The following is a 55,989-nucleotide window of genomic DNA, read 5'->3' as shown; positions in this document are numbered from 1 at the left end:
GCATCGAAACCAGTTTGCCGGTGCACGCGCTGAACGAAGGTGAAGACTATTTGCTGGGTGTGTTCCTGGTCGGTGCCTACCAGGAAATTCTTGGCGACATGCACAACCTGTTCGGTGACACCGACTCGGTGAACATCTACCAGAACGCCGACGGCAGCGTGTACCACGCCGGTATCGAAACCCACGACACCATCGAAGACATGCTGCGCTACGTGCACTTGTCGCCGGAGGAGTTGATGACTCACTACCGCGACAAGTGCGCCAGTGCCCGCATCAGCGCAACCGAGCGCACGCAGTTCCTCGATGCCTTGCGTCTGGGGCTGACCCGTTCGTCTTACCTGTCTTCCTGAGGTAAGTTCCACGCTCATCAGGTTGTCTGAAAATTTTCCTTTTGCCTCGGAAATTTCAGATGACCTGGTGCGGCAATTCTCCAATTTCACGGGAAATTACCTGCGTTTCGACTACCCAGCGCATTTGGTCTTCTTTTCGCGTAGGTTATTTCCTAATTTGTATTTCGGCACTCTACTCGGCCATGTCTCTCAGCGAGAATCCCCGGCCGCCCCTCCCGTAGAGAAACGCCGATGTTCAACCCAGTCAGCGAACCGCCATTTCGTCTGGATGTTGCAGGTTTGCCCGACTCCCTTGAGGTCCTGGTCTTTACCGGTAGAGAAGCCATCAGCGAGCCGTTCGTGTTCGACCTGGAGCTGCTGATCGATGACCCGGTGCTTGACCTTGCCAGTTTGCTGTACCGCCCGGCTTCGTTGCATTTCGGGCCAGCCGGAAATCATGTGCATGGGCAATTGCATGAACTCGTCCAGCGTGATCATGCCCCGGGGCCCCGACTCTGCCAGGCGCGCCTGGGGCCAGGATTGGCTTGTCTGGCCCAGCGTTTCAGTCAACGAATTTTCAGCGCCCGTTCGGTGCCGCAAATCCTCGATCAGGTGCTCAAGGAGCACGGCATTACCGGTAAAGATCGACGCCTGGCGCTGAGCGGTGACCACCCGCCCCGGGATTTCTGCACGCAATATCGAGAGTCGGACCTGCAATTTATCCAGCGACTGTGCGCCCAGGAAGGACTGCATTACCACTTCGAAAACCGGGTCGGAGGTGGCTGCGTGGTGTTCAGCGACCATCAGCAACATTTTCGAACCGGTGAGGCTGCGGTATTGCGCAGCGAGGGTGATCGGCCGGCAGTGCGGCAGCTCGAACGCCAACGTAGCGCTGCCACTGCGGTGCAGAGTGTCGAATGCCGGACAGACCTGGCGACCTTGCGCAGCGGTCGGGTGATGCCGCTGTCCGGTCATCCGGTTGCCGATTGCAATCGGCTCTGGCTGGTGACCCACGTTGAACATTGGGGCAGCCAGGATACGGTGACGCCGTACCACAACCAGGCCCGCGCCCTGCAATGGCCGGCCCGCTTCGAGCCGCCCTGCGCGACGAGCAAACCAAAGATGCACAGCCTGCAGCGGGCATGGGTCGTCGAGGTCGATGAACAAAGCCCCGACCCGGCAAGGCCGGTACCGGTGCAATTCGACTGGCTTTACCAGGGCGAAGGGGCCGCGCCCAGTCACTGTTGGCTGGCATTGGCCGGGCCGTTGCAGGCCGAGATGTACTCGCCATTGCGCGAAGGAACCGAACTGGTCGTGAGTTTTGTCGAAGGTGATCCCGACCAGCCGCAGATAACCGGGGTGCTGCATGCGCCGGCAACGATCGAGGAGACGAACGCGGACACTTCCCAGGCCATCTGTACGCCCGATGAGGGCCTGGAGCAATGGTTGCACTCGGCAGAACCGCTGCTGATGCTGTGCCTGCTGCCCGGCGGTGGCAGTTTCAGTCATTGCGCACAGGCGTTGTGCACCTGTCGTCTGGCGACGCAGCTTGGCCAGAGCTCTGGAGCATGATCGTCACCAGCACGCCCGAGGCGCCCCCGCAGTGGTTGTTGCTGGATGTGCCGGGCACGCCGCAGGCGGGTGCCACGCTTCGGCAGATGTTTGCACAAGCCCGGTGGTCCGGGCTGTTCGACGGTACGGAGTGGCATGCGCTGCGTGAGCAGGGGCCGGTCCTGGTCGATCTGCGCACCTGCCCGGCACTGGCCGATCTGTGCATCGTCGACGGCCAACGCTGGCCCGGATTGCTGATGGTCAGCGAGGCCGACGCTGCATCGTTGCTCGCGCATTTACGGCGCATGCTCACGGTTACGCTTGGCTTGCACCGGGCCCTTTTGAACTACTACAACCCGATCACGGCCAGTTATTTTTTCGATGCTTGCGATGCCGCTGAACTGAGTCGCTGGCTAGGGCCCATCCAGCAGTTGCGTTGGTTCGGCGGCAGTTGGGCAGATCGCGCAACGGGATGCGAGGGGTGGCAGCGCTTGTCCAATCCCGGGCTGGCGGTCAGCCCGTTGGCCGTCGAGGAGAGCCTCAGTGCCGGGCAACAGGGGAAACTGCAAACCTGCCTGCTCGAACAACATGCCTGGCGCTGGAACCGATCCACCGGGGTCGATTTCTCCCGCCTGTGGGCCCATGTGCAGGAAGGACTGGCGCTGGGTTTCAGCGAGCGCCCGGTATTGGATGGCTGGATATGGCTACGTTTGCAGTATCCCGACGCCGTGCCCGTGCAGCCATTGCCGGGCAGGACTCAGCAGGAGCGTCTCGATAGCCTGCGTCGCCTGTGGCAAAACGACCGCCCCTGGCCATGAATTCGACCCGCTCAGTGAGTGCTGCCGGCAAACCAGCCATCGTGACGGCGCAGGCGCCAGGCGATCACGCCGAGGGTCAGGCTGCGCAGCAGCATGAACAACAAAAAGGTTATCCACAGGCCGTGGTTGCCCCAGCCTTGCAGTGCCCAGCCGAAAGGCAGCACCAGCACCAGGGTCAGCAGCATGCCGTTGCGCATTTCCCTGGCGCGGGTGGCGCCGATGAAAAGGCCATCGAGCAGGTAACTCCAGACGGCAATCAGCGGCAGTACGGCGAGGTAGGGCAGGTAGATGAACGCGGTGTCGCGCACACTCTGAATGTCGGTCTGCATTTCGATGAACAAATGCCCGGCGAACAGAAACAGCGCGGCAAAGCCCAGGCTTGCCAGCAACGACCAGCCGCCCGCCACCACCAATGAACGTCGCAGGGCATCACGGTCGCGGGCGCCGAGGGCATGCCCGCACAGCGCTTCCACGGCGTGGGCCAGGCCATCGAGGGCGTGGGCGGTCAGCAGCAAACCGTTGAGCAGCAGGGCATTGGCCGCGACCGTGGCGTCGCCCAGCCGCGTGCCCTGCACCGTGATCAGGAAAAACACCGATTGCAGCGCCAGGCTGCGGATGAAGATGTCGCGGTTGACCGCCAGCAGTGGCCGCCAACTGTGCCACAGCGCCAATGCCGCCCAGACGATATGCCCGGGATAGGCGCGCAGGGCCTTGCGGGTCATCAGCAAGCCGATCAGCGCCCCCGTCCATTCGGCAATCACCGAGGCCCGGGCCGCACCGACCACGCCCCATTCGAGGCCGAGGACGAACCACAGGTTCAGGGCGATATTGATCAGGTTGGTACTCAGCAAAATCGCCAGCGGCGCCCGGGCATTCTGGGTGCCGAGAAACCAGCCGACCAGTGCATAACTGGCCAGCGCCGCAGGCAGCCCGAACAGACGGGTGTGGAAAAACTCGCGGGTCAGATGATCGAGCTCCGCCGACGGTTGCATGAAGTGCAGCGCCGCTCCGCTCAACGGCACGCCCACAGCACCCAGGACCAGGGCCAGGCCGAAGGCGAGCAACAGACCTTGCAACAGAATCTGCCGCAAGGCCGCACCATCCCCGCGCCCGGCCGCCTGGGCGGCGAACCCGGTGGAGCCCATGCGCAGAAAACCCATGGCCCAGGCAAGGAAGGTATACAGACTGGCCCCGACCGCGACGGCGCCGAGTTGATGGGCGTGGGGCAGGTGACCGATGACGGTGCTGTCGACCAGTGCCACCAGCGGTACGGAAATGTTCGAAAGAATCATCGGCGCGGCGAGTGCCCAGACCCGGCGATGGGTAGGGCGGTCGCGCCAGTCGGCGGTCAGGTTGGACATGCAGGCTCCTTGGGGAGTCGGCATTGTAGCGGCACATTTGAAATCTTCCGCGATCCATTGTGGGAGCGAGCCTGCTCGCGAATGCGGTCGTCCAGTCAATAATGATTCGACTGATACTCCGTCTTCGCGAGCAGGCTCGCTCCCACAGTGTCCGGTGGGGTCAGTGGATGATCCAGCTGAGCAGCCAAAGCCCCAGCATCAACCAGATGATCCCCATGATGAACGACGCATTGAGAAAGGCGCGGATCGCCGTCCACAGCAGGATCAGCCCGAGGATCAAGGTCACGATGCTGACGACCGAGGTGTCCATGCCCAGCGCCTGGGACAAGCCTTCGATAAAATTGCTGCTGGCGTTGCTCAACAGATTGAACAGCCCACTGAGGCCATCAACGATGAAGCGGATGATCGAGCCGAGTACCTGGCCGAGCCATTCGGAAAAACCTTCTACCTGCATGGAATGAACGTCCTGATTAAAGAGAATTGAGCCTTGGGCTGTCGATCATGCTGCCGAGTTCCCACAAGCATAGAGCGTGCACTGTAACTGTGGGAGCGAGCCTGCTCGCGAAAGCATTGGATCAGACACATCAATGTTGGATGTGCCGCCGCCTTCGCGAGCAGGCTCGCTCCCACAAAAAACAAACGGGACACTGAGCCGTTGTCACTTGCCATCCTCGGTCATCCCCCCGAAGCTATACGCCTTCAGGAGAGCCCGATGAACCTTGTTGAACTGACCGAACGCCTGCACGCCATCCGTGACCGCAATGACTGGCGGCAATTTCACAGCCCGAAAAACCTGGCCATGGCCGCGAGCGTGGAAATGTCCGAGCTGGTGGAGATCTTCCAGTGGCTGAGCGAAGACCAGTCACGCCAGTTGCCGGCGGACAAACTCGCCCATGCCGGGCAGGAAGTCGGTGACATCGTGCTTTACCTGTTGCTGTTGTGCAGCGAGCTGGGCCTGGACATGGAGGCCGTGGTACGCAGCAAACTGGCGGACAGCGAGCGGAGGTTCAGCTGATGAGCGACCGTCATTTCGATCAACTGGCGACTCGTTTCGCCGAAAAAATCTACGGCGGTGCCAAAGGTGCGATCCGTCTGGCGGTATTGCAGGCCGATCTGGCCGAAACCTTGCCCGACCGCCCGCTGCGCGTGCTGGACATCGGCGCCGGCCTTGGCCACATGTCGTTGTGGCTGGCCCAGCGTGGCCATCAGGTGACCCTCGCCGAACCTGCCGAACCGATGCTCGAAGGCGCCCGCCAACGTTTTGCCGAAGCCGGGCAGAGCGCCACCTTCATTCAGGCACCCTGGCAGGAACTGCTCGGGCAGCTCACCGAACCCTACGACCTGGTGCTGTGCCACGCCGTGCTGGAATGGCTGGCCGAACCCCACGCCATCCTGCCGGTGCTGCATCAACTGACCAAGGCGGACGGCTGGTTGTCCCTGGCGTTCTACAACCGCGATGCGCTGATCTACCGCAACTTGCTCAAGGGCCATTTCCGCAAGATGCGCAAGAACGACATGGCCGGTGAAAAGCAGAGCCTGACCCCGCAGCAGCCCCTTGATCCGCGCGAACTGGCGGCGCAACTTGAAGGTCTGTGGCGGGTCGAAACCCAGAGTGGCGTGCGGGTTTTTCACGATTACATGCCGGTGGAGTTCCAGGCCCGCGCCGAACTGGTGGACCTGCTGGAAATGGAGCTGGCCCACCGCCGTCATCCAAGCTTTGCCGGGCTTGGGCGTTACTTGCACTGGATCTGTCGGCCTGTCTGATCGGAGCACGCAATGAAAAGTCATTCAGGTGTACTGCTGTTCTGCCTGGGGCTGGCGGCCTGTCAGGGCAGCAACCCTTATGTCGCCACGTCCAACCCTTTGCCTGCGGCGCCACCGCAGGCCGCCAAGACCTTCGACCGCAGCGCTTATCCGGCAGCACCCCGTGACTATGGGCGCTACCGCAGTTGGGCCTGGCTCGACGGGCACCTGCCACCGGGCACGGCCTGGGCGGACTCGGCGCAGGTTGCCGAAGCGGTCAGCAATGCGCTGGACCAGCGCGGCTTGCGCCCGTTGCACGACAATCGCCCGGCCGACCTGTTTGTCAGCGCCGACCTGCGCCTGGAAACCCGCTTGCGTCAGGTTCAGGACGATTACGGTTACTACGGGGGTTACGGTAGCTACGGACCGGGGTACGGCATGTACGGCAGCGTGCCGATCGTGCGCACCTATTCGGAACAGGTCGTAGTGGTTCAGGTGGACATGTTTGACGCCAAAAGCGGCCAGCCGATATGGAGCTCCAGCGCTGAAACCGGCAACCGAGGCAGCGAAAGCGAGCGCGCCGATGCCATACGGGAGGCTGTGGAAAAGGCGATGTCGGCGTATCCTCCCAGTTAGCTTCTGTAGATAAGAAGCATTTCGCAGGAGAACCATCATGTTCCGCCGTTTCATTCTACTGGCCATGGTCGCGCTGCTCAGTGCCTGCGCCGCCAACCAGGTCAATCATGATTTTGACGCCAGCCGCGATTTTGCTGCCTATCGCAGCTGGGCGTGGAAAGAACCCGCCGTGCAATATCGTCCCGATGATCCACGGATCAAGAGCGACCTGACCGACCAGCGCATCCGTCAGGCGGTTGCCGATCAACTGGACCAGCGCGGTCTGCGCCCGGCCGCCGCGGGTGCCAAGGGTGACTTGAATGTGCAGACCTACCTGATTGTCGAAGAGCGGCAACAGCAGGTGACCACCAACTACGGCGGCGGGTGGGGGTACCCGTGGTATGGCTACTATGGCGCGCCCATGTATAACGAAACCCGCAATGTCAGCTACAAGGTAGCGACCATCCAGATCGACCTGCTCGACGGCAAGGACGGCAAACTGGTGTGGCGTGGCAGTGACGAACAGATACTCAGTCGCACACCGAACCCGTCGGATCGTCGTGATGCCATCCTGGAAACAGTCACGCGGATATTGGCCAACTATCCACCGCACGCCTCCTAGAATCAGCCAGCTCATAAAGACCCCTGTGCCTCACAGGGGTTTTTTATTGCCTGCGCTGGCGAGTTGCCAGCAGTCTCGGCCACCCTTGTCTACACTGCTTTTCACCAACGGAGGTCGCGCCCGGCAGTGCGCCGGCAAAGGAGTGCGCCATGTCTCCCCGCATGCAGTTTCGCGGCCCGGTCCGGCAACGGGGGGCGATCGGTTTGATGGCCGCTTTGACCCTGACCTTGGCTTTGGCATTCATGCTGTTGGTGGTCGATACCGGCAGGTTGTACCTGGAAAAACGCAGTTTGCAGCGCGTGGCCGACATGGCCGCCCTTGAGGCGGCCACAAGAGGGGGAGACTGTTCCGCCGGCTCAACCGCGAACACCTATGCCACGGCCAGCGCGCAACGAAATGGTTTCGCCATTCCCTCCACTGGACGCGCACTGGCGGTGGCGTGTGGCGCGCTGACCCTGGATGCCAACAACCTTCGGGTATTCGGTGCAGACCCAAGCAAAAGCGAGGCTATCCGGGTTATCGCCAGCCATGTCGTGCAACAGAGCATTGCCGGTGGCATCGGCGCGCTGGCCGGCGGTGCACCGGCGGGCTCGACGATGACGCTGAGCGCCACGGCGGTCGCTGCGCTGCCACCCCCCGTGGCTTCATTGACGATCCGCAGTGCGACCCTGACCTTCAATGACAGCAAGGCGGCCATTACCAGCCTGCTTTTCGGGAAACTGCTGGGAGGCACCGTCAGTATCAGTGCGGCAAGCTGGAACGGTTTGGTCAATACCGACATCAGCCTGCTCGACTACCTCAATCGCTTGAAAATTGACCTCGGCCTGACTGCTGGCGGCTACGATCAGGTACTGGGTAGTACGGTCAATGTCAGCCAGTTGATCCAGACCGCCATCAACGTACTGGGCCCCAACGGCACACTTGGAGCATCCGAAGCCATTGTCGGCCTGCAAGCGTTGAAGGTGGCTGCGGGTACGACGTCCGTTGTGCTGGGGAATATGTTGCATGTTGAAAGTGCTACCGACATCTCGACCCTTGCCGTGAATCTCAAAGCCTTCGATCTGATTGAAGGCTTTGTGCAACTGGCCAACAAGACGAATGCCTTGGTCGCGGACTTTCCGATCAACATCGCGGGCCTGGCGCAGATCACTGTACGGGTGCAGGTGATGGAGCCGCCGCAACTGTCGGCCATCGGCAATCCGAAAGACGCGGCATTGGCCCCTCTGGGACCCAACCGCATCTATGTACGCACGGCCCAGGTCAAGACATTGTTGTCGATCAACCTGCCCGTACTGGACGCCATCACGCCTCTGGTCAACGCCGTCATCGACCTCGCTGCGCCACTGACCAACACCCTGAATTCATTGCTGCATCTGGACCTGGTAGGCGTCGTCAACTCATTGACCTGCGCCTTGCTCGTGCCGTGTGACACGCCGGACATCAAGCTCTTGCCATCTCCGATACGCATCGACGTGGCGCTGGAGGCGGCCGGTGCCTGGAGTTATGTCACGGCTTACAGTTGTGTGAGTGCGACGAACAAAAGCCTGACGACCAACACCACCACCACGTTGATCGGATTGAAGATCGGGCAGATCAACCCTGCCGATGTGTTTGGCTCGCCGACTGTTCCACCCAGCAACAACGTCAATCCCTTGAAGGTCATCGATATCGGCGTGAAGACCTGCCAGCGGCTGCTGATCTTGCCGCCAACCTGTTACAACCATCAGCCTGGCGTTGGCGGTAGCGTCGATATCATGGTCAACACTGCGGTTGTCCAGAATGCCAACATGCCTCACGTCTATTCCGCACCGGCGGCCACGAACCTGCCGGAGATCAATCAGCCGCCGTTTTACTACGCCTACACCACGACCAACATCGTCAACAGCCTGAGCACCACCGTGAGCAACCTTGGCGTGAACATGTATGGGCCGTCGGGCAGTATCGTCGGTGGCTTGGGCAGCATTTTGAGTGAGGTCACGACTGCGTTGGTCAATGCGATCAATACGGTACTCAGCCCGTTACTGGATACGTTGATCAATACGTTGCTGGCGAGCCTGGGGATCGACCTGAACAAAGTCGAGGTGGGTGCCAACCTCAGTTGTCACTCGGGTCGAGCGACGCTGGTGAACTAGTCCGGCTTCACTATCGGCAGCTCTATGCAGAAACGCGCACCTTCGGTGGCGTTTTGCACGCTCAGTTTTCCGCCCATGTTCTCGACAATGCCGTAGCTCACCGAGAGTCCCAGGCCGGTGCCGACACCCACCGGTTTGGTGGTGAAGAACGGCTCGAAAATCCGCTCCAGCAAACGCGGGTCGATACCGCCGCCGTTGTCCTCGACCCACAGGCGTACCACCTGTGTATCCCGTTCGGCGTACAGCGAAATCCACGGTTTGAAATCGGGGTTGGCCTCGCGCTTGCCGAGCAATGCATCCCGGGCGTTGACCATCAGGTTGATCAGCACCTGCTCGAGCTGATCGACGTAGCCGTGCACCTGCACTTCAAAACCGGTCTCGCTGATGCGCAGGTCGACGCCTTTGCTGCGCATCCCTTCTGACAACAGCGCCAGCGTGCCTTCGATGGCCTGGGCCGGATTGAACGGTCGCTGCTCGATTTCCGAGCGGCGGCCGAACACCCGCATGTGGTCCACCACCCGCGCGGCGCGTTGCACCTGGCTGTCGATGCGGGTGAGCTTGTCGATCAGGTAATCGACCTGTACGTCGCCGTTGTTCAGGCGCTTGAGGACATTGACGATGGCCATGCGCATCACGTTCAACGGCTGGTTGATCTCATGGGCCAGGCCGGTGGCCATTTCGCCGAGGGTGGCCATTTTCGCGCTTTGTGTGAGCTGCTGCTGCGAGCGTCGTACCTCGGTGTTGTCGCGCCCCACGGCCTGGACCTCGAGCAAGCGGCCCTGTTCGTCGAACACCCCGCGATCGGACCAGACCCACCAGGCGTGTTCGCGCCCGGGCAGTTGCAGGTTGATCTCGGCGGTGCTGACCGGAAACTCCGGGCTCAACTGGTTCAGCCGCCGGGTGAATGCCTCGCGCTGTTCCCCGGACATCCAGTTGCCCAGATTCACTCCCGGCAATTGCTCGGGCGCCAGTTCCAGATAGGTGGCCAGCGGGCGGTTGCCGAAGGTCAGGGTCAGGTCCGGCTGGTAGCGGCAGATCATCGCCGGCGAGTCCTCCACCAGAATCCGGTAGCGTTCCTCACTCTGCCTGACCTGCTCGGCAGCCAGGGTCGCTTCGGTGACGTCCAGCCACAGGCCCACGGCTTCCACCGGCAAGCCGAGGTCGTCGCGCAACAACTTCGCCTCATCGAGCAGCCAGTGATAGTCGCCGTGACTGTCGCGCAGCCGATAGCGGGCGCGCACCGAGCCTTCACGCAGCAACAGCCGCGTGCGCTCGAAATACTGCAGACGGTCGTCGGGGTGCACCCGCTCCACCAGCGTTCCGGGTGCGCAGTCGGCCAGGGTCCAGCCGAGCAACGGGAACAGGCTGTCGCTGAAGAACACCGGTTGCAGAGCGCCTTCGTCATAGCGCTGTACATAAATCACCGCCGGTGAACTGGCGATCAGATTGTCCAGGCGTGCATGGGCGGCGGCGGCGCTCTGCTGCTGATTCTTGATGTCGCTGATGTCGTGCATGAAGCCCACCAGCCGACGGTTTTTACCAACGCCCAGCGCTTGGCCTTGCAGGCGGTACCAGACGGGTTCGAGTGCGTCGTCGGGGCGATACAGGCGCACGCACAACAGCAGCGGCATGCCCGACGCCTGCAAGTCCTGCAGGCGGATGCGCAGCTCTTCGCGGTCGGCGGGATACACCTGGTCGAGCCAGTCCTGCACGGATAAGCGCGACGTTCCAAGGTTCAGGGTCGTCGCCAGCGAAGGTGCCAACTGCACCTCTTCGCTGTCGCTGAAAACCTCCCACCAGCCTGTGCCCAGCAACGCTTGCAGCGATTCCAGGCGTTCCAGTTGCAGGTGATGCCGGTGCTCGCGCAGGCGTTCGAGCAAGGGGCTGGCGAGCGCGGCGGTGATTTGCAGCCAGTCGCGTTCGGTGACATCGGGGGCGCGTTGTTGTGGCGTGTAGAAACCGCACAGCAACCAGGCGACCACCCCTTGCGCATCGTGGTAGGGCACGGCGAAGCCATCGGTATTGCCGAACGTGTCTTGCAGACGCGGGTGTTCGCGCGAGGTCAGGTACTGGGGTGCCGAGCCGCTCAAACTGTCCAGCCCCGTGCCCAGGCGCTGGTCGTCTTGCCATAGCTGCGGTGCATCGAAAGCCGTGTAGTGCTGGTGAATTTGCCAACCCTGTTCCTGCTCATCGAGCAAGGCCAGGGCAATGCAGGGGATCTGAAAGCGCTGGGCCAGGCTTTGCAGTTGTTCGCCCAGCACCTCAGGCAGGCGTGTCAGGCTGCACAGGCGCAACTGTTCGGCGATTTGCAGCACCAGTACCTGGCATTGCTCGCGGTTGCGCGATTGCCGGCGCTCGAGCAACAAGTCGCCGATGTCGAGCATCTGCAACAACCAGGCATCGGCCAAGGGTTGCACCCAGCCGCGCAAATGCAGGGGTGGACCGTTGAGGCTGTAGAAGTCCAGGTCCAGGGTTTGTCCCTGCCAGTGTGCCGGTGCGCCTTCGATGACGAGGCCGCTGTGGGGTAACAGGAGGTCGAGCAGGTGCGGTGCCTGTGCACCGGGGGGATGCTGGGCCAGCAAGTGCCGCAGCGGACCACTCAATTGAACGACACGCCCCTCGGCATTGAGTTGCATCTGCAATCCGAAGCTGTGCACCCGCAGTGCCTCCGGCGGCTCCGGTGGGGGCGGCGGGTGGCGGTGGAGCAGGCGCCCGAACAATTTGTCCCCGGCACTCAAAATTGCAGGCTCGCACTGGCCGTGAGGGTGGCCGGCAGATTGGGTACCCGACCGATCCCGGGCAGGTTCAGGAACGGGATGACGGCGCTGATTTTATTGGTGGGGTAACTGATGCGGACTGTCAGCAACCCGCCCACATAAGTGATGTTGGCGTCGGTGGCGACATTGAAATTCAGGGCCGGCGCAATCCAGGCTGTTTGCGTGGTCAGCTCCGTCGTGGCGCGGGCGATCAGCGCGACGCTGTAACCAGGGGTGGCCGGGTCCAGCGCCACGCTGCGGCGCACGGCTTCGGCGGTCGACTGGTTGAATGACTGCATCAACAGCAGCGGCAGGCTATAGCTGACGATGCCGTAGAACACGCCAAAAAAAATGATGAACACCAGGGCGAACTCAATCGCGGCGGCGCCTTTTTGTTTGTGGGGGAGGCTGGCTTTCATGAGTGCGTCTACCCTGACCAACACTGAGTAATGTCAGCATAGAATCATTCAGCCAAAACGGACGTTTTTTACCGAATGCAGAGCTTTGTCCTATTGATCTGGCTGGCGCTTTGCGCCGCACAGGATGCCCGGCAACGGCATATCGCCAATGGCCTGACCCTGGGCGCCGGCGCCCTGGCCCTGGCGTGGCTGCTGTGGAGCGGCACGACCTGGCTGGGGGCCGAGGCGCAACAGGGCGGCTGGGCTTTCTTGTTGGCCGTGGGCTTCACGCTACCGGGCTACGCCATGAAGCGAATGGGCGGCGGGGACGTGAAACTCATGGCCGCCCTGGGGCTTGCGACGGACGGTATGCACGTGCTCGGCACGTTGATTGGCGCCGGATTGGCCAGCGTTTTCTGGCTGCTGCTGGCGCCAAGAGTCTGGCTTCATATGAGTCAAGGGCTTAGAACCCATCTTTTTTACATGGCGCCTGAAATGTCAAGGAAGCAGCCATTTGCGCCCTTTGTGCTAGCGGGGTTGATGCTGACATTGGCCTGGTTCCACTAGTCGACCCTTTTGTGTACAGAGCCGGAAACTACGTCTACTTTTCAGACAGAAGTTGTACAGCCGCTGGCTGTCGGTGGGGGACAGGTCAACCTTTGACCTGACAGGGAGTTGCTCGTGAGCAAGTTTACTTCGGCAGTAAAAGTCCTTGTGGTCGACGATGCGCCATTGATCGTTGAAGAGCTTTGCGAATTTCTGGAGGGCAAAGGTTACCGCTGTGTTCCCTGCGAATCGGGCTATCAGGCGATCAAGCGTTTCAGCGAAGACCTCGATATCGGCCTGGTGCTGCTGGATTTTCACATGCCCGGCATGGACGGCATCGAGCTGATGCAGGAGCTGCAACGGCTGTCGGGCAAGCACCGGGCGTTCGAGGCGATCATGCTCACCGGGTGTGCCGACAAGCAGGACGTGATCAAGGCCCTGCGCGCTGGCGTGTCCGACTATTACCAGAAACCGATCGATCTGAATGAGTTGTTCGAAGGTTTGCAGCGGCAGGAAGTGGCCTTGCAGGAGAGGCACAAGAACCTGCAGTTGGGGCATTTGAATCAGAAGCTGCAGTATTTGTCCGAGTCGATCGATGATCTGTACCAGGACCTGGACAAGGTTCGGCGCGGGCCGCAGGCGGCAGACGCGGGGGGGCAGGATGTCGCTGATACTGATGCGGTGGAGGTTCCGGCGATTTTCAACCAGCTGTCTCCGCGGCAACTGGAAGTGGCGCGGTTGGTGGGCAAGGGGCAGACCAATTATCAGATTGCCTGTGAGTTGGGGATTACCGAGAACACGGTGAAGTTGTATGTGTCGCAGGTGTTGCGGTTGACGCATATGCATAATCGGACGCAGTTGGCGTTGGCTTTGTCGCCCAATGGTTCCGGGGGGCGGCAGCGGGTTTCGGCGCATTGAGCTTTTTTGGTTTGTGTACATATCCATTGCTTCGGTAACGGCGGCTTATGGTTTCGCCCTTACGGCGAGTCACTTTTGGCAAACGCCCCAAAAGTAACCAAAAGGTCTCGCCCTTACGTACGGCCCCTCGCTGAGGCTCGGGGTTCCTTCGCTCCGGTATTCATCAGGGCGCATCGCCTCCGGTCTGCTTCGCGACGACCTCCTCTCGATGTGTTCGACTTCGTCGAACGGCGCTGCGCGCCTGCCCCCTGATGAACACCTCCACTCAGCCTGCCGAGGGGGCGGGTGGATCAAGATCAAGAGCTGCAGGCGAGCTAACGCTCGGCCTGATGAGTGGTGAGAAGCGTGGGTGTACGCCGATCTGCCTTTGCTCTTCTGTGGGAGCGAGCCTGCTCGCGAAGGCGGCCTACCGGCCGACCTGAATCTGGCGGATGTACCTCGACCCTGTGGGAGCGAGCCTGCTCGCGAAGGCGGCCTACTGGCCGACCTGAATCTGGCGGATGTACCTCGACCCTGTGGGAGCGGGCTTGCTCGCGAAGGCGGCCTACCGGCCGACCTGAATCTGGCGGATGTACCTCGACCCTGTGGGAGCGGGCTTGCCCGCGATGACGTCCTTCCAGCCGACACATTCCTGTGTAGTTTTCCTCAAATCCCCAGGAAATCTCCGACACGCTTTTCAGCGTTGTCCGTCGGAAGCGCGATCTCTAGTCTTTGTCGGTCACTGCAAATTCAGTGATCGGGTTTGGTCGCCCGGGTTTAGAATGGCGCACAGTGCCGCGCGAGCGGCATTTTTGTGCTTGCTTAATGGCGAGCCGTGCGTGGGAGGGCTCAGGCCCTGCCGGGTTTCCATTCCCTGGTCGACCAACCTGCGTACAGTTCGCCACCCTTCTGCTTGGTCGCAGTGATGGCGAACTCCAATCCAAGAATGGAGTTTCACCATGATCAAACCCACCCCAAATCCCCCCAAACAATCTGTCCCCCGCAAACCCAGCACGATGTTCGTCATCGCCCCGGACATCAACACCGAAACCCTGCTGGCTCACGCCTGTGAATCACTGGCGTCGGCGAGTGTGATGGCGAGTGATTTCGCTGGGTTTCTGCAGGGCTCGCAGCGCAATACGATGCTGGGGATTGCGCAGGTGATCATGCTGGGTGAACTGGCGGTGAACCGAGCGCTGGATAATCTCGATCCGCAAGACTGAACACCGGAGCTTTTGTGGCGAGGGAGCTTGCTCCCGTTCGGGTGCGCAGCACCCGCAAAACCAGCCAATACGGTGAGTCAGAAAAAATGCATTTGCCGGAGTCGGGGCCGCTTCGCAGCCCAGCGGGAGCAAGCTCCCTCGCCACAAGGGGTTATCAGGTCAAGTCAGCCCCCCGACCAGCCCTGTGGGAGCGGAGGTGAATCGGGCGCTGGATAATCTCGATCCGCAGGATTAGTGGACAAAGGCCCGACCCAGGGCGGTGAAGCCCGGGCCGGCCAGGACGATCAACAACGCCGGGAAGAGAAACAGCATCATCACGACGGACATTTTGGCGGACATCTTGGAGATGTATTCCTGCAGGCGCGTCAGGCGTCGGTCGTCGAGTAGCTGTTTGAGCGCGAGCAAGGACTTCATCGCGCCACCACCTTGATGGATCAATTGTTGAAGGATCACGCAGGTGTCGGTGAATTCGTCTACCGCAAGCAAGCGGGTGGTCTTGTTCAACTCTTCGCCCAGTTCCAGGCCTGAATCGACGCGAGTCAGAATCAGGCGCAGTTCATGGGTCAGGGCGGGCAGCAACTGCCTGCCCTCCTGGCTCAGCACACGCAGGGATTGCTCCACCGCCATGCCCGATTCGAACAGGGTGCGCAGCAGCGAAATGAAGGTCGAGGTTTCAGTGGCGAGTTGTTTTTGCCGACGCTGTGCGGCGGCGGCCAGCCAACGTTTGGGCAATAGATAGCCCATGCAGGTGGCTAGCATCGGGGCGATCCAGTGGTTCTCTACATTCGGGTAGAACAGCCCCTGGATCAGCAGGCACAAGGACAGCGCCAACACCGGCGCGCCCACCTGCAAGGCGGCGAACAGTGAGCGTTGGCGTACGCTGCGCCAACCCAGGCGGTTGAGCAGGGTCTGGGTTTCGTTGTCCATCTTGACCGACCGCTGCCCCAGGCGGCTGGCGCCCAGGGCTTGCAGCAGTTGGGTGAGGTGGCTATCACCCGGCGCCTTGCCATCCAGTCGCTGGGCCACCTGGCGTGCCCGTCGGCTTTGCTCCAGCAAAGCGCTGAGCAACAACAGCGCAGCCCCGAAAAGCAGCAGCGCGCTCACCAGCAAGAGCATCTTCGTATTCATAGGCTACGCAACATGCGCCAAAGCGCCAGGCAACCGAACACCTGAAATCCGAAGGCACTCGCCAGCATGGTTTGCCCTGAGCTGTCGTGCCACATGGAAAGCAGGTAGGTCGGATTGGTGAGTAGGAAATAGCCTGCGACCGAGACCGGCAGCAGCGCCAGGACCACGGCAGTGATACGGGTTTCGCCGGTCATGGCCTTCAACTGGCGTGCCGCTTGCTCGCGTTCGCGGATCATCTTGATCAGGTTTTCCAGCAGCTCACTGGCATTGCCGCCGTAACGGTGGTTGACCTTCAAGCCGAGTGCGAACAGGCGCAGTTCGTCTTTCTCGTACAGCTCGGCGAAGTCCGAAGCGGCGTCTGCCAGGTTGACCCCCAGTTGCACATTGCGTTGAATCCGGCCCATGGCATTTTTCAGCGGGTCTTCGGCCGCATCGATGGCGCCGAGCACGGCATCGGCCAGGGTCCGCCCGGACTTCAGGCTGCGTACGGCATGGTCGAGCAACATCGGCAGCTGTTCGATCATGCGACTGAGGCGACGCTGGTAACGCCAGCTGACGAACAGTCGTACCGCCACCGGAGGCACCAGCAGCACCAGCAGCGCGCCGATCCAGCCACCCAGGGCAATTCCCAGCAGCACCCCGAGTATCCAGAACACCAGCCATTGACCCAGGCGTTCGGTGGGGCGTCCGAGTCCGGCGCGCAGGAACGCCCGCTCAAGGCCCGTCCATGACGACTTGTGCTCGACCCGCAGCGGTTGCCCCTGGCTCAGGCGTCCCAGAATCCGTTCGTTGCCGGTCTGACGCAAGCCGTTATAGAGCAGGCGCAGCGCCAGGCCGAGCAAGATCAGGCAAAGGAGGATGAGCAGCGCCGGTTTGAGCATGCCGTGGCCTCAGTACGCCGAGGGAGACAGCGCCGAGTCCCGGCGCAATTTGTCGCCAGCCGGGTTCACGGCCTCGCGCAGGAAACCGAACCCGGTGTGGCGGTCGAAACGGAACAGCGTGTTGGTGACATACACGTCGTCACGCACACCGACGACTTCCACCACTTCGCTGACACAGCGCCGGCCGTCGGGCAGGCGGGTGAGCTGGATGACCACGTCGAGCGCCGCGCAGATCATCTGCCGCAGGGTGCGCTCGGCGATGCTGCGGCCGGTCAGGCCCACCAGGGTCTCCAGGCGCAGCAACGCATCCTGGGCGTTGTTGGCGTGTACGGTACTCATCGAGCCGTCGTGGCCGGTGTTCATCGCGGTCAACACATCGACCACTTCGACGCCGCGAATCTCGCCGAGGATGATCCGGTCCGGACGCATCCGCAGGGCGTTGCGAATCAGGTCGCTGGCTTTTACTTCGCCATGGCCTTCGGCATTCGGTGGACGGGTTTCCAGGCGCACGACGTGAGGGTGGCCCAGTTGCAGTTCGGCGACGTCTTCGATGGTGACCAGGCGTTCCTGAGGGTTGATCAACTGGCTGAGAATGTTCAGCAGCGTGGTCTTGCCGGTGCCGGTGCCGCCGCTGATCAGGATGTTGCAGCGTTTGCCCACGGCTTCCTGAATGAATTCGAAGATCGCGTGATCGATGGTTTGCATCGCCACCAGGTCGGAGCTTTTGAGCATGTCCTGGCGGAATTTGCGGATCGACAGGCACGGGCCATCGAGGGCTATCGGCGGAATGATGGCGTTGACCCGGCTGCCGTCCGGCAGGCGCGCGTCGACCATGGGCGAAGACTCGTCGAGCCGCCGGCCCAGGGGCGCGAGAATCCGTTGCATGACACGTTCGACGTGGTGCGAATCGATAAAGCGCAAGTCACTCAGATGCAGCAAGCCTTCGCGTTCGACAAATACCCGGTGTGGACCGTTGACCAGAATCTCGGTCACCGCCGGGTCGCGCAGCAGTACTTCCAACGGGCCGAAACCGGTGAGCTCGTCGACGATCTCCTCGGCCAGACGCTCCATTTCATAGCGGGAAATCGCCAGGTGCAAGCGCGCGATGTACTCGGCCACCTTGTCGATCACGAATTGCGACAGCGCCTGACGCGTGCCCTCCAGCAGGTTTTTCCCCGACTCTTCGATGGCGTCGATGATGTAGCGGTGCAGCACCAGTTTCAGGCCTTCGTGGTCGGTATTGCCGACCGCGCCGCGATGGGGGGAGCCGAAGAGTTTTTCACTGCTCATTGTGCGCCCCTCAAACGGTTGAACCAGCCGGTCTTGGGTTTGACCAGGCCTTCGGAGTGCCTGGCCAGGCGCTCGCCGAGTGCGCGCAGGCTCTGGGTGAGGCCCTCGCGCGGGGCCAGTTCGAACAAGGTCAGGCCCTGGTTCTTGGCGTTGAGCCGCACTTCCGGGCTGTAGGCGAGGGTGGCGATGATCTCCAGGCCGAACGTCTTGCCCAGGGTATCGGAGTCCGGTGCGACGTTGCGCAGGTAGCGGTCCACGAGCAGTTTGGCGTGATCGAGCTTCATGCCTTTTTCGCGCCACAAGTTGAGCACCGTGAGGTTGCGGCGGCAGTCGAGTACGTTCTGATCGGTGTACCACAGCAGTTTGTCGCAATGGCTGACGAAGGTGCGCAGCGCTTCGCTGTCGGGTTGGCCGGTGAGGTTTACCACGATGTGCTGGAAGTGTTGGCGCAGGGCGCTGAGCAACATGTACAGCTCGGCGGCGCTGGTGTGCTCCAGCGGTTCATCGCCACTGGCATAGGCGAGAATGCGCAGCCCGGCTTCGCAACTGGTGAAGGCGCTGTCGATCAGCGTCGCGTCCAGGCGTCGCAAGTGGCGCAATGCGTCGCCGAAATGAAACGAGCTTTCAAGGCCCAGCAGCGCCAGGCTATCGCCCCGGGGTAATCCCAGGTCCAGCAGCAGCGTATGCTGTCCGCTTTTTTGCACCACTTGCGCCATGTGCGTGGCCAGCAACGCGCCGTCGGCGCTGCTCTGCACGCCATACAGCACGGTCAGGCGGCCCAGATGCGTGTTCGGCGCGACAGCGGGCAGGCGTTTGCTCAGGCGTCGCACCAGCCCCGCGACTTCACTTGAGCGTGAACCATAGGCCACGAAATCCCTGGCCCCGGCGCGCATCGCATTGAGTACAAGCTGGTTGTCCATGCCGTCGCCCAGCGCGACGATCGCCAGCATCGGCTTGGCTTCCAGCGCGCCTTCGATCAGCGCGCTTTGGGTGACCACGTGGTCGCGGTCCAGGCCGATGAACACCAGGCTGGCGCAGGTCACGTCCACCAGTGCCAACAGTTCGTCAAGGCTGCCGCCACCGGCGCCGACCACCTGGCCCAAGGGCGCAAGGGCACCTTGCAGCCATTCCAGGTCGGTGCTGTTGCGCGTGATCGCGAGGAAGGTTTGACTCAGGTTCTGGCTCATTGCGATAACTCGCTACGTGATATCGCACTTGCCGGCAGGCCGCCGAGCAAAGTGGCCCGGATCAAGCCGTTGAACAATGGCGTAAGAGGTCTGCGCATGGAAAGGCATCCTTGCTCGACTCAGGGTGTTTGTTGGGTGATCTCGATACCGCGAATGACTTCCACGCTCTGCTTGCGCGGGGCGGCGACAGAGTTGGTGACAGGTTTGGGTGGCCCGGTCATGGCCAGCTGGCTGAATTGCAACAACTCGCGGTTGGCATTGGCCAGGTTGGCGGCAGAGTTGCTTTCGCCGGCCCAGTAGCGCGCCAGGCGTTTCTCATCGGCGCTGCGCACGGCCAGGCGCAACACGCCGGCCTGGGTTGCGAGCATCAGGCGGCTCACCAGTTGTTCAGGAACGGCGAGCAACACGGTGCGGGCCGCGGCGCGCGATTGATCCTGTTTGAGTTTTTCCTCGGCGTTGCGCGCCGGGCTGGAAGGCTGGCCGTCGTTGGTCAACCCCAACTGCTCGCCGACCCCGAGCACCCGCAAGGCCGGCACCACGAGTTGGGCCGTTGGCTGCGGATTGAGGGTGTCCATGCGCAGGAACAGCAGCACATCGACATAGTCGCCCGGGGTCAGTTGCCCGCCGACAATGACCACTTCGTCCGTGGCGACCGCCAGGGCGCGTTCATTGGGGCGGATCATCCGCGACAGCTTGCTGCCGGCTTCGAAGCTTTCGTCGTTGAGCCAGCTGCCGGCGGTGAGGGCGCGCCAAGGGGTGCGGCCAATCGCCTGGTCGAGGCTGGTCAGGCTGCCGGCCGGGGCAGTGTGCAATTGTTCCAGCACGACATCGGCGGCGGTGATCGGCGTATAGGGCGCGACATCGTTGACCAGCACGACCACTGGATGGCGGGTCGGGTCATTTGCCGACACGGGCGCCTGTGCGATGGCCGGCGGTGCATTGACGGTGGATTGGGCTACGGCCTCGGGAGCCGGTTGGCGACTCAATGTGAGTCCCCAGTAACCGGTAATGATGGCGCCGACCAGAAACAATCCGGCGAGGCCCAGGGTGACACGGCTGTTCATGAAGGCTCTCCCTTTCCTGCTGCGCAAACCCCGTCAAGTCCAACGAGACAACTTCGCAATCAGGCAGCTATGAACATGGAACGATTTCGCTATTTGACCGTAGCGCAGGTAGAGCAAAATGCCATTAGCGTTGGGGAAATATCTAACGGAAGTGCAAAGTTGCGATAAAACGACCTGTTTTTGACGTCAACGAAACGGTTAATACTTTCGTGTTAATGCGTATTTACAGTTGTTGGGCTGGGGAATGCCGACAATGCTGGTGCTGGCACTGGGGAATCATGTTGCGTCCGTGCAACACCCGTCGTCGTCCAGGAGAAATACCATGTCTTTTTCCAAGCTTGTTGAGAAGGTCAAATCCGAGATCGCGTTTTACAAAGGGCTGGTCAAAGATACCGAGGGTGCATCCGGTATCGAGTACGCCATCGCTGCCGGGATGGCGGCGGTTGTCCTGGTGACTTTCATGACGCCTATTGCCGGAGCGGTAAAGGGGATTTTTGACATCATCAAGGCCAGCCTGGTTCCGACGCCTTGAGGGTGTTGGCTGGCTTGTCCATGTGATCTCAACGTTTGTGCTCAGTCCATTGCAGGTGTTACCTAATGAACGTTCTCGTACAGCCACGCCAACAGCTGCTTCTGGTGGATGACGAAGAGGACGCATTGCTTGAGTTGGCGGAGTTGCTGGAGGGTGAGGGGTTCAATTGTTTTACGGCCACTTCGGTCAAGCTTGCGCTGCAGCATCTGACCCGGCATCCCGATATCGCTTTGGTGATCACTGATTTGCGCATGCCGGAGGAGAGCGGCATGTCGTTGATCAGGCGGTTGCGCGAGCATACGTCTCGCGAGCATTTGCCGGTGATTGTGATGTCGGGGCATGCGGGCATGGATGATGTCAGTGATATGTTGCGCTTGCAGGTGCTGGATCTTTTTCGCAAGCCGATTTATCACGTGCGGTTGTTGGAGACGTTGAATAATCTGTTTCCGTTGCCGCAGGTTTATTTGGTCAAGGGGTGATTGGGTGACCTCTGGGTTGAGTACAAATCCGGTTCTTCGGTAACGGCGACTTATGGTTTCGCCCTTACGGCGAGTCCCTTTTGTCAAACGACACAAAAGGAACCAAAAAGTCACGCCCCTTACGTACGGCCCCTCGCTGAGGCTCGGGGTTCCTTCGCTCCGGTATTCATCAGGGCGCATCGCCTCCGGTCTGCTTCGCGACGACCTCCTCTCGATGTGTTCGACTTCGTCGAACGGCGCTGCGCGCCTGCCCCCTGATGAACACCTCCGCTCAGCCTGCCGAGGGGGCGGGTGGATCAAGATCAACAGCTGCAGGCGAGCTAACGCTCGGCCTGATGAGTGGTGAGAAGCGGCGCGGTGTGGGCTGCTCTGCTTTTGCTCTTCTGTGGGAGCGAGCCTGCTCGCGAAGGCGGCCTGCCGGCCGGCCTGATTATCTGGATGTACGCAGCCCGGCGGGAGCAAGCTCCCTCGCCACGTCGAGGCATCAGCCTTGTCAGGCCACCGGCCGCCAATGCCCGACCATGTGCTCCAACTCTCCGACACCCACCAACTGAAAGTCTCCACTCGCTCCCGGCTCGCTGGCCAGCAACGTCACCTCACTGGGCAGCCGTACCGGCTTCTTGAACTGCACCGCGATCTCGACGTTCGCCACTGGCAGGTGCCCGGTCAGTGCCGCCAGTGTGCGCGCCTTGTTCCACAAGCCATGGGCGATGGCGGTCGGGAAGCCGAAGAGTCGGGCGCTGGCCGCGCTCAGGTGGATCGGGTTGTAGTCGCCGGACACCTTGGCGTATTGCCGACCGATGTCCGAGGGCGCTTTCCAGTGTTCGACTTGGTTCATGTCCAGACTCGTTGCCAGGTTCTCTTCAAGCGGTTCGCCCTCGAGTTTGACACCGCGGCAGAGCATCCGGCTTTGTGCCTCCCACAACGGCCCCAGTTGATCGTCGAGGGTGGTCAGCAAATCGAACGTCGCGCCTTTGGCGTGGGGTTGCAGGTTCTGCACCTGCACGCTGACACGCGCCCGATTCACCCCGCCCATGGGGCGTAACAGACGAATTCGATTGCTCAGGTGAATCAGGCCCAGCAGCGGGAACGGGAAGTCCCTGGCCGTGAGCAATTGCATCTGCAAGGCAAAGCCGAGGATATGCGGATAGGTCGGCGGCAGCAGGCCGTTGTCGGCGAAGCCACAGACCTTGCGATAGGCCGCCAGGCGTTTGGGATCGACGTCGACCCAGCAGCGCAAACCCGAATCGGGCAAGGTGGTGCCGGTGATTTTTCGCCGTGTCGCCGCTCGAGCGTACAACCCCGGGAGGCTGGGTTCGCGGTTGAGAGTGTGCCAGTCGGTGATCATCCTCAAGCCCCCAGAACGCTTTGCCCGCATACGCGCAACGCTTGCCCGGTGAATGCGCCGGTGCCCGGTTGCGCGAGCCAGGCCACGGCTTCGGCGACGTCCTGTGGCAGGCCGCCCTGGCCGAGGGAGCTCATGCGCCGTCCGGCTTCACGCAGGCCGAAGGGTATGTGCGCGGTCATTTGCGTTTCGATGAATCCCGGTGCCACGGCGTTGATGCTGATGCCGCGTTCGGTGAGCAGCGGCGCCCAGGCTTGCGCCAGGCCGATGAGCCCGGCCTTGCTCGCGGCGTAGTTGGTTTGCCCGCGATTGCCGGCGATACCGCTGATGGAGGCCAGCAGAATCACCCGGGCGTTGTCGTGCAGGGCGCCGCTTTCGAGCAGGGCTTTGGTCAGCACTTGCGGTGCGTTGAGGTTGACGGCCAGTACGGCGTCCCAGAAGTCCGGGGTCATGTTGGCCAGGGTTTTATCGCGGGTGATGCCGGCGTTGTGCACCACGATGTCGAGGCCGTCGGGCAATTGTTCGATCAACTGCGCGGCGGCGTCTTCGGCGCAGATGTCGAGGCTGATGCTACGCCCGCCGAGGCGTGCGGCGAGGGCTTCGAGATCGGTTTTGGCCGCTGGCACGTCGAGCAGGATAACGTCGGCACCGTCACGGGCCAGGGTTTCGGCGATGGCGGCGCCAATGCCGCGTGCTGCGCCGGTAACCAGTGCCTTGCGCCCGGCGAGCGGGCGCGTCCAGTCGCTGACGGGCGTCGAGCACGGATTCAGGCGAATGACCTGCCCGGACACGAAGGCGCTTTTCGGCGAGAGGAAAAATCGCAGCGGGCCTTCCAGTTGCGCCTCGGCCCCTTCGCCGACGTAGATCAATTGCAGGGTGCCACCGCTGCGCAATTCCTTGGCCAGGGAGCGGCTGAAGCCTTCCAGGGCACGCTGCGCACTGGCGGCGAACGGGTCACGCAGGGTTTGCGGATCGCGTCCGAGAATCACCAGGTGCGCACAGTGATCGAGGTTCTTCATCAACGGCTGGAAGAACTCGCGCAGTTGCTTGAGCTGATCGGTGTGCAGCAGGTCACTGGCGTCGAACACCACGGCCTTGAGTTTCGGTCCGTGGCCGGGAATCCAGGCCGTGGCCATCGAAGGCTCGGTGCCGTAGCTGTAGATCGCGTCGGTCAGGCGGTTGGCGAAGGCACCGACGTGTTCCGCCAATGGCCCGCCGCCGATCAGCAGCGCACCTTCCACGGGCCGCAGCCGGCCTGCCTGCCAGCGCTCCAGTCGAGTCGGTGTCGGCAACCCCAGGGCACCGACCAGGCGATGGCCGATGGACGAATTGGCGAAGTCGATATAGCGGTCAGACATGGAACGCGCTCCGAAAGCTGGGGTTCAAAGTGTGGACCATGAATGGCGATCAGTCGTTCGATCCACGAGATAAGGCCTACGCTTGGTCATTGTAGGAGCTGCCGAAGGCTGCGATCTTTTGACTTTGATTTTTCAAGATCAAAAGATCGCAGCCTTCGGCAGCTCCTACAGGGGGTAGTTTCAATGTCCTATTTCATCAGGAGTTCTTATGACCCAGCTGCGCCGCGTCGCGATCATCGGCGGTAACCGGATTCCTTTCGCCCGCTCCAACGGCCCCTATGCCACGGCCAGTAACCAGGTGATGCTCACTGCTGCCCTCGAAGGCCTGATCGAGCGCTACAACCTGCATGGCCAGCGCATCGGCGAAGTGGTCGCTGGCGCCGTGCTCAAGTTGGCGCGGGACATGAACCTCACACGCGAGTGCGTGCTCGGCTCGCGGTTGTCGCCCGCCACCCCGGCCTACGACATCCAGCAGGCGTGCGGCACCGGGCTGGAAGCGGCGTTGCTGGTGGCGAACAAGATTGCCCTGGGCCAGATCGACTGCGGCATCGCCGGTGGCGTGGACACCACCTCGGATGCACCGATCAGCGTCAGCGAAGGGCTGCGCAAAATCCTCCTGCAAGCCAATCGCGCGAAAACCACCGGCGACAAACTGAAGACCTTCCTGCAATTGCGTCCCAAACACCTGATCCCCGAGTTCCCGCGCAACGGTGAGCCGCGCACGGGTTTGTCCATGGGGCAGCACTGCGAACTGATGGCCCAGACCTGGAACATCCCTCGCGAAGCCCAGGATCAATTGGCGCTTGAGAGCCATCAGAAGCTGGCGGCGTCCTACGCCGAAGGCTGGCACAACGATCTGATGACGCCGTTCCTGGGACTCACCCGCGACAACAACCTGCGCCCGGATTCGACCCTGGAAAAGCTCGCCGCACTCAAGCCGGCCTACGAGAAAAGCGCCAAGGGCACCCTGACGGCGGGCAACTCCACGCCGCTGACCGACGGGGCGTCACTGGTGCTGCTGGGCAGTGAGGAATGGGCGAAGGCGCGAGGGTTGCCGATTCTTGCCTACTGGCGTGACGGCGAGGCGGCGGCGGTGGATTTCGTCAACGGTGCCGAAGGGCTGTTGATGGCGCCGGTCTACGCCGTGCCGCGCTTGCTCGCGCGCAATGGCCTGACCTTGCAGGACTTCGACTACTACGAAATCCACGAAGCCTTTGCCGCGCAGGTGCTGTGCACATTGAAGGCCTGGGAGGATCCGCAGTACTGCAAAACCCGTCTCGGGCTCGATGCACCCTTGGGCTCGATTGACCGCAGTCGGCTCAACGTCAAGGGCAGTTCATTGGCGGCGGGGCATCCGTTTGCCGCCACCGGTGGGCGCATCGTCGCCAACCTGGCGAAGTTGCTGGATGCGGCGGGCAAGGGGCGGGGGCTGATTTCGATTTGCGCGGCGGGCGGGCAGGGGGTGACCGCGATCATCGAACGCTGAGTTAAAACAACTGTGGGAGCGAGCTTGCTCGCGATGAGGCCATCAGCTTCAACATCTATGTTGCCTGATGTACCGCCATCGCGAGCAAGCTCGCTCCCACAGGGTTTGGGGGGGGCCGGCTGATCAGGTGCGGAACCTGCGCACCAGTCCATCCAGTTCGTTCGACAGCCCGGCCAGGCTCTGGGAGTCCAGGCGTGCCGAGTTGGCCAGTTCCGCCACCAGTTGCGCATCGCCATGGATCTGGCTGATGTGCCGGTTGATGTCTTCGGCCACTTGATGCTGTTGTTCCGCCGCCGTGGCGATCTGGGTGTTCATGTCGCGGATCACGTCCACCGACTCGCGAATCTGCCCGAAGCTGTTGCGCGCCTCACCGATGCGCGTCACCGATTGCTGGGACACTTCCAGGCTGGCGTGCATCTGTTGGGTCACCTGGCTGGTGCGCTTGGCCAGGTTGCCCAGCAGCCCGTCGATTTCCGCCGTGGAGTCGGCCGTGCGCTTGGCCAGGGCCCGCACTTCGTCGGCCACCACGGCAAAGCCGCGTCCCTGTTCACCGGCCCGTGCCGCTTCGATCGCGGCGTTCAGCGCCAGCAGGTTGGTCTGTTCGGCGATCGAACGGATGGTCCCGAGGATCGACTGAATGTCATTGCTGTCACGCTCCAGTTGTTGCATCGACTGGGCCGACTGTTCGATTTCCTGGCTCAGGCGATCCACGCTGTTCACCGCCGCATCGATCTGTTGCTGACCTTCGCGGGCCTGGCGCTGGCCACTGTCGGCGGATTCCGCCGCCTGGCTGCAGGAGCGCGCAACTTCGTTGGCGGTGGCGACCATTTCGTGGAACGCCGTGGACACCATGTCCACTGCTTCACGCTGGCGTCCGGCGGCTTCGGCCATGTCGCTGGAGACCTGGGTCGAACTCTTGGAGGTGGCGAGGATCTTGCCCGCTGCGCCGCCGATGTTCTGGATCAGGTTGCGAATCGCGGTCAGGAACTGGTTGAACCAGTTGGCCAGTTGCGCGGTTTCGTCGTTGCCACGGATTTGCAGGTTCTGGGTCAGGTCGCCTTCGCCCTGGGCGATGCCTTCCAGGCCGCTGGCCACGCTGCGGATCGGACGCACGATGAGGCTGGCAAAACTGGCGCCGACGATGGCGAAGATGACGGCCAGGACGGCGGCGATGATGGCGATCAACCAGGTCAGCTGGGTCGCGGAGCTCATCACGTCGTTCTGTTTGATCAGGCCGATAAAGGTCCAGCCCAGTTGCTCCGACGGCCAGACGTTGGCCATGTAGCGCTCGCCGTTCAACTCCACTTCCACCAGGCCCTTGCCGGCCTTGGCCAGTTGCGCGTAGCCCTCGCCCAGGCTGTTCAGCGGTTTGAAGTTGTGTTCCGGTTGTTTCGGGTCCACCAGGACCGTGCCGGTGTTTTCCAGCAGCATCAGGTAGCCGGTTTCACCGAGCTTGATCTGTTTGACGATTTCGGTGAGCTGCTTGAGCGTTACGTCGATGCTGACCACGCCACCGTTGGTGCCCAGCTTGTTGTCGATGGTGCGCACGGTACTGACGTAGGTCGCGTCGTCCTGGGCCCAGTAGTAGGCCTCGGTGCGGAACGGCTTGCCCGGTTTGGCCTGGGCGGCCTTGTACCAGGGGCGCTGGCGCGGGTCGTAGTTGTTCAGCTTCGGATCATCCGGCCACGACACGTAGCCGCCCGCCGCCGTGCCGAGGATGGCATAGGCGTAGGACGGGTGGCTGTTGCCCAGGTCCTGGAGCAGGGTGAAGACTTTCTTGTCCATCTCGCCCTGGGGAACGCTCTCGGCGTTGGCAGCCAAGTAAGTCTTGAGGCTGTCGTCGGAGTTTCGGATCAGCGGCTGCTTGGCCAGGTAATCGACGTTCTGGCTGATGCCGTCAAAGAACAATTGCATGGCGTTGCTGACCTGACGAATCTCGCGGGCACTGCCGTCGATAAATTCGTCCCTGGCATCACTGCGCAGGTTCAGCACAACGAGGGTGGCGACCAGCACCACGGGCAGGCAGGCGATGATTGCAAACGCCCAGGTCAACTTCTGTTTGATGTTCATCCGCGCTCCAGATTTTCTTGTAGGCCCACGCAGTGCAGATGACTCGCGGTTTATTGGCAGCCGTAATCGTTCTTGGTCAACCCGGGTCCTTGAGTGCGGCATCGCTTTTGTTGTGGCAGCGATTGTCGGACAAATCACTTTGTCACTAAGGACTTCGGCTGTTGTCGGAGGAAATTGAGGCCTGTTGGGAAAAATCCTACGGAAGGATTCAGAAGTGGTGTCAGCTTCTGTCGCAATTGCCCTCAATGTCCTTGCACAACAAGTGACGCAGGCTCGGCTATGATCCGGAATGACCCGTGGCGGTCGTCGGTTTTACCCGTTGAAATCGGCACATTGTGTGCTTGTTCAATGTTCATAAGTCGGCAACCCCTCCCCCCCGTGAGTGGATTGCCGTATAACGAATGACTTTCGCGTGTTTGGTAATAAAGGACCCACAATAAAAGCTGATGAAGACTCCAAAACGCATTGAACCCCTGATCGAGGACGGTCTGGTCGACGAGGTGCTGCGCCCACTCATGAGTGGTAAAGAAGCAGCTGTTTATGTGGTGCGCTGCGGTAACCAGTTACGTTGCGCGAAAGTCTACAAGGAGGCGAATAAACGCAGTTTCCGTCAGGCGGCCGAGTATCAGGAAGGCCGCAAGGTGCGCAACAGCCGTCAGGCCCGGGCGATGGCCAAGGGCTCGAAGTTTGGCCGCAAGGAAACCGAAGACGCCTGGCAGAACGCTGAAGTGGCGGCGCTGTTCCGTCTGGCCAATGCCGGTGTGCGGGTGCCCAAGCCGTTCGACTTCCTTGAAGGCGTGCTGCTCATGGAGTTGGTGGCCGACGAGTACGGTGATGCCGCGCCGCGCCTGAACGATGTGGTGCTGGAGCCGGACCAGGCGCGCGAATATCACGCGTTCCTGATTTCGCAGATCGTGCTGATGCTGTGTACCGGTCTGGTGCACGGCGACCTGTCCGAGTTCAACGTGCTGCTGACGCCGACCGGCCCGGTGATCATCGACCTGCCACAAGCGGTGGATGCCGCGGGCAACAACCACGCGTTCAGCATGCTGGAGCGCGACGTGGGCAACATGGCGTCCTACTTCGGGCGGTTTGCGCCGGAATTGAAGAAGACCCGGTACGCCAAGGAAATGTGGGCCTTGTACGAGGCCGGCACCTTGCACCCGGCCAGCGTCCTGACCGGTGAGTTCGCCGAATCGGAAGATCTGGCGGACGTGGGCGGCATCATGCGCGAAATCGAGGCCGCACGCCTGGATGAAGAGCGCAAGCAAGCGGCACGCGCGGCGGACGATGCGCCGCCGGGCAAGACCGAAGAACCGCCTCCACCTTGGATGCAGTGATCGGATAAAAAAAACCGGCTTCGGCCGGTTTTTTTGTGGGTTACAGATTCAATGTGACAGACACCAAACCTGTGGGAGCGAGCTTGCTCGCGATGACGTCGGCACATCCAGCATTGATGTATCAGATACACCGCTATCGCGAGCAAGCTCGCTCCCACAGGGTTTTGCGGTGCCTTGCAATCACGCGCGGGTCGGGGTGGCACAACACCCCGACTCCAGATTCTTCAGAATCGGACAATCCGGCCGATGATCGCCATGGCAGTGCTCAACCAGATCCTGCAACGTATCGCGCAACTGCCCCAGTTCACGGATCTTCCGGTTCAGCTCATCGATGTGCTGACGGGCCAAAGCCTTCACATCGGCGCTGGCGCGCTGGCGGTCTTGCCAGAGGGTCAGCAATTTGCCGACTTCCTCCAGGGAAAACCCCAGGTCCCGCGAGCGCTTGATGAACGCCAGCGTGTGCAGATCGTCATCGCCATACACCCGATAACCGCTGTCGGTGCGATGGGCCGCCTTGAGCAGGCCGATGGATTCGTAATAACGGATCATCTTTGCGCTCAGGCCGCTGTGGCGGGCCGCTTGGCCGATGTTCATCGGTTGTCCTCCAGGTCCTTGGGTTTCCAGGTTTTCAACAGTAGCGCATTGCTCACCACGCTGACGCTCGACAACGCCATGGCTGCACCGGCCAGCACTGGATTGAGGAAGCCAAACGCCGCCAGCGGAATGCCGATCAGGTTATAGACAAAGGCCCAGAACAGGTTCTGCCGAATCTTGGCGTAGGTCTTGCGGCTGATCTCCAATGCAGCCGGCACCAGTCGCGGATCGCCGCGCATCAGGGTGATGCCGGCCGCGTGCATGGCGACGTCGGTGCCGCCACCCATGGCGATGCCGATGTCGGCGGCGGCCAGTGCCGGGGCGTCATTGATGCCGTCGCCGACCATCGCCACCACGCCGGTTTCTTTCAGTGCAGCGACGGTGGCGGCTTTGTCCGCCGGCAGTACTTCGGCATGCACGTCCTGGATGCCCAACGCCTCGGCCACCACCTTGGCGCTACCGCGATTGTCGCCGGTCAGCAGGTGGCTGCTGATGTTCCGTGCGCTCAGTTGCTGCACCGCTTGCAGTGCGCCGGGCTTGAGGGTGTCACCGAAGGCGAACAGGCCCAGCACCTGGGGTTCGGGGGATTGTTCGATCAGCCAGGACAAGGTCCGGCCTTCTTGTTCCCACGCGATCGCCGAGTCGGCCAACGCTCCGGCGTTCAAGCCGCTGTCCTCCAGCAGGCGACGATTGCCCAGGGCCAGGCGACGACCCTCTAGTGTGCCGGCAATGCCGCGGCCGGTCAGGGACTGGCTGTCGCTGACGTCGGCCACCTTCAAGTGGCGTTCGGCGCAGGCATCCAGAACAGCCTTGGCCAGCGGATGCTCACTGCCGCGTTGCAGGGCACCGGCCAGTTGCAGCAGGCTCGCTTCATGGCCGTCGATGGCACTCAGATGAGCAATGCGCGGGGCGCCGGAGGTCAGGGTGCCGGTCTTGTCGAACACCACCGCGCTGACTTCATGGGCACGCTCCAGGGCTTCGGCGTCCTTGATCAGAATCCCGTAGCGTGCCGCCACACCGGTGCCGGCCATGATCGCCGTCGGCGTGGCCAGGCCCAGTGCGCAAGGGCAGGCGATCACCAGCACCGCCACGGCGTTGATCAACGCGGTTTCCATCGGCGCGCCATACAGCAGCCACCCGATCAAAGTCGCCAAGGCAATCACCAGCACGGTGGGTACGAATACCTGGCTGACTTTATCCACCAGTTTCTGGATCGGCGCCTTTGCGGCCTGGGCGTCTTCCACCAGGCGGATGATCCGGGCCAGTACGGTTTCCGCACCGAGGGCCTGGGTACGCACCAGCAACCGGCCTTCACCGTTGATCGCGCCGCCAGTGACTGTGTCGCCGGGCTGTTTGGGCACCGGCAGGCTCTCGCCACTGATCAGGGCTTCGTCGGCGTGGCTCTGGCCTTCTATCACTTCGCCATCCACCGGGAAGCGCTCACCGGGTTTGACCATCACCAGGTCATTGAGGCGCAGGGCGCTGATGGCGACTTCCTGCTCGCGGCCATCGAGCACCTGAATCGCCCGCTCCGGGCGCAAGGCCTCGAGGGCGCGGATGGCGCTGGCGGTCTGGCGCTTGGCGCGGCTTTCCAGGTACTTGCCCAGCAATACCAGGGCGATCACCACCGCCGAGGCTTCGAAATACAGGTGCGGCATGCGCCCGGCGGCGGTGGCCCATTCATACAGACTCAAGCCATAACCGGCGCTGGTGCCCAGGGCCACGAGCAAATCCATGTTGCCGGCCCCGGCGCGTACGGCTTTCCAGGCAGCGACGTAAAACCGTGCACCGAAGATGAATTGCACCGGCGTGGCCAAGGCAAATTGCGCCCAGGCCGGCAGCATCCAGTGCACGCCGAACAGTTGCAGCAGCATCGGCAAGACCAGCGGCAAGGCGAGGACGATGGCCATGATCAAGGCCAGGCGTTCGCGATGCAGGCGCTGTGGCTGATTGTCGGCCGGCGGGTGTTCGGCTTCCCATACGCTGGCGGTGTAACCGGCCTTGGTCACGGCCGCGATCAGGGTTTGCGGATCGACCTGGCCGAGCAGTTCAAGGTGGGCGCGTTCGTTGGCCAGGTTGACGCTGACGCTTTTCACGCCGGCCACCTTGCCCAGCGCCCGCTCGACCCGACCGACGCAGGATGCGCAGGTCATGCCGTCGATGCTCAGTTCCAGGCTTTGCTGCGGCACGCTGTAGCCGGCCTTGGCCACGGCATCCATCAGGGCCGGCAGGCTGTCGCTGGGTGCCTGGACCCGAGCCTGTTCCGTGGCGAGGTTGACGCTGACGGCGCTGGCGCCAATGACTTTGCTCAAGGCGCGCTCGACACGCCCGGCGCAACTGGCGCAGGTCATGCCGGCAATCGGCAGGTCGAACGTGGTGGATTCGGACATCGGTCGCACTCCCTGTAGTAGATGACCACAGGATCAACCTTGCCATGCTGGCAAGGTCAAGTGCCAATCTGATGTGGGAGTGCCCGGGGCCTGAGCCTGGCTGTGATCCCCTGTGGGAGCGAGCTTGCTCGCGATAGCGGTTTTTCAGTCACATCCACGTTGAATGTGCCGCCATCATCGCGAGCAAGCTCGCTCCCACAAGGGTTGCGCGTCAGTAGCCGAGACCGGCGCGTTTCAGGTACATCCCTTCCTGCGTCATCGCGATCCGGTACTTTAGGACATCGCCGGCCTTGAGCTGGATATCCTGCGACCCCGGCGCGAGCATGCCCGGATTGCAACCCGGCATCTGCCCCGGGAGTAACTTGAGGCGCAGCGAGACGATGCCGGGCGGCAGGTTGAACGAGGTGCTCTGTTCCTGAAACAGCCGCGCCGCCAATTGGTCCTGGATGTACACACCGATCTCGCAGCTGGTCGCGACTTCCAGGCGCTCGCGGGAAATGATCAGCACACCATAATCCTGACCGGCAGCATTGACCGAAGGCACGGCGGCGAAAAGGCTGAGAAAGCCAAACAGGCTGAAAACCGACCAGCGCATGGCTGAATCTCCTGAGTTCGAGTCATTGATGGACGCAGCTTGGCCGAGCGTAGCGCCGATTGCCAGCCCGGCAGCTAACTTCAGAACTTGACCTTGCCATGGTGGCAGGCTCGAAACTGGACTCAACCCTCGGAAAAGGAGTCATCCCATGCAAGTGTTCAACGTTGAAGGCATGTCTTGTGGCCACTGCGTCAAGGCCATCACCCAGGCCGTGCAGGCCAAGGACCCGGCAGCCAGTGTGCGGGTCGATCTGGCGGCTAAAGAAGTCGGTGTCGAAAGTGCGCTGACTGCCCAGCAAGTGATCGAGGCGATCAGCGAAGAGGGGTATGGCGCCAAACTGGCCTGATTTTGATAGTTAGCGAGCTACCGGAATGTTCAAGGCGTCCATGCGCGGCTAGACTGTCGGGCTGCCGACTCCTGCCTCACTGGATGCCTGATGAACTTCCGTACCATTCTGATTCTCGGCGCCTTGAGCGCTTTCGGTCCGCTGGCGATCGATTTCTACCTGCCGGCCTTCCCGGCCATGGCGCTGGCCTTCGGCACGGACGAAAATCACGTCCAGATGACGTTGGCGGCCTACTTCCTCGGCTTGTCCATCGGTCAGTTGGCCTATGGCCCGGTGGCGGATCGTTTCGGGCGACGCATTCCGTTGCTCACCGGTGTCGGCCTGTTCACCGCTGCCTCGGTGGCGTGCGCCTATGCGCCGAATCTGGAATGGCTGATTGGTGCGCGTTTCGTCCAGGCGTTGGGTGGCTGCGCGGGCATGGTGATTTCCCGGGCGGTGGTCAGCGACAAATGTGATGCGGTGGGCTCGGCGAAAGTCTTTTCACAGTTGATGCTGGTGATGGGGCTCGCGCCCATCCTTGCGCCCTTGCTGGGTGGGTTGCTGGTCAACACCACAGGCTGGCAGTCGATCTTCCTGGCCTTGACCGGGTTCAGTGCGTTGGCGGGGCTGGCGGTGGCGACGGGATTGCCGGAAAGCTTGCCGGCCCACATACCGCGCCAACCGCTGTCGGGTGCGCTGCGCCAGTACGGTCGGTTGCTGGCCGACCCGATATTTCTTGGCCACGCCTTGACCGGGGGCATCGCCATCGCCGGGATGTTTGCCTACATCGCCGGTTCACCCTTCATCATCATCAAGCTCTACGGCGTTCCGGCCGAGCATTTCGGCTGGTTGTTCGGCACCAATGCTGCGGGTTTCATTCTGGTGGCGCAGGTCAACGCGCGGCTGCTGGCCAAACGTGGCCCGACGTTCTTGCTGGCGCGCGCGGTGTGGGTTTATCTCGCGGCCGGTCTGACCCTGCTCGCTGTCAGCACTCTGCACACGGCCCAGCTGTGGCCGCTGCTGATTCCATTGTTCATCTGTATTTCCAGCCTCGGTTGCATCAGCCCCAACGCCGCCGCCTGCGCGATGAGCGGGCAGGGCGCACGGGCCGGCAGCGCGTCGGCGCTGCTCGGTTGCCTGCAATTCAGCGTGGCTGCCGGTGCCTCCGCACTGGTGGGCGTTTTGCACGATGGCAGCGCCGTGCCGATGGCCATGGTCATCAGCCTGTGCGGAATTCTGGTGGTGAGCGCTGCGGTGCTCACCCGGCGTTTGCAAAATGCCCGGGCGCTGGCGCAAGCCCAGGTTTGAGGCCGGAATCAGCCGGCAGCACGCTGCGGGTGGAGGATGGGGATCTGGTGAGGGGCCTGGATGCGGGCTTCGAGGGTACGCGTGAAAGCGCGAGCTTCTGCTTCGCTGCGGAACGTCACCGCATGCTGGTCTAGACGGACTTGCCACTGGGATTTTGCCAATTCTTTTATCAGGATCTTCACAACTGATCACCTCTCGTAAAAGATGTCTCGTAAAAGACGTTACGCAAAAGACTGCCTCGCAGGAGATTCGATTGTAGTCCTGAATACGAGCACCATTGTGACAAGGATCAACTGTCGGACTGACGGTTTGTAACTAAAAAAAACACGACTTTTCGAGGGCGTCCACAGGGGTTGTCTGCGACCGGGACGTTCCGGTCGCAGACGAAAAAACCGCAGAAAAAATGAAATCAGAAGGGTTTTTTTTCAGCGTTTCAAAACCCTTCCAGCACAATCTTGCCCTTGGCCTTGCCGCTTTCCAGCAGGGCATGGGCACGACGCAAATTGGCCGCATTGATCGTGCCGAAGTGTTCGCCCACCGTGGTTTTCAGTGTCCCGGCGTCGATCAGCCAGGCGACGCGATTGAGCAGGTTGTGCTGCTCGATCATGTCCGCGGTTTCAAACAGTGAGCGGGTGTACATGAACTCCCAGTGCAGTGACAGGCTTTTGCGCTTGAGCTTGGTCACGTCCAGCGACTTGGGGTCATCGATCAGCGCCAGCTTGCCTTGGGGTGCCAATGCCTCGACCAGTTGGTCCAGGTGCTGGTCGGTCTGGGTCAGGCTGGCGACGTGGGTGACCTGATCCACACCGGCCTTCTTGAGTGCTTCGCTCAGTGGCTGGCCATGGTCGATCACCAGGTCGGCACCCAGCTCTTTCACCCAGCTTTGGGTTTGCGCACGCGAAGCGGTGCCGATGACTTTCAGGGCCGTCAGCTGGTGAGCCAGCTGCGTAAGAATCGAGCCCACGCCACCCGCCGCGCCGACGATCAACAGGCTCTGGCCTTCGTCGGTTTTGCCTTCGCGCACTTGCAAGCGTTCGAACAACAGTTCCCACGCCGTGATCGCGGTCAGCGGCAGGGCGGCGGCTTCGGCGAAACCAAGGGTCTTGGGCATGTGGCCGACGATGCGTTCATCCACCACATGCAATTCGCTGTTGCCGCCCGCACGGGCGATGGAGCCGGCGTAAAACACCTTGTCGCCGACCGAGAACAGCGTCACGTCACTGCCCACGGCCTTGACCACGCCAGCCACGTCCCAGCCCAGCACCTTGGCCGCACCGCCTTCGGGCTGGACGTTCTGGCGCACCTTGGTATCCACCGGGTTGACCGAGATGGCTTTGACTTCCACCAGCAAGTCGCGAGGTCCGGCAACCGGCTCCGGCAGCTCGATGTCTTGCAGGGCTTTGTCATCACTGATCGGTAACGAGGCGTAGTAGGCAATGGCTTTCATGGGCGACTCCTGAACACTAATAAAAGAAGTGATTTGATGGGGGAGATGATTGGCTATTTCTCCTGAAGATAAAACCGGCTAAAAGAGCAGTCTCTTTCAATGTTTTTTTGATAATCGGTGCACTTGATGCTGCGTTTCGATGACTTGCAGTTGTTTGTCCGGGCGGCGGACCTGGGCAGTCTGTCCGCCGCCGCGCGGGGCATGGACATGTCGGCGGCAGTGGCCAGTGCAGCGCTCAAGCGCATCGAACGGCAACTCGGCGCCCGTCTATTGGCCCGTTCGACCCGCAGCTTGCGCCTGACCGCCGAAGGCGAGGGCTTTCTTGAATACGCCCGCGCGGCCCTGAGCAATCTCGACGAGGGCCGGCGATTACTGGCCAGCGGTCAGGACCAGGTCAGCGGGGTTCTGCAACTGTCGGCGCCGTCGGACTTTGGCCGCCATCTGCTGTTGCCCTGGCTTGACCAGTTTCAGCGCGAGCATCCGAAACTGACCGTGCGCCTGCTGCTGGGGGACCGCATCGCCGACCTTTTCCGCCAGCCGGTAGACATTGCCCTGCGCTACGGTGAACCGGAGGACTCCAGCCTGGTGGCGCTGCCCATCGCCCCGCAGAACCGCCGGGTGTTGTGCGCCGCTCCCGACTATCTGGCTCGCCACGGCGAACCGCGGCATCTGGAGCAACTGGCACAGCACAATTGCCTGTTGTACATGCTCGGCAGCAGGGTCCACGATCACTGGAGTTTTCACGACGGCAAACGCGAAGTCAGCCTGACCGTCAGCGGCGATCGCTTCAGTGACGATGCCGATGTCGTTCGCCTTTGGGCCGTGGCCGGTGCCGGGATCGCCTACAAATCCTGGCTCGATGTTGCCGCCGATGTACTGGCCGGCCGCTTGAAGGTGCTGATGCCGGAACTGCTCTGCGAGCGCGCACCGCTGAATCTGTTGTGCGCCCATCGCGCACAATTGAGTAAGCCGGTGAACCTGTTGCGCGAAATGCTTGTCAGCCGATGCGCCCTGTTGAGCAGTCAATTTCCGGGCTATTCGGATATCGATCATTAGTCGCACAAAAAAAGAGAAATTTCCCTCAGGAACGATCACCACCTATGCCGGGCGGAGGACAGGATCCGCCGACCAACCCGCATATACTAGCGTCCTCATCATGTAAGTAGCGTCGATCCCCCATGGCGGGTCCACGTTCGAGTCGGCCAGGCAGCACGGTCATCCTTCTGGCCTTCGCGGCATCGGCCAGACAGCGCCAATGAGTGAGCAAGGTGTTGCCGGATTCATGGCAGTTTCCACGGATTGGCCGACGACACATTACTGGTCAAGATGTATCTGGTCAGAAGACGAAACGATTCAACAGGGAGTGAATACATGGAACATGCACCTTGCATCAGCCAGATCGCCACATTGCTGGCTGACCCAAAGCGCAGCGCAATGATGTGGGCCTTGATGGATGGTTCGGCGCGAGCAACCGAAGAGTTGGCATTACTGGCCGGCCTGTCACCGTCTTCGGCCAGTGCTCACCTGGGACGTTTGTCCGCTGGAGGTCTGTTAAGGGTTGAAAACCGTGGCCGCAAACGCTTCTTCCGCCTGGCTGCCCCCGAGGTCGGGGCAGCAATCGAAGCGCTGGCCAGCGCGACCTTCGCCAGCGCGCCCCAGGATATTCCGGAGGTGTTCAAGCGCAATGCGCCACTCGTCAAACCCCGGGCAGTGCGCTCGTCACTGCTGAGTGCCCGGCTGTGCGACGATCACTTGGGGGGTACCCTGTCCGCCGACCTGTATCAGCGACTGCTGGAAGCGGGCTGGATCGAACATTCGGATCAGCGGGTCACGGTCACGCTCAAGGGGGCGACGGAGTTGGCGGCACGGGGAGTGTTCATCCAGGCGCTGGCCCATCACAACGGCAGGGTTGCCTGCGCGTGCCCTGACTGGAGCGAAAGACGCCCGCACATGGGCGGCTCGCTGGGGGCCGCCTTGTTGCAGCTGTTCATGCAGTCGGGGTGGCTGAGCCTGCCCAACGATTCCCGAGCCTTGCAGGTGACGGCCTCCGGGCAACGCGAAATTCATCGCTTTGCCCTGGAAACCGAGCTGGAAATGGCGCTGTAGGCGTCGGCTTGCCGGCGATGGCCGTGCCACATTCGGCATCATTGTTGAATCGGAGGGCGCCATCGCTGGCAAGCCAGCTCCTACAGTTGGATTTGCGGTGTTGCTCAGGGTTTTACCAACCGCGCATCGAGGCTGTTCTGCGCCAGGCGTCTGGCCTGGTCCTGGGTCATGCCCAGGTGAGTGTGCAGGGCATGGAAGTTCTCCGTGACATAACCGCCGAAGTACGCCGGGTCATCGGAGTTCACGGTCACTTTCACACCGCGTTCCAGCATGTCGAGAATGTTGTGCTGCGACATGTGATCGAACACGCACAGTTTGGTGTTCGACAGAGGGCACACGGTCAGCGGGATCTGCTCGTCAATGATCCGCTGCATCAGGCGTTCGTCTTCGATGGCGCGCACGCCATGGTCGATGCGCTGGATTTTCAGCAGGTCGATGGCTTCCCAGATGTACTCGGGCGGGCCTTCTTCACCGGCGTGGGCGACGGTCAGGAAGCCTTCGTGACGGGCACGGTCGAACACACGCTGGAACTTGCTCGGCGGGTGGCCCATTTCGGAGCTGTCCAGGCCCACGGCGACGAACGCATCGCGGAACGGCAGCGCCTGGTCGAGGGTTTTCTGCGCTTCGTCTTCGCTCAGATGGCGCAGGAAGCTCAGGATCAAACCGCTGGTGATACCCAGTTGCTGCTCGCCATCCTTCAGCGCGGCGGCGATGCCGTTGAGCACCACTTCGAACGGGATGCCACGGTCGGTGTGGGTCTGCGGGTCGAAGAACGGTTCGGTGTGAATCACGTTCTGTTCTTTGCAGCGCAGCAGGTATGCCCAGGTCAGGTCATAGAAGTCCTGGGAGGTGCGCAGCACATCGGCACCCCGGTAATACAGGTCGAGGAACTCCTGCAGGTTGTTGAAGGCATACGCCTTGCGCAAGGTTTCGACGTCGCTCCACGGCAAGGCAATCTTGTTGCGCTCGGCCAGGGCGAACAACAGCTCGGGTTCCAGCGAACCTTCCAGGTGCAGGTGCAATTCTGCCTTGGGCAGGGCGTTCAGCCAGTCATACATGATTCTTTTCTCATCAGGTGCAATGGTCGCCATTCTACAGAGGGTTGCCGCAACAATTGGTAAAACCTGACCAGGCGGTTCATCACCTTGCTTCCTGTTCCCGTCGATAGGCGTAGGTATCGGCGAAGCGCGAGAGCAGGAATCCGGCGCAGGTGGTGGCCGGGTATTTCGCCGGGTGCAATGCATCCTGACAACCGGGCAGGCATTCGATGCGGGTATCCGGGTGCGGCTCGGCGAAGAACGGCATCGAATAACGATCCACGCCGAGCGGGCTGATCACCCGGTGCGGCGTCGACAGGTAACGGTCGTTGCTCCAGCGCGCCATCATGTCGCCGAGGTTGACCACGAACGTACCGTCGATGGGTGGCGCGTCGATCCACTCGCCTTTGACGTTGCGTACCTGCAAGCCACCGGCGGCGTCCTGATAGAGCAGGGTGATGCAGCCGTAGTCGGTATGGGCGCCGGCGCCTTGCTGCTCGGTGGAGCTGGCCGTGTGACGCGGCGGGTAATGGATCATCCGCAACACACTGACCGGGTCATGGAAGCGAGTGTCGAAGAAGTCGCGCTCGATCCCCAGTGCAATGGTCATTGCCCGCAACAGTGTTTGTGCGAGGGCCTGCATGTCGACGTAGTGTTGCTCCATCAGTGCTTCCCAACCGGGCAGGGACGGATGGCGATTGGGGCCGCGCAAGGGTTTTTCCGCCAGTACGTCAGGGTGCTCGGCCGGCAGGTGCAGGCCCATGTCGAAGGTTTCCTTGAGGTCGCTGGGTTTGCCCGGGTCCAACTGCTCGGTGGCAATGGCACCGTAGCCGCGATGGTGACGGCTCTGGGTGATGTCGATCTTGAGTTTTTCGGCGGTGGGTTGGGCGAAGAAGCGTTTGGCGTGGTCGAGCAGGGCGTCGATGCGGCCGGCACTGATTGGATGGCCCTTGATGTAGAAGAAACCCCACTCGCGGCAGGCGTGGTCGATGTGTGCGGCAACGGCTGGCCAGGCGTTCTGGTCGTCGCTGTAGAGCGGGGCGATGTCGATGATGGGAAGTGGGTTCATGCGCAGTCCTTGAAAACGCTGAATTTCCAATGTAGGAGCTGCCGCAGGCTGCGATCTTTTAAAAGCAAGATCAAAAGATCGCAGCCTGCGGCAGCTCCTACAGGGGATGTGGGTTACTTCGGTATTTCGGCCTTCATGCCTTCCACGTAGTAGTTCATCGACGCCAGTTCCGCCGTGGTCGCGCTCACGCCCGCCGGGATTTTTTCGACGCCGGCCTGATCCTTGATCGGCCCGGTGAACGGCTGCAGCGTACCGCTCTTGATATTGGCGATGAGCTGTTCGGCTTCGCTTTTCACCGCTGCCGGCACCAGGTCGCTGATCGGCAGCTCAACCGTGCCTTCTTTCAAGCCGCCCCAGTAATCCTGGGACTTCCAGTCATGATCAATCAGGCTTTGGGCCGCCTGAATGTAGTGCGGCCCCCAGTCGTTGACGATGGAGGTCAGCACCGCCTTCGGCCCGAAGTGCGCCATGTCCGAAGCGTAGCCCACGGCGTACACGCCGCGACGTTCGGCGGCCTGGATCGGCGCCGGGCTGTCGGTGTGCTGGAACACCACATCCACGCCCTGATCGATCAGTGCGTTGGCGGCATCCGCTTCCTTGCCCGGATCGAACCAGGAGTTGACCCACACCACCTTGATTTCGGTACCGGGGTTGTACTTGTTCAGGGCCAGCTGGATGGCGTTGATATCGCGGATCACCTCCGGGATCGGGAACGAGGCGACGTAGCCGATTTTTTTGGTCTTGGTCATCTTCGCCGCGAGGAAGCCACCGACGTAGCGACCTTCATAGGTGCGCGCCAGGTAGGTGCCGAGGTTCCTGGCCTGCTTGTAGCCGGTGGCGTGTTCGAAGGTCACTTGGGGAAACTGTTTGGCGACTTTCACGGTCGGGTTCATGTAGCCGAAGGACGTGGTGAAGATCAGGTCGTATTTGTCCTTGGCCATGTTGCGGATCACCCGCTCGGCGTCGGCCCCTTCGGCGACGTTCTCCACGTAGTTGGTGGTGATCTGCGGGCCGAATTTTTCCGCGAGCTCCTTGCGTCCCTGTTCATGCTGATACGTCCAGCCGTGGTCGCCGATCGGGCCGATGTAAACGAAGCCGACTTTCAGCGGGTCGTTGGCGCTGGCACTCAAGCTGGCGCCCAGGCCGATGGCGGCGGTAACGGCGCAAAGCAGCATATTCAACGGACGGTTGTGCATGAGTTGGAGCTCCATTTTGTTGTGTGGTTGGCAGGGGCAATGCAAATGGCTGACCAACCGGACAACAAAAGCAAAAGATCGCAGCCTTCGGCAGCTCCTACATGGCTTCGCGTAGCTCTGTAGGAGCTGCTGAAGGCTGCGATCTTTTTCAACACCAGAACCAACGCAGTGCATCTGACCAACCTCACGCCATCCTCTGGTGCGCTAAGGTAAAACGAAACGTTAACGCCACCCCGCAGTCAGTAGCTCATCGGCACCACTCGGCAAAAAGGCTCGCCATGCTCACCACCCTCAAGCAAGAAGGCTTCCTGCTGTTGGCGTTGATCGCCGCGTGTGTGGCCTATCCGCTGGAGCACTGGATGCTGCACAGCGGCCAGGGCATCGCATTGATCAGCGGGTTGGTGCTGATCGCCTTCATCGTCGCCGCCTCCATGCGCGTTGCCCATCAGGCCGAGTTGCTGGCGGAGAAGGTCGGTGATCCCTACGGCACGATGATCCTGACCCTGGCCGCCGTGCTGGTGGAAGTGGTGATCCTGGCGATCATGATGAGCAACGAAGCCTCGGCCACGCTGGTGCGCGATACGATCTACTCGGCGGTGATGCTCGACATCAATGGCATCCTTGGCCTCGCGGCGTTGATGGGCGGGCTCAAGCATGGCGAACAGTCCTATAACGACGATTCGGCGCGCAGTTATAGCGTGATGATTCTCACCGCCATGGGGGTCTCGATGGTGGTGCCGGAGTTCATTCCCGAAGCGCGATGGAAGCTCTATTCGGCCTTTACCATCGGCACGATGGTGGTGCTCTACGCCTTGTTCCTGCGCATGCAGGTCGGGCCGCACAGTTATTTTTTCAGCTACAGCTACCCGGACAAGCGCCGCCGGAAGGAGCCTGGCGCGGAGCCGCAACCGGTCAATCTGGTGCTCAGTATCGGCATCTTGGTGTTCGGGGTAGTGGTGATTGGCGCACTGGCCGAAGTGATGTCCAGGACCCTTGATCTGGGGCTGGAAGGGACGGGGGCACCGCCGGTGATTACGGCGATCCTGGTGGCGGCGATCTCTGCGGCGCCGGAGATCTTGACCGCGTTGCGCGCGGCACTGGCCAACCGCATGCAGTCGGTGGTCAACATCGCGATGGGCGCGTCACTGTCGACGGTGATCCTGACGGTGCCGGTGATGGAGGCGATGGCGCTCTATACCGGCCAGCCATTCCAGATGGCCATGACCCCGGTGCAGACCGTGATGGTGTTTCTCACTCTGATCGTCAGCGCGATCAATCTCAATGACGGCGAAACCAACGCCATCGAAGGCATGACCCATTTCGTGTTGTTTGCGACGTTTATCATGTTGTCGCTGCTGGGACTCTGAAGGCCCCCCGCAAAACCAATGTGGGAGCGGGCTTGCTCGCGAAGGCGGTGTGTCAGTCACATCAGTATTGACTGGTACGCCGCCTTCGCGAGCAAGCCCGCTCCCACAGTGTTAATCGGTGTTGTGTCAGGTCCCGGCAATCAACTGTCGAGCCGCCTGGCTGTGATCGGCAATCAAGCCCTTCAGATCCAGCCCCTCGACCTGCCCGTCAATCACTCGCCACTTGCCGCCGACCATCACCCGGTCCGCGCGATCGGCACCGCACAGCAGTAGGGCCGAAACCGGATCATGGCTGCCGGAGAAGCGCAGTTCATCCAGCTTGAACAGCGCCAGGTCGGCCTGCTTGCCTACCGCCAGTTCACCGATGTCGGTACGGCCCAACAGACTGGCCGAGCCTTTGGTCGCCCAGCCGAGCACGCGTTCCGGGGTGATCTTCTCGGCGCCGTAGCGCAGGCGCTGGATGTACAGGGCCTGGCGCGCTTCGAGCATCATGTTCGAGGCATCGTTGGAGGCCGAACCGTCCACGCCCAGGCCCAGCAGGGCGCCGGCGTCAGTCAATTCGATGCTCGGGCAGATGCCCGAGGCCAGGCGCATGTTCGAACTCGGGCAATGGCAGATACCGGTCCCGGCGGCGCCGAGGCGGGCGATCTCGTCCGGGTTGAAATGGATGCCATGGGCCAGCCAGGTACGCGGGCCGAGCCAGCCTACGCTGTCCAGATAGTCCACGGTGCGCAGGCCGAAGCGTTGCAGGCAGAAATCTTCTTCGTCGAGGGTTTCTGCCAGGTGGGTGTGCAGGCGCACGTCGAGTTTGTTCGCCAGTTCGGCGCTGGCCGACATGATTTCCGGGGTCACCGAGAACGGCGAGCACGGTGCCAGGGCGATCTGGATTTGCGCGCCGTCACCGCGCTCGTGGTATTCGGCGATCAGCCGCTGGCTGTCGGCGAGGATCACTTCGCCTTCCTGCACGGTCTGTTGCGGCGGCAGGCCACCGTCCTTTTCACCGAGGCTCATGGAGCCGCGGGTGAGCATGGCGCGCATGCCCAGTTCGCGAACGCTCTCGACTTGCACGTCGATGGCATTTTCCAGACCTTCCGGGAACAGGTAGTGATGGTCGGCGGCGGTGGTGCAGCCGGACAGCAGCAATTCGGCCAGTGCGACCTTGGTGGCGAGGGCGAGTTTTTCCGGGGTCAGGCGTGCCCAGACCGGGTACAGGGTTTTCAGCCACGGGAACAGCGGCTGATTGACCACCGGCGCCCAGGCGCGGGTCAGGGTTTGATAGAAGTGGTGGTGGGTGTTGATCAGGCCCGGCAGGATCACATGCTCGCGGGCATCGAACACTTCATTGCACGGCGCGGAGGGTTGCTGGCCTGCGCCGAGTACTTCGACGATCAAACCGTCTTGCAGCACCAGGCCGCCACGGGCATCGAGACCGTTGGAGGTGAAAATGGCGAGGGGATTTTTTAACCAGGTACGGGTCGCAGGCATGTTGGCCGGCTCCTCTGAAAGTTGGGTTCAGGGTTGCCAGCTCAGTGTTGCCCTGTCTGCTGATCCAGGTTCGCCGGGGAGGCGAGGTGGGCAGTTTCGATCAAAACGCCGTTATGGGCAAGCCCGGTCCGACAGGACAACAAAACTCCTGTGGGAAAACTCCTGTGGGAGCGAGCTTGCTCGCGATAGCGGTGTGTCAGTCAAATCGTTGTTGGTTGTGCCGCCGTCATCGCGGGCAAGCCCGCTCCCACAGGGTAGTGTGTTGGCGGTGATTACCAGGGAATGGTCTCACCCCGGTAATTGATGAAGTGATGCCCGCCCTTGGCGACATACGCATTCACCTGATCAACCAGGCCACGGGTGCTGGTTTCGACATCGATGTCCGCGCCTTCACCGCCCATGTCGGTCTTCACCCAGCCCGGGTGCAGCGACAGCACGGTGAGCGTTGTATCGCCCAACTGAGTGACGAAGCTATTGGTCATGGAATTCAGTGCCGCCTTGCTGGCCTTGTACAGCGCCAGTTCCGGTGCATCGGGCATGGTCACGCTGCCCAGCACGGAACTCATGAACGCCAGCACGCCGCTGTCCGGGCGGATCTGTTCGATAAAACGCTGGGCCAGGTTGATCGGCGCCACGGCGTTGGTGAAAAACAGCTGGCCGACTTCGGCCATCGTCGCGCCACCGTTGGGTGTCTGGACATCCGGCCCCTTGACCCCGGCATTGACGAACAACAGGTCAAACACCTCACCCTTGAGTTGTTGGCTCAGGGCGGACACCGCTGACTGATCGTCCATGTCGAGCTTTTCGATCCGCACCTTGCCCAGGGCCTGCAAGGCCTCGGCTTTTTGCGGGTCGCGCACGGTGGCGGTGACTTGCCAGCCATCGGCCAGCAGGGTTTTCACCAGCCCGAGGCCAAGCCCCCGGGAGGCGCCGATAATGAGTGCGGTTTTTGCCTTGGACATGAGTGGCTTCCTTGAAAGTTCAGGATCGTGGATTCAATGGACACTGTTGCCCGAGCCGTTGTTGCAACTCTTCGCGTAGTGCGCCGAGTTCGGACATGCGGGCTTCGATCAGTTTGAGTTTGTCTTGCAGCAGTTGCGTGACGGCGCTGTCCGGGTCGGGCGACTGCCAGATTGCCGCGACGCTGTTGCCGATCTCGCCGAGGGTAAAGCCCAGCCGTTGAGCGGTCTTGATGTACTGCACCAGTTGCACCATGTCTGGCGGATAGTCGCGATACCCGTTGGCGCTGCGTTGCGCCGCGATCAATCCGCGTTGCTCGTAGAAGCGCAGCGTGTCGCGGCTGACGGCGCTGGCCCGGGCTAATTCACCGATACGCATCATGACGTCTCGAAGGGGCTTGACCCTGGAGCATACTCCAGGCTTTAGCCTTATTGCTCCCTGAATTGATGGAGCAATGACGATGTGGACTACAACGCAATATCGCCGGTTGGTGCAAGGCAGTGCCTGGTACGACCTGATCGTGACAGTCGCGTTTGTCACGCCGTGGAGTTTTGCGGCGTTGCATGGGGTTTTGACGGGTGTGAGCCAGGCGTTGAGTTTGCCTGGTGAGTTGCCACCGTTCGAACCGGTGCACATGTTGATGGCGAATCTGTTGGGTTCGATTGTCTGCGTATGGTCGGTGCTGCGGATTCGTGATCCGCAGCAGGTTTTCGGGCGGTATGACGCCGTGGCCAGATTCCTGTTCTCGGCCTGGCAGGCTTATGCCCTGATCCAGGGTGCGAGTTCATTGTTGGTGGTTTTTCTGGTGTTTGAATTGGCGTGGGGCGTGGCTCAGGTGTTGCCTGTTCGGACGCCTTCGCGAGCAGGCTCGCTCCCACAGGGTTTGCGCCAGACTCGGTTATGTGGGAGCGAGCCTGCTCGCGAAGAGGCCCGCCCAGGCACAGCCTAATGCCCAGCCTGCCACGGCTGCCCCAACGACACCGGCGCATACAACCGTGTCCGCAGCGCATCCCGTGACAACAGCACCAGCACTACAATGGTCGCGACATACGGCAGCATCGCCAGCAGGCTCGATGGAATCGCCAGCCCCAATCCCTGCGCCACCAGGTGCAGGATGCTGGCGAGCCCGAACAGGTACGCGCCGAGCAGCAAGCGCCACACCCGCCAACTGGCGAACACCACCAGCGCCAGGGCAATCCAGCCGCGCCCGGCGCTCATGTTCTCCGCCCACATTGGCGTGTACGCCAGGGACAGATAGGCCCCGGCCAAGCCAGCCATCGCGCCACCAAACAACACCGCCAACGTACGCACTGACAACACCGGCAAGCCCATGGCACTGGCGGCAGTGGGGTTTTCCCCGACGGCTTGAATGATCAGCCCGACACGGCTTTTCAGAAGGACCCAGGCCACCAGCGCAAACAGAGCGAACGACAAATAGACCAACAGGTCCTGGGCAAACAGCATCCGCCCGATCAGCGGGATCTCGCTCAGATAGGGAATCGCCAAGGGTTCGAAACCCGCCAGCGGCTTGCCGACCCAGGCCGCACCGACAAAAGTCGACAGGCCCACGCCGAAAATCGTCAGGGCCAGACCGGTGGCCACCTGATTGGCATTGAACACCAGCGCCACCAGCGCAAACAGCGATGACAGCAGCATCCCGGCGAACATCGCCAGCACTACGCCGAGCCACAGGTGCCCAGTGTTGAACGCGACGATGAAACCGATCACCGCGCCAAACAGCATCATGCCTTCCTGACCCAGGTTGAGGACGCCGCTTTTCTCGCAGATCAGTTCCCCCAGCGCCACCAACAGCAATGGCGTACCGCAGCGGACCATGGCGTAGAAAATATTGCTCAGCAGATCGATATCCATCACAACGCTCCTGCGTGTACGGCGGTGGTTTGGGCACGGCGGGTCCAGCGCAGGTTCAGGCGCGGCCGGTAGAGAATCAGCACGTCACTGGCCAGCAGGAAAAACAGCATCATGCCCTGGAACAATTGGGTGATCGCTTGCGGCAGGTTCAGGCTCATTTGTGCGCTTTCGCCGCCGATGTACAGCAGCGCCATCAACAGGCTCGAAAACAGGATCCCGAGTGGATTCAGGCGACCGAGAAATGCCACGGTGATCGCCGCATAGCCATAGCCCGGCGAGACCTGCGGCACCAGCTGACCGATCGGCCCGGTGACTTCGCACACACCGGCAAGGCCGGCCAGACCGCCGCTGATCAACAGCGCGAGCCAGATCAAACGCTTCTCGCGAAAACCGACGAATCCGGCGGCCCGCTTGTCCAGCCCGAGCACCTTGATCTGGAAGCCGACAAAGCTTTTCTGCAACAGCACCCACACCGCCACCAAGGCGAGCAGGGCGAAATACACCCCGGCATGAACCCGACCATCCTCCATCAAGAGCGGCAAGCGGCTGGCATCCCCGAACATCGCTGATTCGGGGAAGTTGAACCCGGCGGGATCCTTCAACGGACCGTGAACGCAGAACAGCAACAAATTCAGCGCGATGTAATTGAGCATGATGCTGGTCAGGATTTCATTGGCGTTGAAGCGTGTGCGCAACCATGCGGTCAGGCCGGCCCAGGCTGCACCGGCCAGGGTGCCGATTAGCAGAATCGCCACCAGCGCCCAGCGGCTTTGCATATCGATGATGTTGACCGCCAGCGCACTGCCGGCCAATGCACCGAGCAGCAGCTGACCTTCGGCACCGATGTTCCAGATGCGCGCCTGGTAGGCGACGGCCAGGCCCAATGCGCACAGCAGAATCGGCAGGGCTTTGACCAACAATTCAGAGACGCCATACAGGTCGCTGACCGGAGCGATCAGCAGCCTGTGCAAGGTCAACAGCGGGTCATGCCCGAGCGCGATGAACAACAACGATCCACAGCCCAGGGTCAGCGCAGCCGCCAGCAACGGCGAGCACCACAGCATCAGCCGCGATTGCTGGCCGCGGGGTTCAAGAGAAAGCAGCATGTGACACTCCGTTAGCACGTGGCGGATGCGAGTGATTGAGGGGCAGCGAACTGGCCGGCCATCCAGCCGCCGACATCGCTCAGGCGCGTATCGACCGTGGCGTGGAGCGCCGACAGTCGGCCGCCGCACAAGGCGCCGAGGCGGTCGCTGATCTGGAACAGTTCGTCGAGGTCTTCGGAAATCACCAGGATCGCCGCGCCGGCATCGCGCAAGGCAATCAAGGCGCGGTGAATGGTGGCGGCCGCGCCGACGTCCACACCCCAGGTCGGGTGCGCGGCGACCAGCAGCCTGGGTTGCTGAAGTATTTCCCGGCCGAGGATGAATTTTTGCAGGTTGCCGCCGGACAGGCTGCGGGCCGGGGTCTGGCTATCGGGTGTCTTGACCCCGAAACGGTGGATGATTTCCTCGGCCAGCGCTTCGACTCTGCTGCGCCGGATCAGGCCCTTATTCACCAGTCCTTGCTGGAAAGCGGTCAGTAGCGCGTTATCTGCCAGGCTCAACTCTGGCACCGCGCCATGGCCCAGGCGTTCGGCAGGGACAAAGCTCAGGCCCAGTCTGCGACGTGCATCGGGGTGTAAATGGGCAACCGGTTCCTGGCCAAAGCGCAGGGTTGCGCCTTCGTTGCGATTGAGGCGTTGTTCGCCGCTGAGCAAGGCCAGCAGCTCGTCCTGGCCATTGCCCGCGACACCGGCGATACCGACGATTTCACCGCTGCGCACTTCAAGATTGATGTCCTTGAGCGAGCAACCGAACGGGGCCGGGTTGTGCCAGGACAATCCACGTACCTCAAGGAACGCATCACCCCCGGTCACCTTCGGATAGTTTGCGATCAACTGCGCCGCCTCACCGACCATCAGGCGCGCCAGTTGTTGATCCGTACAGTCGGCTGGCACGCAATGACCGGTCACGCGCCCGCCGCGCAGTACCGTCGCGCTTTGGCACAACGCGCGGACTTCCCCGAGCTTGTGGCTGATGAACAAAATGCTGCAGCCCTCGGCGGCGAGCCGACGCAGGGTGACGAACAAGTCGTCGGCCTCTTGCGGCGTCAGCACCGAGGTCGGTTCATCGAGAATCAACAGGCGGATGTCCTGCATCAGGCAGCGAATGATTTCCACCCGTTGCCGTTCTCCGATCGACAGGCTGTGGACAAGTCGCTCCGGTTCCAGCGCCATGCCATAGCGTCGTGACACCTCGCGAATCTTCGGCTCAAGTTGTCTGGGTGTGCCTGCCGCCGCGCCCATGGCCAGGGCGATGTTCTGCGCCACGCTCAAGGTTTCGAACAGCGAGAAGTGCTGGAACACCATGCCGATTCCCAAACTCCGGGCCTGGGCCGGGTTGCGCAGGCTCACCCGCTGACCCTGCCAGATCACCTCTCCCGAATCGGCCTGGGTGATGCCGTAGATGATCTTCATCAGTGTGCTTTTGCCCGCGCCGTTTTCGCCAAGCAGGGCATGGATCTCGCCAGGGGCAATGGTCAGGTCGATGGCATCGTTGGCCAGGCAACCGGGGTAGCGTTTGCTGATTCTGCGCAGTTGCAGGCGCGGAACCGGATCCGGGATTGGAGCGTGATTGGGCATGACAGGCTCGGTGCTGTTGGACTTGTGCCTGTGGATAAAGCAATTTTCTGGCCATCAGGTCAGGAAAATCTCCAGGTCCTGTAAGCCGAGGCGTTGAGTCCGCAGCTTTCAAATGAGCCACGCAGAACCCGGCACCAGATGGGGGCAAGGGTGCAAATCAAGCCCCGATTTTGCCCGTGGGGTTTTGCTCAAAAAATGACCAATCGACCACAAGCCATACCGTGCAGGGTGCCGAGACGGCCATGAACGGGTTATCCACAGATTGCTCCACAGTATTTGTGCGCAAGCTCAAGGCATGGGCATAAGCACTGGGTGGCTTTCTTCTAAAGGTGATAAAACGCCGTAACTGTTTGTTTTTACTTGAATTTGATGCGCTTGATGGCAGATTGGACGAAAATTGAGCAAAGTCCGCAAAGCCGCATGACAGAAGGGTTACAGCGGTATGTGCTCAGGTTATCCACAGCCGGGTGCACAGCAGATGTGGGCAAATATGGAATAAGTGGAAAAGCGGCGTGCCCCAAAAGATCGCAGCCTTCGGCAGCTCCTACAGAAGAGCACGACCCACATGTAGGAGCTGCCGAAGGCTGCGATCTTTTGCTCTTGTTTTCAGCGCTGCAAAAGAATACGCCCACGACTCAAATCGGCCAGCTGTGACTGCAAGGTATCGATCTGCGCGTCGCCCACGGCCAACTGCAACTCGACCCCATTGGCGGTGAAGCTTTCATCCACAACCAGTCCACCTGCCTCCGCCACCCGCAACTTGACCAGGGCGAGCTCGGCAAACCCGCAGGCGCAACGCAACGGCACCCGGCTGATCAACTCAACCTTTAGCGCCGCTTGCAGGCATTTGTTCGCACCTCCCCCATAGGCCCGGGCGAGACCACCGGTGCCCAGTTGGATGCCGCCGTACCAGCGAATCACCAGCACCGCGACCTGATCACAATCCTGTGCCTCTATTGCCGCCAGAATCGGTCGACCTGCCGTGCCACCGGGTTCGCCATCATCGGTGCTGCGATATTGATCGCCGAGCTTCCACGCCCAGCAGTTGTGCGAGGCATTCAAGTCACTGTGCTGTTCAATGAACGCCTGGGCCTCGGCCGGGCTGGAGATCGGCGCGGCGAAGGTGATGAAGCGGCTTTTGCGAATCTCTTCGCGGTATTCGCAAAAACCGCTGAGGGTAAAAGGCATACGTACCTGAATGGCTATTTAAATGGCAGGTTGCAGGCCGCAGCCCTTGAGGATAATGCGGATCAGGTTGTCCCCGGCGTTTTCCATGTCTTGCTTGGTCAACTTGGTGCGCCCGGTGACGCGGCAGATCTGCGTGGCGAAGTCGGCGTAATGCTGGGTGCTGCCCCACAACAGGAAGATCAGGTGCACCGGATCGACCGGGTCCATTTTACCGGCGTCGATCCAGGCCTGGAACACGCCCGCACGGCCCTGGAACCAGGCGCGATAGTCCTGGTTGAAATACTCGGTCAGGCATTCACCGCCGCTGATGACTTCCATGGCGAATATTCGCGACGCTTGCGGCTGGCGGCGTGAGAACTCCATTTTCGCACGGATGTAGCGGGTCAAGGCCTCGGTCGGATCATCCTCGGCCGTAAGGGTATTGAAGGTGCTGTCCCACAACTCGATGATGTTGCTCAGCACCGCCACGTACAAGCCGAGTTTGTTGGTGAAGTAGTAATGCAGGTTTGCCTTGGGCAGCCCAGCGTTCTGGGCGATGGTGTTCATGCTCGTGCCTTTGTACCCGTGACGGGCGAACTCGTCTTCGGCGGCTTTGATGATGGTCTCTTCGTTCTTCTGACGAATGCGGCTGACGGGTTTTCCGCCGTGGGCTGGGACTTCAAAGGTCATAGGCACTTCCGAACAGGTAGGTGGGTGCAGCCAGTGCGTTGATAGCGTAAAACCGAAACCACCACAACCCTGTAGGAGCTGCCGAAGGCTGCGATCTTTTGATCTTGATTTTAAATACCAGGATCAAAAGATCGCAGCCTTCGGCAGCTCCTACAGGGGGGGATTGTTCAACGCGTCGCGGCCAGGCTCTCGAGAAAACTCTCCAGCACCAGATGCGGGCGACGGCCCTTGCGTGTGACCGACGCCAGGCTCAGGTCATAGAAGCGCGTTTTGGCTTTCAACGCTCGCAACCGGCCCTGCTGTACCCAAAGACTTGCATAGTGATCCGGCAGATAACCGATATAGCGCCCGGTCAGGATCAGGAAGGCCATACCTTCGCGGTCCGAGGCACTGGCGGTGCAATTGAGCGCCTGGTAGTGGGCCTGGATCTCCGCCGGCAAGCGGAAGGTGGGGGCGATGGCGTCCTGACTGTTCAGGCGCTCGTCGTCCAGTTGTTTGTCGTCGACATAAAACAGCGGATGGCCGACCGCGCAGTACAACAGCGATCGCTCGCTATACAGCGGTTGATACTCCAGTCCGGAAAGCGCGCTGGCCTGCGGCACCACGCCGACATGCAGACGGCCGTCGAGCACGCCTTGTTCGACTTCATTGGGCGCGATCATGCGGATCTGGATCTGCACGTCCGGGCCGCGCTCTTTCAACTGCGCGAGGGCATGGGTGATGCGCATGTGGGGCAGGGTGACCAGGTTGTCCGTCAGGCCAATGATCAATTCACCACGCAAGTGCTGGTGCAGGCCGTTGACCTCGGTACGGAAGCTTTCCAGCGCACTCAACAGTTGCAACGCCGATTGATAGACCTCTCGGCCTTCTTCGGTCAGGGAAAAACCGGCGCGTCCCCGTTGGCACAGGCGCAGGCCGAGGCGTTGCTCCAGATCGCTCATCTGCTGGCTGATCGCCGAGCGACCGATGCCCAGCACGGTTTCCGCCGCGGAGAAGCCGCCGCATTCCACCACGCTGCGAAAGATCCTCAGCAGGCGAATATCAAAGTCGCTGACCTGGGCCAGCGGATCGGGACGGCGAGTGCTCATGCGGGTTACTCAAAAGTTTAGTGATTGGCTGACTGAACATTAGAAGAGTTGCATTTCACCGACTTTATCCCCGTGGCAATTTAGCTGCAACAACGGTTTTCAATCCTTACGCCGCTTACTGCCTTGCGAGGTTTTGCCCATGAACTTGCCTGAAAACGCCCCGACTTCGCTGGCCAGCCAGCTCAAGCTCGATGCTCACTGGATGCCTTACACCGCCAACCGTAACTTCCAGCGCGACCCGCGCCTGATCGTTGGCGCCGAAGGCAGCTGGCTGATCGACGACAAGGGCCGCAAGGTGTATGACTCGCTGTCGGGCCTGTGGACCTGTGGCGCCGGCCACACCCGCAAGGAAATCCAGGAGGCGGTCGCCAAGCAACTGGGCACGCTCGATTACTCGCCAGCCTTCCAGTACGGTCATCCGCTGTCGTTCCAGCTGGCCGAGAAAATCACCGACCTGACCCCGGGCAACCTGAACCACGTGTTCTTCACCGACTCGGGCTCCGAGTGCGCTGACACCGCGGTGAAGATGGTCCGTGCCTACTGGCGCCTGAAGGGTCAGTCGACCAAGACCAAAATGATCGGTCGTGCCCGTGGCTACCACGGTGTGAACATCGCCGGCACCAGCCTCGGCGGCGTGAACGGCAACCGCAAACTGTTCGGTCAGGCGATGATGGACGTCGACCACCTGCCGCACACTCTGCTGGCAAGCAACGCCTACTCCCGTGGCATGCCGGAGCAGGGTGGTATCGCCCTGGCTGACGAACTGCTCAAGCTGATCGAACTGCACGATGCGTCGAACATCGCGGCGGTGTTCGTCGAGCCATTGGCCGGTTCCGCTGGCGTACTGGTTCCACCACAGGGTTACCTCAAGCGTCTGCGTGAAATCTGCGACCAGCACAACATCCTGCTGGTGTTCGACGAAGTGATCACCGGTTTCGGCCGTACCGGCACCATGTTCGGCGCCACCACCTTCGGCGTGACCCCGGACCTGATGTGCATTGCCAAGCAAGTCACCAACGGCGCGATCCCGATGGGCGCGGTGATTGCCAGCTCCGAGATCTACCAGACCTTCATGAATCAGCCGACGCCTGAATACGCGGTTGAATTCCCCCATGGCTACACCTATTCGGCACACCCGGTGGCTTGCGCGGCGGGCCTGGCAGCACTCGACCTGCTGCAAAAGGAAAACCTGGTACAGAGCGTGGCTGAAGTCGCACCGCATTTCGAAAATGCGCTGCACGGCCTCAAAGGCACCAAGAACATTATCGACATCCGCAACTTCGGCCTGGCCGGTGCGATCCAGATCGCTCCACGTGACGGCGACGCGATCGTGCGTCCGTTCGAAGCCGGCATGGCGCTGTGGAAAGCCGGGTTCTACGTACGCTTCGGCGGCGACACCCTGCAGTTCGGCCCAACCTTCAACAGCAAGCCGCAGGACCTGGATCGTCTGTTCGACGCGGTCGGCGAAGTGCTGGGCAAGATCGACTGATTTGACAACACACCTGTAGGGGCGAGCTCGCTCGCGAGGGACGTTAACGATGATGCGGGCTGCCTGGATGAACGCGGCGCCCTCACTATCTTCGCGAGCAAGCTCGCTCCTACACAAAGCATCTATATATAGCAGGCGTCATTTCGTAGGCGCCTGTGGACAACTTTTCAGGAGCTTCCATGAGCGTTATTCCGCATTTGATCAATGGCGAACTGGTGACCGAGAACGGTCGCGCGGTTGATGTGTTCAACCCGTCTACCGGCCAGGCTATTCACAAGTTGCCGCTGGCGACCCGCGAAACCATCCAGAGCGCCATCGACGCGGCCAAGGCTGCATTCCCGGCCTGGCGCAACACGCCGCCGGCCAAGCGTGCCCAGGTGATGTTCCGCTTCAAGCAACTGCTGGAGCAGAACGAGGCTCGCATCTCGCAATTGATCAGCGAAGAGCACGGCAAGACCCTGGAAGATGCTGCCGGCGAATTGAAGCGCGGCATCGAGAACGTCGAGTTCGCTTGTGCGGCTCCGGAAATCCTCAAGGGCGAGTACAGCCGCAACGTCGGCCCGAACATCGATGCCTGGTCTGACTTCCAGCCGTTGGGCGTTGTTGCCGGTATCACGCCGTTCAACTTCCCGGCCATGGTGCCGCTGTGGATGTACCCGCTGGCGATCGTCTGCGGCAACTGCTTCATCCTCAAGCCATCCGAGCGTGACCCGAGCTCGACACTGCTGATTGCCCAGTTGCTGCTGGAAGCCGGTTTGCCTAAAGGCGTGCTGAGCGTGGTGCATGGCGACAAGACGGCAGTGGACGCGTTGATCGAGGCGCCGGAAGTCAAGGCGCTGAGCTTTGTCGGTTCGACGCCGATTGCCGAATACATCTACTCCGAAGGCACCAAGCGCGGCAAACGCGTTCAGGCCCTGGGTGGTGCGAAGAACCACGCCGTGCTGATGCCGGATGCCGATCTGGACAACGCTGTCAGCGCACTGATGGGCGCGGCTTACGGTTCTTGCGGTGAGCGCTGCATGGCGATCTCCGTGGCCGTGTGTGTCGGTGACCAGGTCGCCGACGCTCTGGTGGCCAAACTGGTTCCGCAAATCCAGGCGCTGAAAATCGGTGCCGGTACTTCCTGCGGTCTGGACATGGGCCCACTGGTGACTGGCCAGGCTCGTGACAAAGTCAGCGGTTATGTAGAAGACGGCGTAGCCGCCGGCGCGACGCTGGTGGTGGATGGTCGTGGCCTGACCGTGGCCGGTCATGAAGAAGGCTTCTTCCTGGGTGGTTGCCTGTTCGACAACGTCACGCCAGAGATGCGTATCTATAAAGAAGAGATCTTCGGGCCGGTGCTGTGCGTTGTTCGGGTCAACAGCCTGGAAGAAGCCATGCAACTGATCAACGATCACGAGTATGGCAACGGCACGTGCATCTTCACCCGTGACGGCGAAGCGGCGCGGTTGTTCTGCGACGAGATCGAAGTCGGCATGGTCGGCGTCAACGTACCGTTGCCGGTGCCGGTCGCCTATCACAGCTTCGGCGGCTGGAAGCGTTCGCTGTTCGGCGACCTGCACGCCTACGGCCCGGACGGCGTGCGTTTCTACACCCGTCGCAAGGCCATCACCCAGCGCTGGCCGCAGCGTGCGAGCCATGAAGCTTCGCAGTTCGCGTTCCCTAGCTTGTAAGTAGAAGGGCGTAGAAGGCCGACCCATTGGGTCGGCCTTTTTGTTTTAGAGGCTTTTTGGATCTATATGACAGATTTGTGAAAATAGGTGTTGACGGCGAATTTTAGAAGCCTATAATTCGCCCCACTTCCGGCGCAGTCGAAACGGAAAACTCCTTGATAAACAAAGAGTTACGCAGTTTTCGGCGGCAGGTTGTTTCAGGTTATCGAAGCGCCAAGGAAGTTGAAAAAGAGGTGTTGACAGCAGCGAGTAACGCTGTAGAATTCGCCTCCCGCTGACGAGAGATCGAAAGCGCAA

Annotated in this window: 50 protein-coding genes and 2 pseudogenes (1 of these 52 only partly in view); 23 read left to right on the top strand and 29 right to left on the bottom strand. The window is 61.4% G+C overall.

Annotated elements, in window-relative coordinates; all coding sequences use genetic code 11:
* From speA to AC3WJW_RS03815, 3 genes are all read left to right on the top strand, one after another.
* On the top strand, nucleotides 1-350 hold the final stretch of the coding sequence (speA, locus tag AC3WJW_RS03825) for an arginine decarboxylase (RefSeq protein ID WP_493725179.1). The gene continues 1,564 nt to the left of window position 1, outside the view; the window shows 350 of its 1,914 coding nt (coding positions 1,565-1,914); its start codon lies off the left edge, out of view; it ends in the stop codon at nucleotides 348-350.
* 231 nt (nucleotides 351-581) lie between these two features.
* Nucleotides 582-1,901, top strand: coding sequence for a type VI secretion system Vgr family protein (locus AC3WJW_RS03820; protein ID WP_493725178.1), 1,320 nt, complete (start codon nucleotides 582-584; stop codon nucleotides 1,899-1,901).
* A complete protein-coding gene (locus AC3WJW_RS03815) occupies nucleotides 1,898-2,698 on the top strand; it encodes a DUF4123 domain-containing protein (protein WP_493725177.1) in 801 nt (266 codons plus the stop codon). Before AC3WJW_RS03820 ends, AC3WJW_RS03815 begins: the two co-directional genes overlap by 4 nt.
* Nucleotides 2,699-2,709: 11 nt before the next feature.
* Here AC3WJW_RS03815 and AC3WJW_RS03810 read toward each other — a convergent pair whose 3' ends face one another.
* Nucleotides 2,710-4,059 carry an MATE family efflux transporter gene (locus AC3WJW_RS03810; protein WP_493725176.1) on the bottom strand — a complete coding sequence of 450 codons (1,350 nt, stop codon included), beginning with the start codon at nucleotides 4,057-4,059 and terminating at the stop codon, nucleotides 2,710-2,712.
* Nucleotides 4,060-4,219: 160 nt separating this feature from the next.
* A complete protein-coding gene (locus AC3WJW_RS03805) occupies nucleotides 4,220-4,513 on the bottom strand; it encodes a hypothetical protein (protein ID WP_493725175.1) in 294 nt (97 codons plus the stop codon).
* A gap of 258 nt (nucleotides 4,514-4,771) precedes the next feature.
* On the opposite strand from AC3WJW_RS03805, the gene AC3WJW_RS03800 reads away from it, so the two are divergent.
* The 5 genes from AC3WJW_RS03800 (at nucleotide 4,772) to AC3WJW_RS03780 (ending at nucleotide 9,171) form a co-directional block, all read left to right on the top strand.
* Nucleotides 4,772-5,074, top strand: coding sequence for a MazG-like family protein (locus tag AC3WJW_RS03800; RefSeq protein ID WP_126049043.1), 303 nt, complete (start codon nucleotides 4,772-4,774; stop codon nucleotides 5,072-5,074).
* On the top strand, nucleotides 5,074-5,823 hold the full coding sequence (locus AC3WJW_RS03795) for a methyltransferase domain-containing protein (RefSeq protein ID WP_429382386.1): 750 nt from the start codon (nucleotides 5,074-5,076) through the stop codon (nucleotides 5,821-5,823). The genes AC3WJW_RS03800 and AC3WJW_RS03795 overlap by 1 nt, the downstream gene beginning before the upstream one ends.
* Nucleotides 5,824-5,835: 12 nt before the next feature.
* Nucleotides 5,836-6,438, top strand: a complete 603-nt coding sequence (locus AC3WJW_RS03790) for a DUF4136 domain-containing protein (RefSeq protein WP_493725174.1) — start codon at nucleotides 5,836-5,838, stop codon at nucleotides 6,436-6,438.
* Nucleotides 6,439-6,475: 37 nt separating this feature from the next.
* A complete protein-coding gene (locus tag AC3WJW_RS03785; protein ID WP_102700481.1) occupies nucleotides 6,476-7,039 on the top strand; it encodes a DUF4136 domain-containing protein in 564 nt (187 codons plus the stop codon).
* 149 nt (nucleotides 7,040-7,188) lie between these two features.
* Complete coding sequence (locus AC3WJW_RS03780; protein WP_493725173.1) at nucleotides 7,189-9,171, top strand: pilus assembly protein TadG-related protein; 1,983 nt, start codon at nucleotides 7,189-7,191, stop codon at nucleotides 9,169-9,171.
* Here AC3WJW_RS03780 and AC3WJW_RS03775 read toward each other — a convergent pair.
* Both AC3WJW_RS03775 and AC3WJW_RS03770 read right to left on the bottom strand, forming a co-directional pair.
* Nucleotides 9,168-11,909 (bottom strand): PAS domain-containing sensor histidine kinase, encoded by a 2,742-nt coding sequence (locus AC3WJW_RS03775; protein WP_493725172.1) that lies wholly within the window; start codon nucleotides 11,907-11,909, stop codon nucleotides 9,168-9,170. The two genes, AC3WJW_RS03780 and AC3WJW_RS03775, sit on opposite strands and share 4 nt — an antisense overlap.
* The gene (locus AC3WJW_RS03770; protein WP_493725171.1) at nucleotides 11,906-12,346 is read right to left on the bottom strand and encodes a TadE/TadG family type IV pilus assembly protein; all 441 of its coding nucleotides are present in this window, start codon (nucleotides 12,344-12,346) and stop codon (nucleotides 11,906-11,908) included. The genes AC3WJW_RS03775 and AC3WJW_RS03770 overlap by 4 nt, the downstream gene beginning before the upstream one ends.
* 75 nt (nucleotides 12,347-12,421) lie before the next feature.
* On the opposite strand from AC3WJW_RS03770, the gene AC3WJW_RS03765 reads away from it, so the two are divergent.
* The 3 genes from AC3WJW_RS03765 to AC3WJW_RS03755 all read left to right on the top strand — a co-directional run bounded on the left by AC3WJW_RS03765 (nucleotide 12,422) and on the right by AC3WJW_RS03755 (nucleotide 14,991).
* Nucleotides 12,422-12,892: a prepilin peptidase gene (locus tag AC3WJW_RS03765; RefSeq protein ID WP_493725170.1), complete on the top strand. Its 471-nt coding sequence runs from the start codon at nucleotides 12,422-12,424 to the stop codon at nucleotides 12,890-12,892.
* A gap of 114 nt (nucleotides 12,893-13,006) precedes the next feature.
* On the top strand, nucleotides 13,007-13,789 hold the full coding sequence (locus tag AC3WJW_RS03760; protein ID WP_493725169.1) for a response regulator transcription factor: 783 nt from the start codon (nucleotides 13,007-13,009) through the stop codon (nucleotides 13,787-13,789).
* Nucleotides 13,790-14,727: 938 nt separating this feature from the next.
* A complete protein-coding gene (locus tag AC3WJW_RS03755; protein ID WP_218483034.1) occupies nucleotides 14,728-14,991 on the top strand; it encodes a DUF6124 family protein in 264 nt (87 codons plus the stop codon).
* A 231-nt stretch (nucleotides 14,992-15,222) separates the two neighbouring features.
* Here the strand turns inward: AC3WJW_RS03755 and AC3WJW_RS03750 are convergent, their stop codons facing one another.
* The 5 genes from AC3WJW_RS03750 to cpaB form a co-directional block, all read right to left on the bottom strand.
* Nucleotides 15,223-16,119, bottom strand: coding sequence for a type II secretion system F family protein (locus tag AC3WJW_RS03750; protein WP_493725168.1), 897 nt, complete (start codon nucleotides 16,117-16,119; stop codon nucleotides 15,223-15,225).
* Entirely contained in the window at nucleotides 16,116-17,000 is an 885-nt protein-coding gene (locus AC3WJW_RS03745; protein ID WP_493725167.1) for a type II secretion system F family protein, read from the bottom strand. Before AC3WJW_RS03745 ends, AC3WJW_RS03750 begins: the two co-directional genes overlap by 4 nt.
* 9 nt (nucleotides 17,001-17,009) lie before the next feature.
* Nucleotides 17,010-18,290, bottom strand: coding sequence for a TadA family conjugal transfer-associated ATPase (locus AC3WJW_RS03740; RefSeq protein WP_102702720.1), 1,281 nt, complete (start codon nucleotides 18,288-18,290; stop codon nucleotides 17,010-17,012).
* Nucleotides 18,287-19,477 (bottom strand): CpaE/TadZ family protein, encoded by a 1,191-nt coding sequence (locus tag AC3WJW_RS03735; RefSeq protein ID WP_493725166.1) that lies wholly within the window; start codon nucleotides 19,475-19,477, stop codon nucleotides 18,287-18,289. Before AC3WJW_RS03735 ends, AC3WJW_RS03740 begins: the two co-directional genes overlap by 4 nt.
* A gap of 119 nt (nucleotides 19,478-19,596) precedes the next feature.
* Nucleotides 19,597-20,541 carry a Flp pilus assembly protein CpaB gene (gene cpaB / locus AC3WJW_RS03730; RefSeq protein ID WP_493725165.1) on the bottom strand — a complete coding sequence of 315 codons (945 nt, stop codon included), beginning with the start codon at nucleotides 20,539-20,541 and terminating at the stop codon, nucleotides 19,597-19,599.
* A gap of 322 nt (nucleotides 20,542-20,863) precedes the next feature.
* On the opposite strand from cpaB, the gene AC3WJW_RS03725 reads away from it, so the two are divergent.
* Nucleotides 20,864-21,073 carry a Flp family type IVb pilin gene (locus AC3WJW_RS03725; protein WP_493725164.1) on the top strand — a complete coding sequence of 70 codons (210 nt, stop codon included), beginning with the start codon at nucleotides 20,864-20,866 and terminating at the stop codon, nucleotides 21,071-21,073.
* Between the two features lie 65 nt (nucleotides 21,074-21,138).
* A complete protein-coding gene (locus AC3WJW_RS03720; protein ID WP_493725163.1) occupies nucleotides 21,139-21,552 on the top strand; it encodes a response regulator in 414 nt (137 codons plus the stop codon).
* Between the two features lie 493 nt (nucleotides 21,553-22,045).
* Here the strand turns inward: AC3WJW_RS03720 and AC3WJW_RS03715 are convergent, their stop codons facing one another.
* Nucleotides 22,046-22,900: a MaoC family dehydratase gene (locus AC3WJW_RS03715; protein WP_493725162.1), complete on the bottom strand. Its 855-nt coding sequence runs from the start codon at nucleotides 22,898-22,900 to the stop codon at nucleotides 22,046-22,048.
* 2 nt (nucleotides 22,901-22,902) lie between these two features.
* Complete coding sequence (locus AC3WJW_RS03710; protein WP_493725161.1) at nucleotides 22,903-24,255, bottom strand: 3-oxoacyl-ACP reductase; 1,353 nt, start codon at nucleotides 24,253-24,255, stop codon at nucleotides 22,903-22,905.
* 208 nt (nucleotides 24,256-24,463) lie between these two features.
* On the opposite strand from AC3WJW_RS03710, the gene AC3WJW_RS03705 reads away from it, so the two are divergent.
* The gene (locus AC3WJW_RS03705) at nucleotides 24,464-25,741 is read left to right on the top strand and encodes an acetyl-CoA C-acetyltransferase (protein WP_104451466.1); all 1,278 of its coding nucleotides are present in this window, start codon (nucleotides 24,464-24,466) and stop codon (nucleotides 25,739-25,741) included.
* A gap of 123 nt (nucleotides 25,742-25,864) precedes the next feature.
* Here AC3WJW_RS03705 and AC3WJW_RS03700 read toward each other — a convergent pair.
* Nucleotides 25,865-26,461 (bottom strand): annotated as a pseudogene (locus AC3WJW_RS03700) (methyl-accepting chemotaxis protein); the annotation flags it as partial.
* A 261-nt stretch (nucleotides 26,462-26,722) separates the two neighbouring features.
* Nucleotides 26,723-27,655: pseudogene (locus tag AC3WJW_RS03695) on the bottom strand (cache domain-containing protein); the annotation flags it as partial.
* A 602-nt stretch (nucleotides 27,656-28,257) separates the two neighbouring features.
* On the opposite strand from AC3WJW_RS03695, the gene AC3WJW_RS03690 reads away from it, so the two are divergent.
* Nucleotides 28,258-29,151 carry a PA4780 family RIO1-like protein kinase gene (locus tag AC3WJW_RS03690; protein ID WP_116582418.1) on the top strand — a complete coding sequence of 298 codons (894 nt, stop codon included), beginning with the start codon at nucleotides 28,258-28,260 and terminating at the stop codon, nucleotides 29,149-29,151.
* Between the two features lie 180 nt (nucleotides 29,152-29,331).
* Here AC3WJW_RS03690 and cueR read toward each other — a convergent pair whose 3' ends face one another.
* The 3 genes from cueR to AC3WJW_RS03675 form a co-directional block, all read right to left on the bottom strand.
* Nucleotides 29,332-29,745, bottom strand: coding sequence for a Cu(I)-responsive transcriptional regulator (cueR, locus tag AC3WJW_RS03685; protein ID WP_102702251.1), 414 nt, complete (start codon nucleotides 29,743-29,745; stop codon nucleotides 29,332-29,334).
* Entirely contained in the window at nucleotides 29,742-32,135 is a 2,394-nt protein-coding gene (locus AC3WJW_RS03680; RefSeq protein ID WP_493725160.1) for a heavy metal translocating P-type ATPase, read from the bottom strand. The genes cueR and AC3WJW_RS03680 overlap by 4 nt, the downstream gene beginning before the upstream one ends.
* A 211-nt stretch (nucleotides 32,136-32,346) precedes the next feature.
* Nucleotides 32,347-32,730, bottom strand: a complete 384-nt coding sequence (locus AC3WJW_RS03675) for a hypothetical protein (protein ID WP_102702253.1) — start codon at nucleotides 32,728-32,730, stop codon at nucleotides 32,347-32,349.
* A 148-nt stretch (nucleotides 32,731-32,878) separates the two neighbouring features.
* Here AC3WJW_RS03675 and AC3WJW_RS03670 point away from each other — a divergent pair, with 148 nt between their 5' ends.
* Nucleotides 32,879-33,076 carry a heavy-metal-associated domain-containing protein gene (locus AC3WJW_RS03670; RefSeq protein ID WP_095964792.1) on the top strand — a complete coding sequence of 66 codons (198 nt, stop codon included), beginning with the start codon at nucleotides 32,879-32,881 and terminating at the stop codon, nucleotides 33,074-33,076.
* Between the two features lie 90 nt (nucleotides 33,077-33,166).
* Nucleotides 33,167-34,363, top strand: a complete 1,197-nt coding sequence (locus AC3WJW_RS03665; RefSeq protein ID WP_493725159.1) for a multidrug effflux MFS transporter — start codon at nucleotides 33,167-33,169, stop codon at nucleotides 34,361-34,363.
* Between the two features lie 433 nt (nucleotides 34,364-34,796).
* Here the strand turns inward: AC3WJW_RS03665 and AC3WJW_RS03660 are convergent, their stop codons facing one another.
* Complete coding sequence (locus AC3WJW_RS03660) at nucleotides 34,797-35,810, bottom strand: zinc-binding alcohol dehydrogenase family protein (protein ID WP_493725158.1); 1,014 nt, start codon at nucleotides 35,808-35,810, stop codon at nucleotides 34,797-34,799.
* Between the two features lie 126 nt (nucleotides 35,811-35,936).
* Here AC3WJW_RS03660 and vimR point away from each other — a divergent pair, with 126 nt between their 5' ends.
* On the top strand, nucleotides 35,937-36,866 hold the full coding sequence (gene vimR / locus AC3WJW_RS03655; protein ID WP_493725157.1) for a transcription regulator VimR: 930 nt from the start codon (nucleotides 35,937-35,939) through the stop codon (nucleotides 36,864-36,866).
* A 315-nt stretch (nucleotides 36,867-37,181) separates the two neighbouring features.
* On the top strand, nucleotides 37,182-37,916 hold the full coding sequence (locus tag AC3WJW_RS03650; RefSeq protein ID WP_007971857.1) for an ArsR/SmtB family transcription factor: 735 nt from the start codon (nucleotides 37,182-37,184) through the stop codon (nucleotides 37,914-37,916).
* Between the two features lie 104 nt (nucleotides 37,917-38,020).
* Here AC3WJW_RS03650 and AC3WJW_RS03645 read toward each other — a convergent pair whose 3' ends face one another.
* From AC3WJW_RS03645 to AC3WJW_RS03635, 3 genes are all read right to left on the bottom strand, one after another.
* Nucleotides 38,021-38,974 (bottom strand): adenosine deaminase, encoded by a 954-nt coding sequence (locus AC3WJW_RS03645; RefSeq protein WP_015093335.1) that lies wholly within the window; start codon nucleotides 38,972-38,974, stop codon nucleotides 38,021-38,023.
* Between the two features lie 82 nt (nucleotides 38,975-39,056).
* Nucleotides 39,057-40,022 (bottom strand): 2-oxoglutarate and iron-dependent oxygenase domain-containing protein, encoded by a 966-nt coding sequence (locus tag AC3WJW_RS03640; protein ID WP_493725156.1) that lies wholly within the window; start codon nucleotides 40,020-40,022, stop codon nucleotides 39,057-39,059.
* A 113-nt stretch (nucleotides 40,023-40,135) separates the two neighbouring features.
* Nucleotides 40,136-41,218, bottom strand: a complete 1,083-nt coding sequence (locus tag AC3WJW_RS03635; RefSeq protein ID WP_493725155.1) for a BMP family ABC transporter substrate-binding protein — start codon at nucleotides 41,216-41,218, stop codon at nucleotides 40,136-40,138.
* A gap of 278 nt (nucleotides 41,219-41,496) precedes the next feature.
* Between AC3WJW_RS03635 and AC3WJW_RS03630 the strand changes: the two genes are divergently transcribed.
* The gene (locus AC3WJW_RS03630) at nucleotides 41,497-42,585 is read left to right on the top strand and encodes a calcium:cation antiporter (protein ID WP_493725154.1); all 1,089 of its coding nucleotides are present in this window, start codon (nucleotides 41,497-41,499) and stop codon (nucleotides 42,583-42,585) included.
* 126 nt (nucleotides 42,586-42,711) lie between these two features.
* Here the strand turns inward: AC3WJW_RS03630 and AC3WJW_RS03625 are convergent, their stop codons facing one another.
* The 3 genes from AC3WJW_RS03625 to AC3WJW_RS03615 all read right to left on the bottom strand — a co-directional run bounded on the left by AC3WJW_RS03625 (nucleotide 42,712) and on the right by AC3WJW_RS03615 (nucleotide 45,408).
* Nucleotides 42,712-44,070 carry an 8-oxoguanine deaminase gene (locus tag AC3WJW_RS03625; protein WP_104451454.1) on the bottom strand — a complete coding sequence of 453 codons (1,359 nt, stop codon included), beginning with the start codon at nucleotides 44,068-44,070 and terminating at the stop codon, nucleotides 42,712-42,714.
* A gap of 272 nt (nucleotides 44,071-44,342) precedes the next feature.
* Nucleotides 44,343-45,032 (bottom strand): SDR family oxidoreductase, encoded by a 690-nt coding sequence (locus AC3WJW_RS03620; RefSeq protein ID WP_493725153.1) that lies wholly within the window; start codon nucleotides 45,030-45,032, stop codon nucleotides 44,343-44,345.
* 19 nt (nucleotides 45,033-45,051) lie between these two features.
* The gene (locus tag AC3WJW_RS03615) at nucleotides 45,052-45,408 is read right to left on the bottom strand and encodes a MerR family transcriptional regulator (protein WP_493725514.1); all 357 of its coding nucleotides are present in this window, start codon (nucleotides 45,406-45,408) and stop codon (nucleotides 45,052-45,054) included.
* 82 nt (nucleotides 45,409-45,490) lie between these two features.
* On the opposite strand from AC3WJW_RS03615, the gene AC3WJW_RS03610 reads away from it, so the two are divergent.
* Nucleotides 45,491-45,979 carry a hypothetical protein gene (locus AC3WJW_RS03610; protein WP_493725152.1) on the top strand — a complete coding sequence of 163 codons (489 nt, stop codon included), beginning with the start codon at nucleotides 45,491-45,493 and terminating at the stop codon, nucleotides 45,977-45,979.
* Here AC3WJW_RS03610 and AC3WJW_RS03605 read toward each other — a convergent pair.
* The 6 genes from AC3WJW_RS03605 to AC3WJW_RS03580 form a co-directional block, all read right to left on the bottom strand.
* On the bottom strand, nucleotides 45,976-46,902 hold the full coding sequence (locus tag AC3WJW_RS03605; protein ID WP_493725151.1) for an ABC transporter permease: 927 nt from the start codon (nucleotides 46,900-46,902) through the stop codon (nucleotides 45,976-45,978). The two genes, AC3WJW_RS03610 and AC3WJW_RS03605, sit on opposite strands and share 4 nt — an antisense overlap.
* A complete protein-coding gene (locus AC3WJW_RS03600; RefSeq protein WP_493725150.1) occupies nucleotides 46,902-48,008 on the bottom strand; it encodes an ABC transporter permease in 1,107 nt (368 codons plus the stop codon). Before AC3WJW_RS03600 ends, AC3WJW_RS03605 begins: the two co-directional genes overlap by 1 nt.
* Nucleotides 48,009-48,019: 11 nt before the next feature.
* Nucleotides 48,020-49,585, bottom strand: a complete 1,566-nt coding sequence (locus AC3WJW_RS03595) for an ABC transporter ATP-binding protein (RefSeq protein ID WP_493725149.1) — start codon at nucleotides 49,583-49,585, stop codon at nucleotides 48,020-48,022.
* A gap of 606 nt (nucleotides 49,586-50,191) precedes the next feature.
* On the bottom strand, nucleotides 50,192-50,773 hold the full coding sequence (locus AC3WJW_RS03590) for an IMPACT family protein (protein ID WP_493725148.1): 582 nt from the start codon (nucleotides 50,771-50,773) through the stop codon (nucleotides 50,192-50,194).
* A gap of 18 nt (nucleotides 50,774-50,791) precedes the next feature.
* Complete coding sequence (locus AC3WJW_RS03585) at nucleotides 50,792-51,442, bottom strand: TetR/AcrR family transcriptional regulator (protein ID WP_493725147.1); 651 nt, start codon at nucleotides 51,440-51,442, stop codon at nucleotides 50,792-50,794.
* A gap of 167 nt (nucleotides 51,443-51,609) precedes the next feature.
* Nucleotides 51,610-52,530: a LysR family transcriptional regulator gene (locus AC3WJW_RS03580; RefSeq protein WP_007971880.1), complete on the bottom strand. Its 921-nt coding sequence runs from the start codon at nucleotides 52,528-52,530 to the stop codon at nucleotides 51,610-51,612.
* 139 nt (nucleotides 52,531-52,669) lie between these two features.
* Between AC3WJW_RS03580 and aptA the strand changes: the two genes are divergently transcribed.
* Together aptA and AC3WJW_RS03570 are read left to right on the top strand one after the other, a co-directional pair.
* Entirely contained in the window at nucleotides 52,670-54,019 is a 1,350-nt protein-coding gene (aptA, locus tag AC3WJW_RS03575; protein WP_104451447.1) for an omega-aminotransferase AptA, read from the top strand.
* 179 nt (nucleotides 54,020-54,198) lie between these two features.
* Complete coding sequence (locus AC3WJW_RS03570) at nucleotides 54,199-55,692, top strand: CoA-acylating methylmalonate-semialdehyde dehydrogenase (protein ID WP_046816441.1); 1,494 nt, start codon at nucleotides 54,199-54,201, stop codon at nucleotides 55,690-55,692.
* The last annotated feature ends 297 nt before the right edge of the window (nucleotides 55,693-55,989 follow it).

It is taken from the genome of Pseudomonas sp. GW821-FHT07G06, assembly GCF_058986625.1.
Note: the sequence above shows the minus strand (reverse complement) of the source record. Positions and strands in the feature narration are given on the sequence as shown.

Coding starts and splice junctions, on each gene's coding strand:
- AC3WJW_RS03820 (WP_493725178.1), top strand. CDS start 582: ATGTTCAACCCAGTCAGCGAACCGCCATTTCGTCTGGATGTTGCAGGT.
- AC3WJW_RS03815 (WP_493725177.1), top strand. CDS start 1,898: ATGATCGTCACCAGCACGCCCGAGGCGCCCCCGCAGTGGTTGTTGCTG.
- AC3WJW_RS03810 (WP_493725176.1), bottom strand. CDS start 4,059: ATGTCCAACCTGACCGCCGACTGGCGCGACCGCCCTACCCATCGCCGG.
- AC3WJW_RS03805 (WP_493725175.1), bottom strand. CDS start 4,513: ATGCAGGTAGAAGGTTTTTCCGAATGGCTCGGCCAGGTACTCGGCTCG.
- AC3WJW_RS03800 (WP_126049043.1), top strand. CDS start 4,772: ATGAACCTTGTTGAACTGACCGAACGCCTGCACGCCATCCGTGACCGC.
- AC3WJW_RS03795 (WP_429382386.1), top strand. CDS start 5,074: ATGAGCGACCGTCATTTCGATCAACTGGCGACTCGTTTCGCCGAAAAA.
- AC3WJW_RS03790 (WP_493725174.1), top strand. CDS start 5,836: ATGAAAAGTCATTCAGGTGTACTGCTGTTCTGCCTGGGGCTGGCGGCC.
- AC3WJW_RS03785 (WP_102700481.1), top strand. CDS start 6,476: ATGTTCCGCCGTTTCATTCTACTGGCCATGGTCGCGCTGCTCAGTGCC.
- AC3WJW_RS03780 (WP_493725173.1), top strand. CDS start 7,189: ATGTCTCCCCGCATGCAGTTTCGCGGCCCGGTCCGGCAACGGGGGGCG.
- AC3WJW_RS03770 (WP_493725171.1), bottom strand. CDS start 12,346: ATGAAAGCCAGCCTCCCCCACAAACAAAAAGGCGCCGCCGCGATTGAG.
- AC3WJW_RS03765 (WP_493725170.1), top strand. CDS start 12,422: ATGCAGAGCTTTGTCCTATTGATCTGGCTGGCGCTTTGCGCCGCACAG.
- AC3WJW_RS03755 (WP_218483034.1), top strand. CDS start 14,728: ATGATCAAACCCACCCCAAATCCCCCCAAACAATCTGTCCCCCGCAAA.
- AC3WJW_RS03750 (WP_493725168.1), bottom strand. CDS start 16,119: ATGAATACGAAGATGCTCTTGCTGGTGAGCGCGCTGCTGCTTTTCGGG.
- AC3WJW_RS03745 (WP_493725167.1), bottom strand. CDS start 17,000: ATGCTCAAACCGGCGCTGCTCATCCTCCTTTGCCTGATCTTGCTCGGC.
- AC3WJW_RS03740 (WP_102702720.1), bottom strand. CDS start 18,290: ATGAGCAGTGAAAAACTCTTCGGCTCCCCCCATCGCGGCGCGGTCGGC.
- AC3WJW_RS03735 (WP_493725166.1), bottom strand. CDS start 19,477: ATGAGCCAGAACCTGAGTCAAACCTTCCTCGCGATCACGCGCAACAGC.
- cpaB (WP_493725165.1), bottom strand. CDS start 20,541: ATGAACAGCCGTGTCACCCTGGGCCTCGCCGGATTGTTTCTGGTCGGC.
- AC3WJW_RS03725 (WP_493725164.1), top strand. CDS start 20,864: ATGTCTTTTTCCAAGCTTGTTGAGAAGGTCAAATCCGAGATCGCGTTT.
- AC3WJW_RS03720 (WP_493725163.1), top strand. CDS start 21,139: ATGAACGTTCTCGTACAGCCACGCCAACAGCTGCTTCTGGTGGATGAC.
- AC3WJW_RS03715 (WP_493725162.1), bottom strand. CDS start 22,900: ATGATCACCGACTGGCACACTCTCAACCGCGAACCCAGCCTCCCGGGG.
- AC3WJW_RS03710 (WP_493725161.1), bottom strand. CDS start 24,255: ATGTCTGACCGCTATATCGACTTCGCCAATTCGTCCATCGGCCATCGC.
- AC3WJW_RS03705 (WP_104451466.1), top strand. CDS start 24,464: ATGACCCAGCTGCGCCGCGTCGCGATCATCGGCGGTAACCGGATTCCT.
- AC3WJW_RS03690 (WP_116582418.1), top strand. CDS start 28,258: ATGAAGACTCCAAAACGCATTGAACCCCTGATCGAGGACGGTCTGGTC.
- cueR (WP_102702251.1), bottom strand. CDS start 29,745: ATGAACATCGGCCAAGCGGCCCGCCACAGCGGCCTGAGCGCAAAGATG.
- AC3WJW_RS03680 (WP_493725160.1), bottom strand. CDS start 32,135: ATGTCCGAATCCACCACGTTCGACCTGCCGATTGCCGGCATGACCTGC.
- AC3WJW_RS03675 (WP_102702253.1), bottom strand. CDS start 32,730: ATGCGCTGGTCGGTTTTCAGCCTGTTTGGCTTTCTCAGCCTTTTCGCC.
- AC3WJW_RS03670 (WP_095964792.1), top strand. CDS start 32,879: ATGCAAGTGTTCAACGTTGAAGGCATGTCTTGTGGCCACTGCGTCAAG.
- AC3WJW_RS03665 (WP_493725159.1), top strand. CDS start 33,167: ATGAACTTCCGTACCATTCTGATTCTCGGCGCCTTGAGCGCTTTCGGT.
- AC3WJW_RS03660 (WP_493725158.1), bottom strand. CDS start 35,810: ATGAAAGCCATTGCCTACTACGCCTCGTTACCGATCAGTGATGACAAA.
- vimR (WP_493725157.1), top strand. CDS start 35,937: ATGCTGCGTTTCGATGACTTGCAGTTGTTTGTCCGGGCGGCGGACCTG.
- AC3WJW_RS03650 (WP_007971857.1), top strand. CDS start 37,182: ATGGAACATGCACCTTGCATCAGCCAGATCGCCACATTGCTGGCTGAC.
- AC3WJW_RS03645 (WP_015093335.1), bottom strand. CDS start 38,974: ATGTATGACTGGCTGAACGCCCTGCCCAAGGCAGAATTGCACCTGCAC.
- AC3WJW_RS03640 (WP_493725156.1), bottom strand. CDS start 40,022: ATGAACCCACTTCCCATCATCGACATCGCCCCGCTCTACAGCGACGAC.
- AC3WJW_RS03635 (WP_493725155.1), bottom strand. CDS start 41,218: ATGCACAACCGTCCGTTGAATATGCTGCTTTGCGCCGTTACCGCCGCC.
- AC3WJW_RS03630 (WP_493725154.1), top strand. CDS start 41,497: ATGCTCACCACCCTCAAGCAAGAAGGCTTCCTGCTGTTGGCGTTGATC.
- AC3WJW_RS03625 (WP_104451454.1), bottom strand. CDS start 44,070: ATGCCTGCGACCCGTACCTGGTTAAAAAATCCCCTCGCCATTTTCACC.
- AC3WJW_RS03620 (WP_493725153.1), bottom strand. CDS start 45,032: ATGTCCAAGGCAAAAACCGCACTCATTATCGGCGCCTCCCGGGGGCTT.
- AC3WJW_RS03615 (WP_493725514.1), bottom strand. CDS start 45,408: ATGCGTATCGGTGAATTAGCCCGGGCCAGCGCCGTCAGCCGCGACACG.
- AC3WJW_RS03610 (WP_493725152.1), top strand. CDS start 45,491: ATGTGGACTACAACGCAATATCGCCGGTTGGTGCAAGGCAGTGCCTGG.
- AC3WJW_RS03605 (WP_493725151.1), bottom strand. CDS start 46,902: ATGGATATCGATCTGCTGAGCAATATTTTCTACGCCATGGTCCGCTGC.
- AC3WJW_RS03600 (WP_493725150.1), bottom strand. CDS start 48,008: ATGCTGCTTTCTCTTGAACCCCGCGGCCAGCAATCGCGGCTGATGCTG.
- AC3WJW_RS03595 (WP_493725149.1), bottom strand. CDS start 49,585: ATGCCCAATCACGCTCCAATCCCGGATCCGGTTCCGCGCCTGCAACTG.
- AC3WJW_RS03590 (WP_493725148.1), bottom strand. CDS start 50,773: ATGCCTTTTACCCTCAGCGGTTTTTGCGAATACCGCGAAGAGATTCGC.
- AC3WJW_RS03585 (WP_493725147.1), bottom strand. CDS start 51,442: ATGACCTTTGAAGTCCCAGCCCACGGCGGAAAACCCGTCAGCCGCATT.
- AC3WJW_RS03580 (WP_007971880.1), bottom strand. CDS start 52,530: ATGAGCACTCGCCGTCCCGATCCGCTGGCCCAGGTCAGCGACTTTGAT.
- aptA (WP_104451447.1), top strand. CDS start 52,670: ATGAACTTGCCTGAAAACGCCCCGACTTCGCTGGCCAGCCAGCTCAAG.
- AC3WJW_RS03570 (WP_046816441.1), top strand. CDS start 54,199: ATGAGCGTTATTCCGCATTTGATCAATGGCGAACTGGTGACCGAGAAC.